The 57,671-nt window shown below is 62.8% G+C and carries 50 protein-coding genes (2 of these 50 cut by a window edge); 20 read left to right on the plus strand and 30 right to left on the minus strand.

What is annotated here, in order from left to right; translation table 11 throughout:
• The 3 genes from ettA to ACB031_RS13955 all read left to right on the plus strand — a co-directional run.
• On the plus strand, positions 1-1,313 hold the 3' portion of the coding sequence (gene ettA, locus ACB031_RS13945) for an energy-dependent translational throttle protein EttA (protein ID WP_010634931.1). It extends 355 nt beyond the left edge of the window; 1,313 of the gene's 1,668 nt are visible here — the last part of the coding sequence; its start codon lies off the left edge, out of view; it ends in the stop codon at positions 1,311-1,313.
• A gap of 96 nt (positions 1,314-1,409) precedes the next feature.
• Positions 1,410-1,745, plus strand: a complete 336-nt coding sequence (locus tag ACB031_RS13950; protein ID WP_371139799.1) for a hypothetical protein — start codon at positions 1,410-1,412, stop codon at positions 1,743-1,745.
• A gap of 260 nt (positions 1,746-2,005) precedes the next feature.
• Positions 2,006-3,349 (plus strand): NCS2 family permease, encoded by a 1,344-nt coding sequence (locus tag ACB031_RS13955; protein WP_139752969.1) that lies wholly within the window; start codon positions 2,006-2,008, stop codon positions 3,347-3,349.
• A gap of 76 nt (positions 3,350-3,425) precedes the next feature.
• Here ACB031_RS13955 and djlA read toward each other — a convergent pair whose 3' ends face one another.
• The 3 genes from djlA to ACB031_RS13970 are packed head-to-tail and all read right to left on the minus strand — an operon-like array spanning position 3,426 to position 5,951.
• Positions 3,426-4,256 (minus strand): co-chaperone DjlA, encoded by an 831-nt coding sequence (djlA, locus tag ACB031_RS13960; RefSeq protein WP_017779140.1) that lies wholly within the window; start codon positions 4,254-4,256, stop codon positions 3,426-3,428.
• 19 nt (positions 4,257-4,275) lie between these two features.
• Entirely contained in the window at positions 4,276-4,944 is a 669-nt protein-coding gene (gene murU, locus ACB031_RS13965) for an N-acetylmuramate alpha-1-phosphate uridylyltransferase MurU (RefSeq protein WP_368204448.1), read from the minus strand.
• Positions 4,941-5,951: an aminoglycoside phosphotransferase family protein gene (locus ACB031_RS13970; protein ID WP_054544198.1), complete on the minus strand. Its 1,011-nt coding sequence runs from the start codon at positions 5,949-5,951 to the stop codon at positions 4,941-4,943. The genes murU and ACB031_RS13970 overlap by 4 nt, the downstream gene beginning before the upstream one ends.
• A 174-nt stretch (positions 5,952-6,125) precedes the next feature.
• Between ACB031_RS13970 and lptD the strand changes: the two genes are divergently transcribed.
• Genes lptD through ACB031_RS14000 form a run of 6 tightly spaced genes read left to right on the plus strand, consistent with a single transcriptional unit; the run spans position 6,126 to position 12,879 of the window.
• Positions 6,126-8,558, plus strand: a complete 2,433-nt coding sequence (lptD, locus tag ACB031_RS13975; protein WP_371139800.1) for an LPS assembly protein LptD — start codon at positions 6,126-6,128, stop codon at positions 8,556-8,558.
• A gap of 30 nt (positions 8,559-8,588) precedes the next feature.
• Positions 8,589-9,887: a peptidylprolyl isomerase SurA gene (surA, locus tag ACB031_RS13980; protein ID WP_005304159.1), complete on the plus strand. Its 1,299-nt coding sequence runs from the start codon at positions 8,589-8,591 to the stop codon at positions 9,885-9,887.
• Entirely contained in the window at positions 9,887-10,882 is a 996-nt protein-coding gene (gene pdxA / locus ACB031_RS13985) for a 4-hydroxythreonine-4-phosphate dehydrogenase PdxA (RefSeq protein ID WP_005304160.1), read from the plus strand. The genes surA and pdxA overlap by 1 nt, the downstream gene beginning before the upstream one ends.
• On the plus strand, positions 10,872-11,684 hold the full coding sequence (gene rsmA / locus ACB031_RS13990) for a 16S rRNA (adenine(1518)-N(6)/adenine(1519)-N(6))-dimethyltransferase RsmA (RefSeq protein WP_005304162.1): 813 nt from the start codon (positions 10,872-10,874) through the stop codon (positions 11,682-11,684). Before pdxA ends, rsmA begins: the two co-directional genes overlap by 11 nt.
• Before the next feature lie 4 nt (positions 11,685-11,688).
• Positions 11,689-12,051, plus strand: a complete 363-nt coding sequence (apaG, locus tag ACB031_RS13995; protein ID WP_005304166.1) for a Co2+/Mg2+ efflux protein ApaG — start codon at positions 11,689-11,691, stop codon at positions 12,049-12,051.
• Between the two features lie 6 nt (positions 12,052-12,057).
• A complete protein-coding gene (locus ACB031_RS14000) occupies positions 12,058-12,879 on the plus strand; it encodes a symmetrical bis(5'-nucleosyl)-tetraphosphatase (RefSeq protein WP_371139801.1) in 822 nt (273 codons plus the stop codon).
• A 249-nt stretch (positions 12,880-13,128) separates the two neighbouring features.
• Here the strand turns inward: ACB031_RS14000 and ACB031_RS14005 are convergent, their stop codons facing one another.
• Together ACB031_RS14005 and ACB031_RS14010 are read right to left on the minus strand one after the other, a co-directional pair.
• Positions 13,129-13,629, minus strand: a complete 501-nt coding sequence (locus ACB031_RS14005) for a 2TM domain-containing protein (protein WP_017763864.1) — start codon at positions 13,627-13,629, stop codon at positions 13,129-13,131.
• Positions 13,630-13,863: 234 nt separating this feature from the next.
• Complete coding sequence (locus tag ACB031_RS14010) at positions 13,864-14,853, minus strand: luciferase-like monooxygenase (protein WP_005304175.1); 990 nt, start codon at positions 14,851-14,853, stop codon at positions 13,864-13,866.
• Between the two features lie 155 nt (positions 14,854-15,008).
• On the opposite strand from ACB031_RS14010, the gene ACB031_RS14015 reads away from it, so the two are divergent.
• The 3 genes from ACB031_RS14015 (at position 15,009) to ACB031_RS14025 (ending at position 18,904) form a co-directional block, all read left to right on the plus strand.
• On the plus strand, positions 15,009-17,981 hold the full coding sequence (locus tag ACB031_RS14015; protein WP_371139802.1) for an HD domain-containing phosphohydrolase: 2,973 nt from the start codon (positions 15,009-15,011) through the stop codon (positions 17,979-17,981).
• 133 nt (positions 17,982-18,114) lie between these two features.
• Positions 18,115-18,465, plus strand: a complete 351-nt coding sequence (locus ACB031_RS14020) for a hypothetical protein (protein WP_005304182.1) — start codon at positions 18,115-18,117, stop codon at positions 18,463-18,465.
• Between the two features lie 85 nt (positions 18,466-18,550).
• On the plus strand, positions 18,551-18,904 hold the full coding sequence (locus ACB031_RS14025) for a hypothetical protein (protein ID WP_124250636.1): 354 nt from the start codon (positions 18,551-18,553) through the stop codon (positions 18,902-18,904).
• A gap of 42 nt (positions 18,905-18,946) precedes the next feature.
• Here ACB031_RS14025 and ACB031_RS14030 read toward each other — a convergent pair whose 3' ends face one another.
• The 5 genes from ACB031_RS14030 to rplU form a co-directional block, all read right to left on the minus strand.
• Complete coding sequence (locus ACB031_RS14030) at positions 18,947-20,641, minus strand: AMP-binding protein (protein WP_242761150.1); 1,695 nt, start codon at positions 20,639-20,641, stop codon at positions 18,947-18,949.
• Positions 20,642-20,809: 168 nt separating this feature from the next.
• Positions 20,810-22,180 carry a YjiH family protein gene (locus ACB031_RS14035; RefSeq protein ID WP_005304191.1) on the minus strand — a complete coding sequence of 457 codons (1,371 nt, stop codon included), beginning with the start codon at positions 22,178-22,180 and terminating at the stop codon, positions 20,810-20,812.
• Between the two features lie 393 nt (positions 22,181-22,573).
• Positions 22,574-23,776: an Obg family GTPase CgtA gene (cgtA, locus tag ACB031_RS14040; protein ID WP_017763857.1), complete on the minus strand. Its 1,203-nt coding sequence runs from the start codon at positions 23,774-23,776 to the stop codon at positions 22,574-22,576.
• A 188-nt stretch (positions 23,777-23,964) separates the two neighbouring features.
• Positions 23,965-24,222: a 50S ribosomal protein L27 gene (gene rpmA, locus ACB031_RS14045; protein WP_005304202.1), complete on the minus strand. Its 258-nt coding sequence runs from the start codon at positions 24,220-24,222 to the stop codon at positions 23,965-23,967.
• A gap of 17 nt (positions 24,223-24,239) precedes the next feature.
• Entirely contained in the window at positions 24,240-24,551 is a 312-nt protein-coding gene (gene rplU, locus ACB031_RS14050) for a 50S ribosomal protein L21 (protein ID WP_005304210.1), read from the minus strand.
• Positions 24,552-24,793: 242 nt separating this feature from the next.
• Between rplU and ispB the strand changes: the two genes are divergently transcribed.
• A complete protein-coding gene (gene ispB / locus ACB031_RS14055) occupies positions 24,794-25,765 on the plus strand; it encodes an octaprenyl diphosphate synthase (protein ID WP_005304213.1) in 972 nt (323 codons plus the stop codon).
• Between the two features lie 73 nt (positions 25,766-25,838).
• Here the strand turns inward: ispB and ACB031_RS14060 are convergent, their stop codons facing one another.
• From ACB031_RS14060 to ACB031_RS14105, 10 genes are all read right to left on the minus strand, one after another.
• The gene (locus ACB031_RS14060) at positions 25,839-26,027 is read right to left on the minus strand and encodes a DUF2065 family protein (RefSeq protein ID WP_005304217.1); all 189 of its coding nucleotides are present in this window, start codon (positions 26,025-26,027) and stop codon (positions 25,839-25,841) included.
• 128 nt (positions 26,028-26,155) lie between these two features.
• A complete protein-coding gene (hflC, locus tag ACB031_RS14065; RefSeq protein ID WP_005304220.1) occupies positions 26,156-27,040 on the minus strand; it encodes a protease modulator HflC in 885 nt (294 codons plus the stop codon).
• A 3-nt stretch (positions 27,041-27,043) separates the two neighbouring features.
• Positions 27,044-28,195: an FtsH protease activity modulator HflK gene (gene hflK, locus ACB031_RS14070; RefSeq protein WP_005304223.1), complete on the minus strand. Its 1,152-nt coding sequence runs from the start codon at positions 28,193-28,195 to the stop codon at positions 27,044-27,046.
• A 91-nt stretch (positions 28,196-28,286) separates the two neighbouring features.
• Positions 28,287-29,573, minus strand: coding sequence for a ribosome rescue GTPase HflX (hflX, locus tag ACB031_RS14075; protein WP_005304225.1), 1,287 nt, complete (start codon positions 29,571-29,573; stop codon positions 28,287-28,289).
• Positions 29,574-29,636: 63 nt separating this feature from the next.
• Positions 29,637-29,900 carry an RNA chaperone Hfq gene (gene hfq, locus ACB031_RS14080; RefSeq protein WP_005304228.1) on the minus strand — a complete coding sequence of 88 codons (264 nt, stop codon included), beginning with the start codon at positions 29,898-29,900 and terminating at the stop codon, positions 29,637-29,639.
• 70 nt (positions 29,901-29,970) lie between these two features.
• Positions 29,971-30,888, minus strand: a complete 918-nt coding sequence (gene miaA / locus ACB031_RS14085; protein WP_017782112.1) for a tRNA (adenosine(37)-N6)-dimethylallyltransferase MiaA — start codon at positions 30,886-30,888, stop codon at positions 29,971-29,973.
• A 94-nt stretch (positions 30,889-30,982) separates the two neighbouring features.
• Positions 30,983-32,854 carry a DNA mismatch repair endonuclease MutL gene (mutL, locus tag ACB031_RS14090; RefSeq protein WP_371139803.1) on the minus strand — a complete coding sequence of 624 codons (1,872 nt, stop codon included), beginning with the start codon at positions 32,852-32,854 and terminating at the stop codon, positions 30,983-30,985.
• 229 nt (positions 32,855-33,083) lie between these two features.
• Positions 33,084-34,640: an N-acetylmuramoyl-L-alanine amidase gene (locus ACB031_RS14095; protein WP_042009096.1), complete on the minus strand. Its 1,557-nt coding sequence runs from the start codon at positions 34,638-34,640 to the stop codon at positions 33,084-33,086.
• Positions 34,631-35,104 (minus strand): tRNA (adenosine(37)-N6)-threonylcarbamoyltransferase complex ATPase subunit type 1 TsaE, encoded by a 474-nt coding sequence (gene tsaE / locus ACB031_RS14100; RefSeq protein ID WP_005304245.1) that lies wholly within the window; start codon positions 35,102-35,104, stop codon positions 34,631-34,633. The genes ACB031_RS14095 and tsaE overlap by 10 nt, the downstream gene beginning before the upstream one ends.
• Before the next feature lie 8 nt (positions 35,105-35,112).
• A complete protein-coding gene (locus ACB031_RS14105; protein ID WP_042009095.1) occupies positions 35,113-36,624 on the minus strand; it encodes a bifunctional ADP-dependent NAD(P)H-hydrate dehydratase/NAD(P)H-hydrate epimerase in 1,512 nt (503 codons plus the stop codon).
• A 186-nt stretch (positions 36,625-36,810) separates the two neighbouring features.
• Here ACB031_RS14105 and queG point away from each other — a divergent pair, with 186 nt between their 5' ends.
• Together queG and ppgK are read left to right on the plus strand one after the other, a co-directional pair.
• Positions 36,811-37,938: a tRNA epoxyqueuosine(34) reductase QueG gene (gene queG / locus ACB031_RS14110; RefSeq protein WP_042009093.1), complete on the plus strand. Its 1,128-nt coding sequence runs from the start codon at positions 36,811-36,813 to the stop codon at positions 37,936-37,938.
• Positions 37,939-38,021: 83 nt separating this feature from the next.
• Positions 38,022-38,777, plus strand: a complete 756-nt coding sequence (gene ppgK / locus ACB031_RS14115; RefSeq protein WP_005304254.1) for a polyphosphate--glucose phosphotransferase — start codon at positions 38,022-38,024, stop codon at positions 38,775-38,777.
• A 109-nt stretch (positions 38,778-38,886) separates the two neighbouring features.
• On the opposite strand, the gene ACB031_RS14120 is transcribed toward ppgK, so the two are convergent.
• Complete coding sequence (locus ACB031_RS14120) at positions 38,887-39,342, minus strand: hypothetical protein (protein WP_017782117.1); 456 nt, start codon at positions 39,340-39,342, stop codon at positions 38,887-38,889.
• A gap of 470 nt (positions 39,343-39,812) precedes the next feature.
• Here ACB031_RS14120 and metN point away from each other — a divergent pair, with 470 nt between their 5' ends.
• The 4 genes from metN (at position 39,813) to rfaH (ending at position 42,913) form a co-directional block, all read left to right on the plus strand.
• Positions 39,813-40,856 (plus strand): methionine ABC transporter ATP-binding protein MetN, encoded by a 1,044-nt coding sequence (gene metN, locus ACB031_RS14125; RefSeq protein WP_371139804.1) that lies wholly within the window; start codon positions 39,813-39,815, stop codon positions 40,854-40,856.
• A complete protein-coding gene (locus tag ACB031_RS14130) occupies positions 40,837-41,490 on the plus strand; it encodes a methionine ABC transporter permease (RefSeq protein ID WP_011704854.1) in 654 nt (217 codons plus the stop codon). Before metN ends, ACB031_RS14130 begins: the two co-directional genes overlap by 20 nt.
• A 25-nt stretch (positions 41,491-41,515) precedes the next feature.
• Positions 41,516-42,316, plus strand: a complete 801-nt coding sequence (gene metQ / locus ACB031_RS14135) for a methionine ABC transporter substrate-binding lipoprotein MetQ (protein ID WP_005304269.1) — start codon at positions 41,516-41,518, stop codon at positions 42,314-42,316.
• A gap of 96 nt (positions 42,317-42,412) precedes the next feature.
• Complete coding sequence (gene rfaH / locus ACB031_RS14140; protein WP_019840631.1) at positions 42,413-42,913, plus strand: transcription/translation regulatory transformer protein RfaH; 501 nt, start codon at positions 42,413-42,415, stop codon at positions 42,911-42,913.
• Positions 42,914-43,008: 95 nt separating this feature from the next.
• Here the strand turns inward: rfaH and ACB031_RS14145 are convergent, their stop codons facing one another.
• The 6 genes from ACB031_RS14145 to arcB form a co-directional block, all read right to left on the minus strand.
• On the minus strand, positions 43,009-44,985 hold the full coding sequence (locus tag ACB031_RS14145) for a methyl-accepting chemotaxis protein (RefSeq protein ID WP_371139805.1): 1,977 nt from the start codon (positions 44,983-44,985) through the stop codon (positions 43,009-43,011).
• 38 nt (positions 44,986-45,023) lie between these two features.
• A complete protein-coding gene (locus ACB031_RS14150; protein ID WP_017763841.1) occupies positions 45,024-46,235 on the minus strand; it encodes an EAL domain-containing protein in 1,212 nt (403 codons plus the stop codon).
• The gene (locus ACB031_RS14155; RefSeq protein WP_371139806.1) at positions 46,216-50,493 is read right to left on the minus strand and encodes a transporter substrate-binding domain-containing protein; all 4,278 of its coding nucleotides are present in this window, start codon (positions 50,491-50,493) and stop codon (positions 46,216-46,218) included. Before ACB031_RS14155 ends, ACB031_RS14150 begins: the two co-directional genes overlap by 20 nt.
• A gap of 148 nt (positions 50,494-50,641) precedes the next feature.
• Complete coding sequence (locus ACB031_RS14160; protein ID WP_005304283.1) at positions 50,642-50,845, minus strand: hypothetical protein; 204 nt, start codon at positions 50,843-50,845, stop codon at positions 50,642-50,644.
• Between the two features lie 321 nt (positions 50,846-51,166).
• Positions 51,167-52,543: a dGTPase gene (gene dgt, locus ACB031_RS14165; protein ID WP_319906729.1), complete on the minus strand. Its 1,377-nt coding sequence runs from the start codon at positions 52,541-52,543 to the stop codon at positions 51,167-51,169.
• A 28-nt stretch (positions 52,544-52,571) separates the two neighbouring features.
• Entirely contained in the window at positions 52,572-54,884 is a 2,313-nt protein-coding gene (gene arcB / locus ACB031_RS14170) for an aerobic respiration two-component sensor histidine kinase ArcB (RefSeq protein WP_005304292.1), read from the minus strand.
• Positions 54,885-55,091: 207 nt separating this feature from the next.
• Here arcB and ACB031_RS14175 point away from each other — a divergent pair, with 207 nt between their 5' ends.
• A complete protein-coding gene (locus tag ACB031_RS14175) occupies positions 55,092-56,090 on the plus strand; it encodes a DUF2860 family protein (protein WP_042005870.1) in 999 nt (332 codons plus the stop codon).
• Positions 56,091-56,157: 67 nt separating this feature from the next.
• Here the strand turns inward: ACB031_RS14175 and ACB031_RS14180 are convergent, their stop codons facing one another.
• The 3 genes from ACB031_RS14180 to ACB031_RS14190 form a co-directional block, all read right to left on the minus strand.
• Positions 56,158-56,856, minus strand: a complete 699-nt coding sequence (locus tag ACB031_RS14180) for a DUF3334 family protein (protein ID WP_005304298.1) — start codon at positions 56,854-56,856, stop codon at positions 56,158-56,160.
• Between the two features lie 98 nt (positions 56,857-56,954).
• On the minus strand, positions 56,955-57,392 hold the full coding sequence (locus ACB031_RS14185) for an HIT domain-containing protein (RefSeq protein WP_017763836.1): 438 nt from the start codon (positions 57,390-57,392) through the stop codon (positions 56,955-56,957).
• A 72-nt stretch (positions 57,393-57,464) separates the two neighbouring features.
• On the minus strand, positions 57,465-57,671 hold the 3' portion of the coding sequence (locus tag ACB031_RS14190) for a DUF2057 domain-containing protein (RefSeq protein ID WP_043171985.1). The gene runs 450 nt beyond the window's last position; the window shows 207 of its 657 coding nt (coding positions 451-657); the start codon falls outside the window, past its right edge — the gene reads right to left on this strand; its stop codon occupies positions 57,465-57,467.

The following is a 57,671-nucleotide window of genomic DNA, read 5'->3' on the forward strand; positions in this document are numbered from 1 at the left end:
ACAAGCTGGCCCGCGAGCAGGGCGAGCTGGAAGCCATCATCCAGGCCCAGGGTGGCCACAACATGGAAAACCAGCTGGAGCGCGCGGCCGACGCCCTGCGCCTGCCGGCCTGGGATGCCAAGATCAAGCACCTCTCCGGTGGTGAGCGCCGCCGTGTGGCCCTGTGCCGCCTGCTGCTGGAAAAGCCGGACATGCTGCTGCTGGACGAACCGACCAACCACCTGGACGCCGAGTCCGTGGCCTGGCTGGAGCGCTTCCTGCACGACTACGAGGGCACCGTCGTGGCCATCACCCACGACCGTTACTTCCTCGACAACGTGGCCGGCTGGATCCTGGAGCTGGACCGCGGCGAGGGTATCCCGTGGGAAGGCAATTACTCCTCCTGGCTGGAGCAAAAAGATGCCCGTCTGGCGCAGGAAGCCAGCACGGAAGCGGCTCGTCGCAAGTCCATCGAGAAAGAGCTGGAGTGGGTTCGCCAGAACCCGAAAGGCCGTCAGGCCAAATCCAAAGCCCGTATGGCCCGCTTCGAAGAGCTCAACACCAACGACTACCAGAAGCGCAACGAGACCAACGAGCTGTTCATTCCGCCCGGACCGCGCCTCGGCGACAAGGTGGTGGAAGTGGCCAACCTGCGCAAATCCTACGGTGACCGGGTGCTGATCGACGATCTGTCGTTCGCCATTCCGAAGGGGGCCATCGTCGGCATCATAGGCCCGAACGGTGCCGGTAAATCGACCCTGTTCCGCATGATGTCGGGTCAGGAGCAGCCGGATTCCGGCGCCATCACCCTGGGTGAGACCGTGGTGCTGGCCTCTGTCGATCAGTTCCGCGACAGCATGGATGACAAGAAGACGGTGTTCGAGGAAGTCGCCGACGGCCAGGACATCCTGCGTATCGGCAACTACGAGTTCCCGAGCCGCGCCTACATCGGCCGCTTCAACTTCAAGGGCGCCGATCAGCAGAAGCGGGTCGGCGAGCTCTCCGGCGGTGAACGCGGCCGTCTGCACCTGGCCAAGCTGCTGCAGACCGGCGGCAACGTGCTGCTGCTGGATGAACCGACCAACGATCTGGACATCGAAACCCTGCGCGCCCTCGAGAATGCCCTGCTGGAGTTCCCGGGTTGCGCCATGGTCATCTCCCACGACCGCTGGTTCCTCGACCGCATCGCCACCCACATCCTGGACTATCAGGACGAGGGCAAGATCGAATTCTTCGAAGGCAACTTCACCGAATACGAAGAGTGGAAGAAGAAGACCTACGGCGCCGAGGCGGTCCAGCCGCACAGAGCCAAGTACAAGCGCATCGCCAAGTAAACCGGCAAATGCGACAAGGGGAGCCCAGGCTCCCCTTTCTTGTGCCCGATGGCTTACAATCCAAGACGGATACCTTTTATGCATGGATGTAGCAAGATGACGACCCAGCCCACCACAGAGAAGAAACTGACCATCCAGATCCGGGTCGAGCCGGGCTGCCTCGGGCCGGACGGCAAGGTGCACATCGAGACCTTCTGTGCCGCCGCCGCCAGGATCTTCGCCGCCGTGGAGCCGGAACTGGTGAACTGGACCCTGCTGCCCCGCTATGACAAGCAATTGCCGGAGCAGGAGTTCTTCATCGACGGCCGCAAGCTGAGCGAGGAGCAGGCCAGCCTCTTCCTGCGCCGCCTGGGGCGGGAACTGGGAGAGGTGCAGGACAAGCTCGACTCCGTGCTGGCCCAGCTGGTGGAGCGTTACTTCAAGACCCTCTGACCCGACCCCTGCCCCTCAAAAGGTTCTCCAGCGAGAACCTTTTTTATTTTCGGCCGGGAAAACGTTTGAATTTTTGCTCTATTCATTGATCCGCCTCGCAGATCCGGGGTTTGTAAACGGCGCCGCCTGTGTAAAAATGTGCGCGCTGTCACGGTATCAGGACGAGTCTGGTTATTTAACCACCAGAAAGCGGGCGTCACTTCCCCATGGAAGATGCCCCTCTCCTGCTGCTTATTTCACGTCACCTATTGGAATCCAACATGAATCAACCACACCAGGCCCCCGCACAGGCCGCCGGGCAAGGATTGCTTGAGCGTCTGTTTGCCCTGAAGGGCCATGGCACCAACGCCCGCACCGAAGTGATCGCCGGCATCACCACCTTCCTGACCATGGTCTACATCGTCTTCGTCAACCCGCAGATCCTCTCTGCGGCGGGCATGGACACCCAGGCCGTGTTCGTCACCACCTGCCTCATCGCCGGCATCGGCAGCATCCTGATGGGCCTGCTCGCCAACCTGCCTATCGCGCTGGCTCCCGCCATGGGTCTCAATGCCTTCTTCGCCTTCGTGGTGGTGGCCGGCATGGGCTACTCCTGGCAAGTGGGCATGGGCACCATCTTCTGGGGCGCCATGGGTCTGCTGATCCTCACCCTGCTGCGGGTGCGCTACTGGCTCATCGCCAACATTCCGCTCACCCTGCGGGTCGGCATCACCGCCGGCATCGGCCTCTTGATCGCCCTGCTCGGCCTGCACAACTCCGGCATAGTGGTGGCCAGCCCCGCGACCATGGTGACAGTGGGCAACCTCACCTCCCTGCCCTGCCTGCTGGGGCTGCTCGGCTTCTTCCTGATCTGCATCTTCTCGGCCCGCGGCGTCCACTCCGCCGTGCTGATCGCCATCGTGGTGACCACCACCCTGGGCTGGCTGTTTGGCGACGTCACCTTCAAGGGCTTCGTCTCCATGCCTCCCAGCATAGAGCCGGTGTTCGGCCAGCTGGATCTGATGGGGTCGCTCGACATCAGCCTGGCCGGGATCATCTTCTCCTTTATGCTGGTCAACCTGTTCGACTCCTCCGGCACCCTGATCGGCGTCACCAACCGCGCCAAGCTGGCCGATGACAAGGGTCACTTCCCGCGCATGAAGCAGGCCCTGCTGGTGGATAGCGCCAGCTCCGTCGGCGGCGCCTTCATGGGCACCTCCTCGGTCACCGCCTTCATCGAGAGCAGCTCAGGCGTCGCCGTCGGCGGCCGTACCGGTCTGACCGCCATCGTGGTCGGCCTGCTGTTCCTGCTGGCGATCTTCTTCTCTCCGGTGGCTGCCATGGTGCCGGCGTATGCGGCGGCGGGGGCTCTCATCTATGTGGGTGTGCTGATGTGCTCCGAGCTGACCCGGGTTAAGTGGGAAGACCTGACCGAAGCGGTACCGGCCTTCATGACCGCCGTCATGATGCCGTTCAGCTTCTCCATCACCGAGGGGATTGCCGTGGGCTTCATCTCCTACTGCGTGATGAAGGCGGGCACCGGCCGCTGGCGCGAGATCAACCCCTGCGTGCTGGTGGTGGCCCTGCTGTTCGTGCTCAAGTTTGTCTGGGTCGACAGCCACTAAGCCGCGACGCACAAATACTGCGCAAACAAAAATGCCCGTCAGCGACGGGCATTTTTTATGGCTGATGAAGGGGTGCTCAGCGAATGCCGCGCGCCTCGCGGATCCACTCCCAGGCCTGCTGGATCTCCTGGGTCTTCTCCTTGGCCATCTCCATCATCTCGGGCGGCAAGCCCTTGGCGGCCAGCTTGTCCGGGTGATGTTTGCTCATCTCCTTGCGGTAGGCGCGCTTGATCTCCTGATCGCTGTCGCTCTCGCTCACCCCCAGCAGCTGATAGGCATCCTTGAGCCTGTCACGGGAGGGGGCCTCCTGCCGATACTGCTGACCACCCTGCCCGCCATTCTGATACTGACCGCCGTGGGCCCGGTTGAAGAAGTTCATCTGCGCCTCGGCCATCGCCAGGATGCGGGCCAGCTCGATACGGCTGAAGCCCAGCTCGTCGGCGATGGTGTGCAGGATGGCACGCTCGCTGGCCTCGACCTTGCCATCGGCGAAGGCGGCCTGCAGCTGTACCTCGAGGAAGAAGCGCAGAATATCGCGCTGGCCCTGACTGGCCTGACGAAACTCGGCCAGGGTCTCCCGCAGCGGGAAGTCCGCCTCCTTGCCCTGGCGGAACGACTCCTGGGCGCGAGCCCGCTGCTCGCCTGCCAGCCGCATCCGGTCCATCAGGTTGGAGGCGACCCGGATCTCCTGCTCGGTCACCTGGCCGCTCGCCTTGGCGATGTGGCCCATGACGGCGAAGGTGGCGTGGAAGAAGACCGCCTGTTGCTGCTGGGTGGGGGCGCGGCGAAAATTCAAGCCCATGCCCCGATCGAAGCGATGGCCGATCCAGAGGCCAAGCAGGGCACCAAAGATGTTGCCGAGCAGAAAACCGAAGAAGGCGCCAAGCACCTTACCCCAAATACGCATGGTTCAAGACCTCGTGAAATTAATGAGTGCGTCCTTGCAACTGATCGTCCAGCTCGTGCAGCCGCTGGGCCGTCCCTATGTCGCGCCACTCGCCGGCCAGCAGGCTGCCGCCCACCCTGCCTTGCGCCATCCACCCCCGCAGCAAGGGCGCCAGCTTGCGTGCCCCCGCCGCCAATCCGGCAAAGGCGGCGGGATGATAGAGCCCGACGCCGCTGAAGGTCAGCGCAGGGGTATCAACCACCTTGCCCGCCTGCAGCGCAAAATCCCCCGCCGGATGCTGCGGCGGGTTGGGCACCAGCCAGAGGTGGGCCAGCTGGTCGCCAAGGGGCTGGCTCACCAAGGTGCGATAGTCCAGGTCGAGCCAGGTATCGCCATTGATCACCAGAAAAGGATCGCTGCCCAGCAGCGGCAGCGCCTGTACGATGCCGCCGGCGGTCTCCAGCGCGCTCTCCTCGGCCGACCAGTGGATGGAGACCCCGAACGCACGGCCATCGCCGAGCGCTTCCACCAGCTTGTGGCCGAGCCAGGCGTGATTGATGACCAGGTCGGTCACGCCGGCCGCCTTGAGTTTTTCGATATGGTGCACGATGAGCGGCTTGCCCCCCACCGCCAGCAGTGGCTTGGGCAGGCTGTCGGTGAGCGGGCGCATCCGCTCGCCGCGTCCGGCGGCCAGGATCATCGCCTTCATGACGCCACTCCGCTGCGGGCCAGCCCGGGCAGCACCACCCGCTCCAGCCACTGGCCGAAGCGGGCCAGCACCGGATAGGCGGCGCCATGGCTGCGGCAGACATCCACCACGTAGCCCAGGGTGCGGGGAATATCCTTGAGGTAGCCGGACTTGCCGTCGCGATGGTAGAGCCGGGTGAAGATGCCCGCCGCCTTGAGGTGGCGCTGCATGCCGGTGAGGTCGGCGGCGCGACGAAACGCGGCGTAATCGAGCCCGCCCAGCAGATTGGCCTGCTGCAAAGTATCGAAGCCGAGTCGCATGCCCTGCTCGATCACCGCGTCCGGCCAGCGCACGTAGCAGTCTTTCAGCAGCGAAACCAGGTCATAGCTGAGCGGGCCGATGACCATGTCCTGAAAGTCGATCACCGCCAGCTCGCTCTCATCCGGCGTCTCGCAGCCGCACACCATCAGGTTGCGGCTGTGAAAATCACGGTGCATCACCCCCTGCGGCTGGGCCAGGTTGTTCTCGGTAAGGCAGGCGAAGGTCTCATCGAGCAACTGCTGCTCTTCATCGCTCAGGGTCAGTTGCAGATGGTGACCCAGCAGCCACTCGGGGAAGATGCTGTTCTCCCGCGCCATAAAGGCGGAATCAAAAGGCTCAAGGTCCAGCTCAACCGCGCCGAGACGGGGCAGCAGCGCGATGGCCTTGCCGTACCAGGCCTGCACATTGTCTGCGTTCAGGCAGCTAATAAGTTGGGTATCCCCCAGATCGGTCACCGCCAGCAGCCCCTGCTCGTAGTCCACCGCCCGCACCTCGGGGGACAGCAGGCCGCCTGCATGCAGGGCCGAGGCATTGCGGACAAACTCATGATTTTTTTCGGTTTTAGGGTTGGCATCCACCCAGATCAGGCCACCGCCACGGTGGTAGCGGCGAAAACTGGCGTCACCGGAAATGAGGGTCAACTGAAGGCTGGCATCACCGGAAATCCGGCGCGCCCAGTGCAGCAAGAGGGAATCGCGATCGTGCATAAGTCGGGGACCAAATTGGAAAGCAGCACTTGGCTGTTAGCCCTGGCCGCAATAATGCTTTATCATTGCCGGCTAACATAAAGCAATGACATGCAATGTCAACTCGATGAATCCTGTCGTAAAATGCATGTCTTGAATCAGCCGTAGCTACCACGGATTGCGCGAGTCTTTCACATGACAAAACGGACACTGGGATACTCCTATCCCATCGCCCTGACCATCAGCCTTGTTCCTGCCCTGACCCCTGCCATCGTGCAGGCAGCGCCGCTGACGCCGCCTCCCGCCACCGGGATCCTGGACGGGCTCTGCTATGACTATGTCCCCAAGATTGAAAAACTGGCGCCCGGCACCGACGCCAATGCCCAGCCCGTGGAGGTGGATGCCGATCGCCTCGAAGCCAAGCAGGGCGGCACCGCCGTCTATCAGGGCGACGTCAAGGTGCGCCAGGGCGTGCGCAAGTTCGATTCCGACTACGCCGAGCTCGATCAGAAGAGCCGGGACGTCATCGCCATCGGCAACATCTATTACAACGACGGCCAGATCACGGTCACCAGCGACAAGACCCTGAAATCCAACCTGGATACCAAGAATTCCGAGCTGGAAGAGGGCAAGTATCAGGTGCATGGCTCGCCGGTGCGCGGCTCTGCCGACCGGGTCACCATGACCAACAACAACCAGAACATCACCCTGGAAGGGGCCCAGTACACCACCTGCCCACCGGGCCAGGAAGTGTGGACCCTGAAGGCGGGCAGCATCGACATCGATCAGACCGAGGTGTTCGGGGAGGCCTGGAACGCCAGCCTCTGGCTCTACGACTATCCGGTGTTCTACTTCCCGTACATCAACTTCCCCATCAAGGATGAGCGCAAGACGGGCCTGCTCTACCCGGGTTACACCCAGAGCTCCAAGAACGGCATGGACATCACCCAGCCGTTCTACTGGAACATAGCCCCCAACTACGATGCCACCATCACCTCCCGCTTCATGGACAGACGGGGCCTGATGGAGCAGGTGCAGTTCCGCTACATGCCGGATCCGGCCCACGTGGGCAGCCTCTATTTCGAGAACCTGGCCAACGACAAGCAGTACGACGAGACCCCGAGCCTCAACCAGGCCATGTCCGACGGTCACCGTTACCTGCTCAACGCAAACCACACCTCGCTGTTTGCCGACAACGCCATGAGAGTGTCGCTCGACTACACCAAGGTGCGGGATCGGGATTACAACTACTTCAACGACTTCTCCCCCAAGGTGGGTACCCAGGTCGACAACCAGTTGCAGCAGTCCCTGATGGCCGGTTACTTCCAGCCCAACTGGAACATCAACACCGAGGTGCGCACCTACCAAATCTTGCTGGCCAGCGCGCAGCAGCCCCACGAGCTGATGCCGCGCATCAACCACAACTACTACCAGCAGGGCAGCTGGTATGATCTGGCCTGGAATACCGAGATCACCAAGTTCGGCTACAACAATGCCCAGGCTATCGAGCAAAACAAAGGTAGCGCCTACACCGGCACCCGGGTCTACACGGCCCCGACCCTGACCATGCCGCTCATTGACGAGGCTGGCTACTACCTCGACAGCCAGTACAAGCTGATGTACACCCGCTACGATCAGGAAGTGCCGGACAACATGAGCCAGACCTTCGTCAACCGCTTCACCCCTGCAGGCGCCAACGGAGTCACCCTGGATGAAGGGATCATCACCCGCACCCTGCCCTCATTCCGCCTCAAGGGCGGCATGACCTTCGAGCGCAACCAGAACTGGTTTGGCGGCGATGCCAACCAGACCCTGGAGCCGGAGTTCCAGTACCTCTATGTGCCCTACAAGGATCAGGACAACATAGGCGTCTATGACTCCACCACCATGCGCCAGGACTACTACAGCCTGTTCAGCGACCGCCGCTACGCCGGCCTGGATCGCATCAGCGACTCCAACAGAGTCTCCATCGGCCTCACCAGCCGGGTATATGATGAGGTCGGCGATGAACGAATTCGGCTGGCCGTTGCCCAAGCTTTCGATTTCGTTGCGCCCAGGGTCAAGCTCTATCCCAGCGAAACCCTGACCACCAACACCCGCTCCCCGCTCTCCTTCGAGGGGGATGCCAAGATCAACGAGCAGTGGTTTGCCCATGCCGGCGCGCAATATGATATGGACCAGAGCCGGCTCAGCTCCGCCAACAGCGCCCTCGAATATCGCCACGAGAAGCTGATCAGCCAGTTGAACCACCGTTTCGTGCGCGACGCCAACTACGATCTCGAAAACCGGGGACAGGTCACCGACCTCAACCAGATCGGCCTGCTGTTGACCACGCCGCTCAACGATCAGTGGCACCTGTACGGGGGTTACTACCAGGAGCTCAACCAGAGCGTGAAGTCTGATCGCAAGGTGGGCCTGAAGTACGACTCCTGCTGCTGGAGCATCAACTTCAACCTGGAGTGGGTCAACACTCCGGACAACGTGACCCTGCGTCCAACCTCGGAGCGCAGCCTGGGCATTCAGTTTGAAATGAAAGGATTGGGTAGCGTGGGTACCGGCACCAAGGGCACCTCCCTTGACACCGAAGCACTGCCTTACATTCGTCCGTTTAACCTGCGAGACCAATAAGCGGTCTGGCAAACGCCTTGAGAGATGGATATGAAGAAGACGTTGATTTCCCTGCTGACTGCAGGCCTGTTCGGAGCCATGAGCCAGGGTGCCTTCGCCGCCCCCGAGCTGATGGACAAGGTGCTTGCCGTGGTCAACAAGGACGTGGTGCTGGCCAGCCAGCAGGAGGCCCTGGTCCAGAAGGTCAAGATCTCCGCCCAGGAAAACGGCCAGTCCCTGCCCGATGACGCCACCTTGCGCAAACAGGCGCTGGACCGACTGATCCAGGAGAGCCTGCAGTTGCAGCTGGCCGAGCGCCAGGGCCTCAAGATCAGCGATACCCAGCTGGAGCAAGCGATCCAGAGCATCGCCGCCGACAACAAGATGACCCTGGATCAGCTGCGTGCCCAGCTGGATCGCGAGGGGCTGACCTATGCCCAGTATCGGGAAGAGGTGCGCCGCGAGATCCTGATGAACGAGGTGCGCCGCAACCAGGTGCGCCGCCGCATCAACATCTCCGAGCAGGAGGTGAAGCAGGTAGTGGATATCCTGGCCAAGCAGGGTCAGCAGCAACAGCAGTACCATGTCGGCCACATCCAGGTTGCCCTGCCGGACAACCCTAGCGCCGAGCAGCTCAACGCCGCCAAGAGCAAGATTGAACGCATCTTGGCCGCCCTCAAGCAGGGCGCCGACTTCCGCAAGATGGCCATTGCCGAGAGCAGCGGACCCAAGGCGCTGGAAGGGGGTGACTGGGGCTGGATGAGCCCGCAAGAGATGCCGACCCTGATGGCCGAGGCCGTGCAAGGTGCCAAGAAGGGCGACATCGTCGGCCCGCTGCGCTCCGGTGCCGGTCTGCACATCATCAAGGTGTTCGACAGCAAGGGCCAGCAGCAGGTGGTGCAGACCGAAGTGCGCGCCCGCCACATCCTGATCAAGCCCTCCATCATCCTGAGCGAAGAGAAAGCCAAGGGGATGCTGGATGGCATCCTGCACGACATCAAGAGCGGCAAGGCGAGCTTCGCCAGCCTGGCGGAGAAGTACTCCGAGGATCCGGGCTCCGCGGTGCAGGGTGGCGAACTGGGCTGGTCTGATCCCAACGTCTACGTGCCCGAGTTCCGCGACATGGTCAACCGCCTGCAACCGGGCCAGATCAGCGAACCCTTCCGCACTACCCACGGCTGGCACATCGTCCAGCTGGAAGAGCGCCGCAGCCAAGATGCCACCACCAAGGCCCAGGAGCAGCGCGCCTATCAGCTGATCTACAACCGCCGCTTCACCGAAGAGTCCCAGGCCTGGCTGGACGAGCTGCGTGACGAGGCCTACATCCAGATCGAAGGCGCCGGCAGCTGATGACCTGTCGTCGCCTCGCCATTACCCCGGGTGAACCGGCCGGGATCGGCCCGGATCTGGTGCTGCAGATAGCCCAGCAGGATTGGCCGCACCAGTTGGTGGTGATCGCCGATCCGGCGCTGCTGCGTGAACGGGCCGCCCTGCTGGGGCTGCCCGTCGAGCTGCTGCCCTATGATGCCGGTCAGCCGGCACAACCGCAGCGGGCGGGCACCCTCACCGTCTGCCCGGTTCCCCTCGGCGCCGCCGTGATACCAGGCAAGCTGGACGAGGGCAATGGCGCCTACGTGCTGGCCACCCTGCAACGCGCCTGCGACGGCAACATGAGCGGCGAATTTGCCGCCGTGGTGACCGGGCCGGTGCACAAGGGGATCATCAACCAGGCTGGCGTCTCGTTCAGCGGTCACACCGAGTTCTTCGCCCAGCAATCCAACACCGCCGACGTGGTGATGCTGCTGGCGACCGAAGGGCTGCGGGTCGCGCTGGCGACCACCCACATTCCGCTGGCCTATGTGGCGATGGCCATCACCGAGGATCGCCTCGGCAAGGTGATCCGCATCCTGGATGCGGATCTCAAAGCCAAGTTTGGCATCGCCAAGCCCCGCATTTACGTCTGCGGCCTCAACCCCCACGCCGGGGAAGGCGGCCACCTCGGCCGTGAAGAGATTGACGTGATCGAACCCGCCCTGGCCGGCCTGCGCCAGGAGGGGATCGATCTGGTCGGCCCGCTGCCGGCCGATACTCTGTTCCAGGAGAAATACCTCAAGGATGCGGATGCGGTACTCGCCATGTACCACGACCAGGGGCTGCCCGTGCTCAAATACAAGGGCTTCGGCAGTTCGGTCAATATCACCCTTGGACTCCCTTTCATCCGCACTTCGGTGGATCACGGCACCGCACTGGACCTGGCAGGCAAGGGCCTGGCCGACTCCGGCAGCCTGATCACCGCGATCAACCACGCCATCAAGATGGTAGAGAAAAAAAGATATGAGCAGTAAGGTGCACATGGGCCACACGGCCCGTAAGCGTTTCGGTCAGAACTTCTTGCACGATCGCTACGTGATCGACCAGATCGTGGCCGCCATCAATCCGCAGCCGGGTCAGAACCTGGTGGAAATCGGCCCGGGTCTGGCCGCGCTGACCGAGCCGGTCGCCGCCCAGATGGACAAGATGACCGTGGTCGAGCTGGACCGGGATCTGGCGGCGCGCCTGCGCGAGCACCCGACCCTGAAGGACAAGCTCACCGTCATCGAAGCCGATGCCATGCGTTTCGACTTCAGCACCCTGATGGGGGAAGGCAAGGGGCCGCTGCGCATCTTCGGCAACCTGCCCTACAACATCTCCACCCCGCTCATCTTCCACCTGTGCGAGTTCGCCGATCGGGTAGAAGACATGCACTTCATGCTGCAAAAGGAAGTGGTGCTGCGTCTGGCCGCCGGCCCGGGCAGCAAGGCCTATGGCCGGCTGAGCGTGATGACCCAGTACTACTGCCAGGTAGTGCCTGTGCTGGAAGTGGGCCCTGGTGCCTTCAAGCCGGCGCCCAAGGTGGATTCTGCCGTGGTCCGACTGATCCCGCACAAGAACCCGACTATCGTCGCGAAAGACATTCGTTGCCTGAACCGGGTCTGCACCGAGGGCTTCGGCCAGCGTCGCAAGACCATTCGCAACAGCTTCTCCAACTTCATCACGGACGCCCAGCTGACCGAACTTGGCATCGATGGCAACCTGCGCCCGGAGAACCTCTCCCTCGAGCAGTTCGTCATGATCGCCAACTGGCTGGCGGATCAGCCAAAGGCCTGATCCCGTGGCAACCCCGCACATCCTGGTCCGCCCATACCCCTCGTATGTGGCGGATAGCAAAGACCCTTACCAGTTCCACTATCTCATCGAGATCGAGAACCTGGGGCCCGGCCCGGCGCAACTGCTGCGCCGGCGCTGGCTCATCACCGATGCCAATGGCAAGATGCTGGAAGTCGAAGGCCCCGGCGTGGTCGGCGAGCAGCCGGTCATCGCCCCCGGCGAGACCTTCCGCTATCAGAGCGGCGTACCGCTGGCCACCCCGCTCGGCGTGATGGAAGGGAGTTATACCCTGCAAGACGAGTCGGGGCAGCAATTCGAGGTGCCCATCGCACCCTTTACGCTGGCCGTCCCCCACATTATCAACTGAGGTTTCATGGCGAACTGTTTTGTTGGCGATATCCAGGGCTGTTACGACGACTTGCGCCGTCTGCTGGATCTGGCCGAGTTCGATCCCGCTAACGACGTACTCTGGCTGTGCGGCGATCTGGTCGCCCGCGGCCCGGACTCCCTCAACACCCTGCGCTTCGTCAAAGGGCTGGGCAACCGTGCCGTCACCGTGCTCGGCAACCACGACCTGCACCTGCTGGCGGTCGCCGATGGGGTCGCCCCGCTCAAGAAGAAAGACAGACTGCAGGAGCTGATGGACGCCCCGGATCGGGACGAGCTGCTGGAGTGGCTGCGCCACCGCCCGCTGCTGGCGGAGCACCCCGACCTGCCCATCATGATGGTGCATGCCGGCATCTCCCCGGCGTGGGACGCCCGCACCGCCCGCAACTGTGCCCGCGAGGTGGAAAGCCTGCTGCGCGGTGATCAGTACCAGTGGCTGCTGCACAACATGTATGGCGATCAGCCCGATGGCTGGCAGGACGATCTGGTCGGGATCGAGCGTTATCGCTACATCATCAACACCTTCACCCGGATGCGCTTCTGCTATTTCGACGGCCGGCTCGACTTCAAATGCAAGAAGGGCCCCACCGAGTCGACCCCGGGCCTGCGCCCCTGGTTCGAGCAGCGCGAACACCATGTGGACGACCCCATTATGGTGTTCGGCCATTGGGCGGCCCTGATGGGCAACACCGGCAAGCAGGACATCAAGGCGCTCGACACCGGCTGTGTCTGGGGCAACAGCCTCACCCTGTGGCGTTATGAAGATGATGCCCTGATCGCGACCCCCTGCCCTACCTACGCCAAGTAATGGTGAGGCGAGCGTCTGGACAATAAGAGCCTCACTCTGTGGCGTTATGAAGATGACGCCCTGATCGACACTCCCTGTCCCACTTACGCCAAGTGACGATAAGCGGCTGAACCTGAGCAACCCTGTGGTGCCATGAAGATGATGCCCTGATCGCCACTCACAGTCCCGCCAACGCCAAGTAGGCTGCAGACAATAAAACAAAACGGGCCCGGTATTGCCGGGCCCGTTTTTTATGGTGCATCGCTCACCCTAGAGCTTGCGCCCCAGTCGTTTCTCGATCTGCTGTCGCTCCCACTCGGGGCCAAACAGCTTGAAGGGCTGGAACAGGTTGATGGCATGGGAGATCAGTCCCAGCCCCCAGCCCAGCGCCGGCCACCAGGCCCAGATATAGCCCGGGTTGCTCAGATAGTTGATGACAAACAGCCCGCATATTACCAGCAGGTAGCTGGCGATGTGGTAATAGAAGCCCTTGAGCCCCTCCACATAACGCATGGCGGCCCGCTCCTCTACCGATACCCGAATCTGATCCCGTTCCATCGTGTCACTCCCTCTCATCTCATGCTCCTGTTGGCTTGTACCGTCAAGTTGCGCCACCTCGAGCTCAAAGACGGCGGCCAGGGCCTTGAGGGATTCCAGTCCGGGCTGCTGACCCTGCTCGATCCGCTGAATGGTGCGAACGCTCAGGCCGGTAAAGGCGGCCAACTGCTCCTGTGACCAGCCCCGCTGCAATCTCAACTTCCTGACGATCATCTCGAACTCCTTGTGGTTGATTGACGGGGCCAGCATAGGGGCCGGAGGGTGGCATGCGACACGACAGCAGCCTGACACCAACCTGACTTTCCTTTTAATTCAGTGTATTAGATAAAATAGAGGGAGCAGAAATCCCATCTTTCCTCCCCACAACGCCCCCCTCTCGATGACCTGACAGCAGGGCGACAGAGGCGCTTCTAGCAAGATAGCGCCCTGCTCTTCGGGGAGTCGAGCTTATAGCGCCTGCATCAGCTCGGCGGCAATTTCAAAGGAGCGCAGCCGCGCCTGATGATCGACGATGGGACCGTTGAACATCAGCTCGTCGGCCCGGGTTTCCGCCAGCAGCGCCTTGAGGCCATGGCGTACCTGATCCGGGTTGCCCACCAGCGAGCGGGCCAGGGTCTGCTCCATCGCCACCAGCTCGCGTTCGGACCACTCCTCGCTCAGTTCGACGACGGGCGCCGGCAACTTGCCCGCGTTACCGCGATGCAGGCGCAGGAACTGCTGCTGCAGGGTAGTGAACTGGAAGCGCGCCTCCCGCTCGCTGTCGGCGGCGATCATGTTGATGCAGACCACCGCATGGGGCTTGGGCCAGCGGGCGGAGGGGCGATACTGGGCGCGGTAAATTTCCAGCGCCTGCAGCAGCATGGCGGGGGCGAAGTGGGAGGCAAAGCCGAACGGCAGCCCCATGGCCGCCGCCAGCTGGGCGCTGTAGAGGCTGGACCCCAGCAGCCAGATGGGCAGATGCAGCCCCTGGCCCGGCACCGCCTGCACCGCCCCCACCTCGTCGCCAAAGTAGTCCATCAGCTCGCGCACATCCGCCGGGAAGTCATCCACCTCGCCGCTGCGCTGGCGTCTGAGCGCCCGCATGGTGCGCTGATCGGTGCCCGGCGCGCGGCCAAGGCCGAGATCGATGCGATCCGGATAGAGTGACGCCAGGGTGCCGAACTGCTCGGCAATGACCAGCGGCGAGTGGTTCGGCAGCATGATGCCGCCCGCGCCGATGCGCAGGGTATTGGTGCCGCCGGCCAGGTGGCCGATCAGCACCGAGGTGGCGGCACTGGCGATGCCCGGCATGTTGTGGTGCTCGGCCAGCCAGTAGCGGTTGTAACCCCAGCGCTCGGCATGACGGGCCAGATCCAGCGAGCGGCGAAACGATTCGGCCGGCTGGGAGCCTTCGGCAACGGGCACCAGATCGAGCACGGAATAGGGGATGGCAGACATGGGTCACTCCATTGATTCACAGACCAGTAACAAGGGGGGCAATGTAGCACGGGATACCTGAATGAATCACCTGATCGGCCGGCAAAATTGACGAGCACGGGTTACGGGAGCACCAGCAGGGGGAGTTTCTCTCTGTCACATCCCGATCTCTCTGAATGGGTTATTGTGTTTATTGTCATCCTGCAGGCACACTGCTGGTTGATCGTCTCTGCAATCGCCCGTGTGACAAGGATGTGTCCATGACAACTGCCAGGCCAGGTCGTAAACCCTTCTATGTGCATATCGCCACCCTCTTCATCCTGCTGTTCACCCTGCTCGGCAGCGCCCTCATCGCCTTGCAGTTCCAGCAAGGGGCCCGCCAGGGGCTGGAGCACGAGCGACAGAACTTTCTGCAGTATCGCCAGCAGCTGGCCCTCGCCCTGCAACTGAACGAGCGGCCGGCCCGCATGTCGCTCAGCCTGCTGCGCAGCGGCCAGCTGGCGGCCATGACAACGTTGACCGACCGTCTGGCCTACCTGCCGCAACTGGCGGAGGTGCTGGCCAACAGCCCCAGCTATGGGGCCGTCTATGCCGGCTACGAGGATGGCGACTTCTTTCTGGTGCGCAAACTGACCGAGCGGGCCAAGACCCAGCTGGGGGGCGTGCCGGCCGCCAGCAGCCTGCTGGTGCAGAGCCTCAGCCAGGGCAAGGGGGAGTTTCTCTATTTTGATCAGCGGCTGAGCCTGCTCGAGCGGCGCCCCATGCCGAACTACCGCTACGATCCCCGCAGCCGCGACTGGTACAAGCAGGCCCGCTGGCGTGCGGGGATCGCCACCACCAACCCCTACCTCTTCTTCACCACCAAGGAGCCTGGCATGACCCTAGCGGTGGAGAGCGACGATAGACGCGCCGTGATCGGGCTAGACACCAGCGTCGAGGGGCTGTCGGCCCTGATCGGCAAGCTGCAGTTGCCTGCCCAGAGCCAGGTGATCCTGTTCGATGAGTACGCCACCCTGCTGGCCGCCGATCCCAGGCATCTGCCCAGCTTCGAGCAGCTGAGCCAGCTGCCCATGCTGGCCAGCCTGCCCCACCCGGCCCTGGCGGACCTGCAACAACGGATCATCAGCCAGCCCACCTTGCTGAGCGAGCCGGCCGAGCTCAACCTGACTGCCGCCGATGGCAGCGACTGGCTGGTCAACCTCTCCCCCCTCGGGAGCGACTCCCCCTTCCATATCGCCCTGCTGGTGTCGGCCGACCTGCTCTATCAGCAGGCCAGAGACGAGGCCCTGGTCAATCTGGGCTGGGCGCTGGCGGGCCTGCTGCTGCTGCTGCCGGTGATCTGGCTGGTCTCGCGGCGTACCGCCACCCCGCTGCTGGCGCTCACCAAGGAGGCGGAGCGGATCCAGCATTTCGATTTTGGCGAGAGTCGGGTCCCCGAGTCTGCCATCCGCGAGATCGACGATCTGGCCCATACCATGTCAGGCATGCGGCTGACCCTCGGCAACTTCATGAACATGGGGCGGGCGCTGGCGGCCGAACACCGTTTCGACTCCCTGCTCAGCCGCATCCTGCACGAAACCATCGCCGCGGTGCAGGCCGAAGGGGGTTGTCTCTACCTGGCTCAGGAGCAGGGGATGGTGGCGGTGCAGGCGCTATGGCGCAAAACGCCGCTGCCGACCGGGCATATCCGCTGGCAACAGGCCCTGTTTGGCGAGCTGGCCCGGGGCGAGCGGCTCAGCCTCGCCATCGACCAGCAGGGCTGGCAGCAGCATCTGGCCGACTGGGGCCCCTTCCCCGGCCCCTGCCAGCTGGTGGCCGAGCCCCTGCGCAACCATCGCCAAGAGCTGATCGGCTGCCTGCTGCTGATCCTGCCTGACTGCTCGGCCCGTGAGCTGGCCTCGCGCATCAGTCTGATCGAGGCGCTGGCGGGCACCTCGGCCTCAGCCATCGAGAATCAGCGCCTGCTGGAGGAGCAGAAACAGCTGCTGGAGTCCTTCATCGAGCTGATGGCCGGCGCGATCGACGCCAAGAGCCCCTACACCGGCGGCCATTGCCAGCGGGTGCCGGAGCTGACCCGGATGCTGACCGAGGCCGCCTGCGCCCAGCAGCAGGGACCGTTCGCCGAGTTCCGGCTCAACGAGGAGGAGTGGGAGGCCATCCATATCGCCAGCTGGCTGCACGACTGCGGCAAGGTGACCACCCCCGAGTTCGTGGTGGACAAGGCCACCAAGCTGGAGACCCTGTACGACCGGATCCACGAGATCCGTACCCGCTTCGAGGTGCTCAAGCGCGACGGCTACATAGAGGCGCTGGCGGCCCGTCTGCCGGCGTCGGAGCGGGCAGCGGCCAGGGCGACGGTGGCGCCGCTCTGGAGCACCCTGGACGAGGAGTTCGCCTTCGTCGCCGAGTGCAACCTGGGCGGAGAATGGATGGCACCGGAGAAGCTGACCAGGCTGGATGCCATCGCCAGCCGCACCTGGCTGCGCACCCTGAACGATCGGCTCGGCATCAGCCGGGAGGAGCTCAAGCTGCGCCAGGGGGAGCCGGCCGCACCGCTGCCCTGCGTCGAGCCCCTGCTGGCGGACAAGGCCGCCCACCTCATCCCCCGCCCCGTCCACGATCAGCTGGACGAGCGCAACCCCTGGGGCTTCAAGGTGCGGGTGCCCACTCACCTCTACAACCGCGGCGAGCGCTACAACCTCGCCATCGGCCGCGGCACCCTCACCGAAGAGGAGCGCTACAAGATCAACGAGCACATCATCCAGACCATTCGCATGCTCGAACGTCTCCCCTTCCCCCGCCATCTGCGCAGCGTGCCAGAGATTGCCGGCGGCCATCACGAGCGGATGGACGGCAAGGGCTACCCGCGCCAGCTGCTGGGCAGCCAGATGAGCATCCCCGCCCGCATCATGGCCATCGCCGACATCTTCGAGGCGCTGACCGCCAGCGATCGCCCCTACAAATCGGGCAAGACGGTCTCCCAGTCGCTGGCCATCATGCAAAGCATGGTGCGCGAGCAGCACATCGATCCCGCCCTGTTTGCCCTGTTTGTCAGCAGCGGCATCTGGCGCGATTACGCCGGGAGATTCCTCGCCCCCGAACAGCTGGATCAGGTGGATGAAAACGCCCTGCTGGCCGGGCTGGCCTAGGGCCGGGTCATATTTTCTTACATTTACGGGCTGGCCTGAACGCCCCCGGCTGGTTATAACGGTGCCCCTATAGCGAAGGGGGAGCAATAGACTCCCCCTCACTCTTTGTCACACCACACTGTTCAGGTTATCTATGTCAAAACATCTCATCATGCTGGGCGCGCTGACGCTCTCCGGCTGCTCCCTGTTGTCTCCCCCCGCCCCCACCGTCACCCCGGTGCACCTGGCAGATGCCAGCCAGCGCGGCTTCTACATCGAGTGCAGCAGCATGACGGCCTGCTTCCAGCAGGCCAACCAGACCTGCCCGCAGGGCTACCAGGAGACGGATCGCCGTCAGCAGACCCTCTACAGCACCCAGTACACGGCAGGCAGCTATGACGACGAGAAGAAGGTCTACAAGGCTGGCAAACCCTATCGCATGGCCAACACGGTGCACTCTCTGACCATCCAGTGTCCGGTCGATATGGGCATCACGCCGCGCTGATCCGCGCTTTGCGGCCGGCACGAGGCAGATGGCCCCGGCCGGCCGCTAGCCACCCTTTTCTTGTTTCATCGAGCACCACTCTCTTATGTCACCCCGAATGTTCCTGCTGGGCAGCCTCTTGCTGTCCGGCTGCGCCCTGCTGCCGGCGCCCGCCACCGTCACCGAACTCGCCTCCACCAATCCCGCACTGCAACGCTTCCAGATCGAGTGTGCCGCACTGGAGGAGTGCCAGCAGCAGGCGACGCTGAGCTGCCCACTCGGCTATCAGGAGACCGATCGCCGCCAGCGCACCTTCACTTCCCATCAGATGAGCATGGGGGCCGCCGATCCGATGACGGGGTTTCGCCCAAGCTTCCCCCAGAGCAGCACCTTCACCACCCATACTCTGCTGGTGCAGTGCCCCCGCAAGCCGGCACAGCCCCACCCGCTGGGACGCTGACAAAAAAGGGCCCGCAGGCCCTTTTTTCCGATGTCGCCACGCTCAGCGCATCGCCTCGGCGTGCTGGCGGGCCAGCTCGTCGCTCATCAGTTCCCGCATCCTGAATTTTTGCAGCTTGCCGGTTACCGTCATGGGGTACTCCTCCACGAAACGGATGTATCTGGGCACCTTGAAGTAGGCGATGCGGGCCGACAGGAACTGCTTCAGCTCCTCCTCGCTGGCCTCCTGGCGGGGCCTGAGCTTGACCCAGGCGCACACCTCCTCGCCATAGCGCTCGCTGTCGACCCCGAACACGGCTGCATCCTGCACCGCCGGATGATCATAGAGCCGCTCCTCGATCTCGCGCGGGTAGATGTTCTCGCCCCCGCGAATGATCAACTCCTTGCTGCGTCCGACGATCCGCACATAGCCCTCTTCATCCATGATGCCGATGTCCCCCGAGTGCAGCCACCCTTCCTCATCTATGGTATCCGCCGTCTTGACCGGATCCTGCCAGTACCCCTGCATCACCCCGTTGCTGCGACAGCAGATCTCGCCCCGCTCGCCGATGGCCACTATCTCTCCGCTGGGGTCGACCAGCTTGATCTCGGTGTGACCGATGGCGCGGCCGACCGTGGTGACCCGCTTGTCCAGCGGCGCATCGATGGCGGTCATGTGATTGATGGGACTGCACTCGGTCTGGCCGTAGGCGATGGTCACCTCGGTCATGTGCATCAGGGTCTGCACCTTGCGCATCAAGGGCTCGGGGCAGATGGCACCGGCCATGATACCGGTGCGCAGAGAGGAGAGATCGAACTGGTCAAACTCCGCCAGCTCCAGCTCGGCGATGAACATGGTCGGCACCCCGTGCAGGGCGGTGCAGCGCTCCTCGCTCACCATCCGCAGGGTGGCCGCCGGATCGAAAGCTTCGGCCGGAAACAGGGCGCAGGCCCCCACGCTGATGCAGACCAGATTGCCGAGCACCATGCCGAAACAGTGGTAGAGCGGCACCGGGATGCAGAGCCGATCCTGCTCGCTGAACGCCATGCCTTGCGCCACCTGGCGGCCGTTGTTGAGGATGTTGCTGTGACTGAGGGTAGCCCCCTTGGGGTTGCCCGTGGTGCCCGAAGTGAACTGGATATTGATGGCGTCATCGGGTTTGAGGGTGGCGGCCACTCGGGCCAGCCAGGCCGGATCTTGCCGGTCGCCCAGTGCCAACACCTCGGGGAAGTTGAGCATGCCGGCGCTTTGCTCCTCCCCGAGCCGGATCACCATCTCCAGGCTTGGCAGCCGGGATGATGTCAGGCGGCCTGGCGGACAGCTCGCCAGCTCGGGAGCCAGCTCGCCCAGCATGGCGAGGTAGTCGCAACCCTTGAACGCGCTGGCGCAGATCAGGGCCCGACAACCCACGTTGTTGATGGCAAAGGCGAGCTCGTAGCTGCGGTAGGCGGGGTTGATGCAGACCATGATGGCCCCGATGCGGGCCGTGGCGAACTGCACCAGGCACCACTCGATGTTGTTGGGCGACCAGATGCCGACCCTATCCCCTGGCCGGATCCCGAGCGCCAGCAGTCCCAGCGCCAGCCGGTCTATCTGGGTCAGGTATTCCCGGTAGTTCCAGCGGATCTGCTGGTGGCGCACCACCACGGCGGGCCGCTCGGGGAAACGTTCCGCCACCTCTTGCAGGTAGGCGCCTATGGTCTGGTGAAGCAGCGGCTGATCGCAAGGACCGGCCCGGTAGCTGAGCAGTGAGGTCATGGGGTGACTCCTGGCCACATAGGTTGGAATTGCCTACTGCTCGGCTGGCGTGTTTTTCAGCTTGTTACATTAATGTAAAGTAAGGCCTCGTAAAAGACTCACTTTGGTCTAATAACGGCCATAAAAAAACGGCCAACCGAAGTTGACCGTTTACAGACGCGGGGCAGATCAGAACAGCAGGTGCGCCACCCCGGCGATGACCGGCAGGGTGATCAGGGTGCGCAGCAGGAAGATCACGAACAGCTCCCACAGCTTGACCGGGATCTTGCTGCCCAGCAGCAGGGCGCCCACTTCCGACATGTAGATGAGCTGGGTGACCGACATGGCGGCGATCACGAAGCGGGTCATCTCGCTCTCGATGGTGGAGGCCAGCACCGCCGGGATGAACATGTCGGCGAAGCCCACCATGATGGTCTTGGAAGCGGCTTCCGCCTCCGGCAGTTGCAGCAGCTCCAGCAAGGGGACGAAGGGGGCCCCCAGCCAGTTGAAGATGGGGGTGTGCTCGGCCAGCATCAGGGCACAGGTACCCACCGCCATCACCACCGGCAACACGCCGAACACCATGTCCAGGGCATTCTTCACCCCTTCCCGCGCCACCGCGCCGAGATCCGTCATGCTGTCGGCCTTGGTCAGGGCCCGCTCATAGCCATAGCTCAGCACGCTGTGCTGATGGGGGATCGCCTCCTGCTTGCGGCACAGGGGGGTACCGTCGCTGTAGACATCCTTTTTCCAGGAGAGCGGCGGCAGGCGTGGCACCACGATGGCGGCCACTACCCCAGCCAGGCAGACGGTCAGGTAGAAGGGCACGAACATGTGCTCCAGCTTCACCTGGGAGATCACCACCAGGCAGAAGGTGATGGAGACGGCAGAGAAGGTGGTGCCGATGACGGCGGCTTCCCGCTGGGTGTAGAACTTGCCTTCGTACTGTTTGCTGGTGAGCAGGATGCCGACGCTGCCATCCCCGAGCCAGGAGGCGAAGCAGTCCACCGCAGAGCGGCCCGGCAGGCGGAACACGGGGCGCATGATGCGGGTCATCATGGTGCCGACAAACTCCAGCAGACCAAAATCGAGCAGCAGCGGCAGCAACAGGCCGGCGAATATGAAGACGGAGAACAGCACCGGCAGCAGATCGTGCAGCACCAGGCCACCGGTCGCACCGGAACGCAGCACCTCGGGACCGGCCTCGAAGAAGGTCAGCAGCACGAAGATGCCGCCAAGCACCCGTACGCAGGCCCAGAAGGGTGAGACGTTGAACAGGCTGTTGAGGAAGGGGCGCTTCACCAGGATCGCCGGCTTGAACAACCAGGCGATCAGGGTCATCAGCATGGTGGTGGTGATGATGGCGCTGACCATGGCCACCAGATAGTCGGCAAACACCCTCTGTACCAGCTTCGCCAGTACGGCTACCGGGATGGTAACGTTGCCGTCATAGAGAACGGGGGTCATGAACAGCAGGATCCCGATGAGTGACGGGACCAGGAACATCAGCACGTTGCGACGGGTATTGAGCGCAGGTGCTTGCAGAGTCTTTTCCAGCATGGTTTACAGCCTTAATGTTACTTTTCCTTAGCCAGGCGAACCTGCATACCCATGCTCTCACCCGACAAAACGGGCGCAAGAATACTCCAAAAAAATGCACAAACAAGCTTTTAATGGATCATTTCAAGCATAAATATTTTCACAGGCAAACCTTCCATAAGAATGTACCCAAACAGATGCGCATATCAATTCATTACAAATGGTTAGCACATTGTTTCGTTAAGGTTACATTCAGGAGCGCAGTATAATCAGTTGCGGTTGGCAGGCAATAAGTGACATGAGAAATATATCTATATGGTGATCCAGTCGATCCCCATAAAAAAACCGGAGCCTGGCAAGGCTCCGGTTTTTCAGCGGCGAGTGGCGGCGCTGCGCGCACCCGCAGAATGGGGGTCAGTCACGCACGTAGATGACTTCCACGCCATCATCGTCTTCGTCGTCCCAGTCATCGTCATCCAGCGACTCGTCAAACGCCTTGGAGGCAGCCAGCGCATCCGCTTCGGCCTTGGCCAGCTGGTTCTTGTGGTAGTCGTCCCACTTGAACTCCACCTTCTCGATGGCTTCCTTGGCATCTTCCGCCAGCTGACGGGGCATGGTATCCAGCAGATCCAGGATGTCGTAACAGACCTTCTTGGTCCCTTCCTTGCTGATGGCGGTGATGGCGTAAACCGGCCCTTCGTGGTTCAGGGCGGCCTTCACGCGCTCCATCACTTCACCTGCCTCTTCTTCCAGGATCAGGTCCATCTTGTTGAACACCAGCCAGCGTGGCTTGCTCGCCAGCTCCGGGCTGTACTTCTCCAGCTCGCGGACGATGGTCACGGCATTCTCGGCCGGATCGGAACCATCCACCGGGCAGATATCCACCAGATGGACCAGCACGCGGCAGCGCTCGAGGTGCTTGAGGAAGCGGATACCGAGGCCGGCGCCTTCGGCAGCACCCTCGATCAGACCCGGAATGTCGGCAATGACGAAGGAGCGGGAGTTCTCGCCACGCACCACGCCCAGGTTCGGCACCAGCGTGGTGAAGGGGTAGTCAGCCACTTTCGGGCGGGCCGCAGAGACGGCACGGATGAAGGTGGACTTGCCGGCGTTGGGCAGGCCCAGCATGCCGACGTCGGCCAGCAGCAGCAGCTCCAGCTTCAGGGTACGTACTTCACCCGGGGTGCCGTTGCTCTTCTGGCGCGGCGCACGGTTGACCGAGCTCTTGAAGCGGGTGTTGCCAAGACCGTGGAAACCACCCTTGGCGACCAGCAGCTTCTGCTCGTGGTGGGTCAGATCCCCCAGCAGTTCGCCGGTATCTTCATCGGTCGCACGGGTACCAACCGGCACGCGCAGGATCTTGTCCTTGCCGCGACGACCGGTACAGTTGGCGCTCTGGCCATTCTCGCCACGCTCGGCGGCATGGAAACGCTCGAAACGGTAGTCGATCAGGGTGTTCAGGTTTTCATCGGCAACCAGATACACGTCGCCACCGTCACCGCCGTCACCGCCGTCCGGGCCGCCGTTCGGAATGTATTTCTCCCGGCGAAAGCTCACACAACCGTTACCACCGTCACCGGCATCGACTCGAATCTGGACTTCATCAACAAACTTCATAGGTAACCGTCACCTTAATTCGAAAAACCGATACGCCATTATAGTGGTACAGACCCCTGCGGGCGATACGCATCTTGCCAGTCGCCCCTTCAGAGCCAGGGTCGGCTGCGTGCCGTTTTTTCGTCAACTACATCAGAAAAACAAAAGCCCCGCCTGTTGGCGGGGCTTCGGATCCTTGCGGTCCGTAATTACTCAGCAACGATGCTTACGTACTTACGGTTCAGCGGACCTTTGACTTCGAACTGCACCTTGCCGTTCGCGGTAGCGAACAGGGTGTGGTCCTTGCCCAGACCAACGTTCTCACCAGCGTGGAACTTGGTGCCGCGCTGACGAACGATGATGCTGCCAGCCAGAACTGTTTCGCCGCCGAAACGCTTCACGCCCAAGCGTTTAGCTTCTGAATCGCGGCCGTTGCGGGATGAACCGCCAGCTTTTTTGTGTGCCATCTATCGTACTCCTCTAATTAAGCGCTGATGCCAGTGATTTTGACTTCAGTGAACCACTGACGGTGGCCCGCTTGCTTACGGTGGTGCTTACGACGACGGAACTTGACGATAGTCACTTTCTCGCCACGGCCGTGAGCCACAACTTCAGCTACAACCTTGCCACCTTCAACGAAAGGAGCACCTACTTTAAAAGTGTCGCCTGCAGCAACCATCAGCACTTCGTTGAAGTCGATGGTAGCGCCAGTCTCAACGTTCAGCTTTTCCAGACGAACGATTTGACCTTCGGCCACACGGTGTTGTTTTCCGCCGCTTTGGAATACCGCGTACATTTGATTAACTCCGTAAAGGCGTGTCTTTTGCTCAAGGCCAGACACGCGCAAAAACCTATAACAATGGGCGGGCATTCTACGCAAATCGATTTGCTCAGGCAAGGCCAATTTAGCAAAAAGTTTATTTTGTGCGCATATCTGCCGCCGTGAATAAACGCTTAACTGTAACCCATTGTGAAATCGTGTAGAATCCCCGCCATTGCTAAAATCGCAGTCATCACTGCCGTCACGTTACGAGACTTATGGACCAACAGACTATCCGTGCGCTCTGTGCCGCCGACATGACGGCGGTCAATGAACTGATCCTGGCGCGACTCCAGTCCGATGTCAGCCTGATCAACCAGCTGGGTTTCTATATTGTCAGTGCAGGCGGGAAACGGATGCGCCCCATGCTGACCGTCATGGCCGCCCGCGCACTGGGATATGAGGGTGAGGATCACCTGAAACTGGCTGCCATCATCGAATTCATTCACACCTCCACCCTGCTGCACGACGACGTGGTCGACGAATCCGACCTTCGCCGCGGCCGGGAGACTGCCAACGCCATGTTTGGCAACGCCGCCAGCGTGCTGGTGGGTGACTACCTCTACAGCCGCTCCTTCCAGATGATGAGCGAGCTCTCCAACCTGCGGGTGATGGAGATCCTCTCCGAGGCCACCAACACCATCGCCGAAGGGGAAGTGCTGCAGCTGATGAACTGCAACGACCCGGATACCACCGAAGAGAGCTACATGACGGTCATCTATTGCAAGACCGCCAAGCTGTTCGAAGCGGCCACTCGTCTCGCCGCCGTGCTGACCCATCAGCCCGCGCCCATCGAACAGGCGATGACCGACTACGGCAAGTATCTGGGCACCGCCTTCCAGATCATCGACGACGTGATGGACTACTGCTCCCAGAGCGACGAGATGGGCAAGAACGTGGGCGACGATCTGGCCGAAGGCAAGCCGACCCTGCCGCTGTTGCGTGCCATGGAAGTGGGTAGCCCGGAAGAGCGCCAGCTGGTGCGCGACGCCATCGAGCACCGCAACGGCATGGAGCACCTCGACCGGATCCTGGCCATCCTCGACCGTACCGGCGCGCTGGAGTACTCCCGCATGCGGGCCCGGGAAGAGGCCGACAAGGCCATCGCGGCCCTCGCCATCCTGCCGGACTCCCAACACAAGCAGGCGCTGGAAACCCTGGCCCACATGGCGGTGCAGCGCAGCGCCTGATGCTCAGCCGGAAATAAAAAAGAGGCCATTGGCCTCTTTTTTATTGTCTGGCAAACACAGCCAGGCTCATCCTTTAACGCGCCAGCGCCCACAAGATAACGGCCCCGGCCACCACCAGACAGCCGCCGATACGGCGCAACTGCTCAGCCGGCTGATCGCTCAGCAGCCGCAACATCTGCTGCCAGGCGCGCGGCATCAAGAGCGGCCCCAGCCCTTCGAACAGTAGCAGCAAGCCCAGCCCCATCAGGATAGATGTCAGCATACAACCTCCTTTCTCGTCTGAATGCGCCCCAACCACAAGCGCCTCACACACAGCCCCCCGCTGCCAGCCGATAGCCGGCAAACAAAAGGGCCTGAATCATCAGGCCCTTGGGTCAAATCACGACGAACTTACTGCTTGCTGCCGTGCGGCGACTTGAGGTAGCGGAAGAACTCGCTGTCCGGCTTGAGGACCATCAGGTCGTTGCCACCGGCGAAGCTCTTGCGATAGGCCTCCATGCTGCGCACGAAGCTGAAAAACTCGGGGTCTTTCTTGTAGCTGTCGGCATAGATCTTGGCGGCCTCGGCATCCCCTTCACCACGCAGCTGACGAGCATTACTCTCTGCATCAGCGATCATGACGGTCACCTTGCGGTCGATGTCGGCACGCAGGATCTCGGCCTGCTCGCGGCCCTGGGAGCGATGCTCACGGGCTACCGCGGTCCGCTCGGCACGCATCCGCTGATAGATGGAGCTGGAGACTTCCACCGGCAGGTTGATCTGCTTGATACGCACATCCACCACCTTGATGCCGAGCTCGGAGGAGCGCGCCATCTTCATCAGGGCATCTTCCATCACGGTACTGCGCTCGCCAGAGACGATGTCCTTGATGGTGCGATTACCAATTTCGGAACGCAGACCGTTGTTGATCTTGCGCTTGAGCAGGTCTTCGGCCTGGATCTTGTTGCCACCGCCGGTCGCCAGGTAGTACTTGGAGAAGTCCTCGATCTTCCACTTCACGTAGGAGTCGATGATGAGGTCCTTCTTCTCGGAGGTGACGAAGCGATCGGCCTGCCCTTCCAGGGTCTGGATGCGGGCATCCATCTTGCGAACCTGGTCGATGAGCGGCACCTTGAAGTGCAGGCCCGGCTCGTACAGACGCGGCTCGCCGGATTCAACCCGCTTCACCTTGCCGAACTGCACCACGATTCCCTTCTGGCCTTCATCGACGATGAAGACCGAAGAGAAGCAGACCATGGCGGCCACAGCGATGACACCAATAGCTAGCTTTTTCATCTATCAGTTTCTCCCTGAGCTGAAACGGTCGCCGCTGCGCAGCGGGGTCGGCGTGGAGTTGGCCCCTTCGTTGGACGGCGGGGTTTGTTCTACCACCGGCGCACCTGCCGGACGAGCCGGTTGCACCGCGTTGGCCTTGCCGGAGAGCTTGTCGAGCGGCAGGTAGATCATGCTGTTGTTGCCAGCCGGCATGTCGACCACCACCTTGTTGGCCTGCTGATAGAGCTCTTCCATGGTTTCCAGGTAGATACGATCACGGGTCAGCTCGGGCGCAGCCTGATACTGGGGCAGCAGCTCGTTGAAGCGAGCGACTTCACCCTTGGCCTTCAGCACGATCTGGGACTTGTAGGCCTCAGCCTCCTGCTCCAGGCGCTTGACCTGGCCGCGGGCCTTCGGCTCCACTTCACGGGCATAGGCTTCGGCTTCACGAATGAAGCGCTGTTCATCTTCCTGAGCGGAGATGGCGTCATCGAACGCATCCTTCACCTCTTCCGGCGGACGCGCTGGCAGGAAGTTGACGTCGACGATCTGCAGACCCATGTGATAGGGCTCGATGATGCTGTCGATCACCTGCCAGGTCTCCTGACGCACCTTCTCACGACCCGTGGTCAGCACGTCGTCCATCCGGGTGTGACCCACCACGTAGCGCAGGGCACTGTCGGTCGCCTGACTCAGGCTCTCGTCGGCGTTGGTGACGCTGAACAGGTACTGCTCGGGATCGACCACACGATACTGCACGTCCATCTCGACCCGCACCACGTTCTCGTCCTGGGTCAGCATGAAGCCGGAAGCCGGCAGGGAGCGGACCGACTCCACGTCCACCGGGATAACCCGGTCGATGAAGGTCGGTTTCCAGCGCAGGCCCGGATCCACGTTGTGGGAGTACTCGCCAAAGCGCAGCACCACGCCACGTTCGGCTTCGCGAATGGTATAGAAGCCGCTGACGACCCACACCACTACCGCCACCACCAGCGCGATGGAGAGGCCGAACTTGCCGACGTCACCACCACCCGATTTGCCGCCACCCAGCAGACCACCAAAACGGCGGCTCACCTTGCGCAGCATCTCGTCCAGATCAGGGGGTCCCTGATTCTTGCCGTTGTTCCCCCAGGGGTCACGGTCTTTGCCGTTATTACCAGGCTCATTCCAAGCCATCAGCGTCTCCATTAATACATGCGGATGGATATCATCTCTATCGGGCCATCAACCGTTGATGAAGCCAGCAAACATTCATCTCATCGACGAATCAATGCCTGATAAAGCGTTGTAAACTCTCACCTTCTTGCTTCACGAGGCGGTTCCAGTCAGCCAGTTGCAGGCGGACCTCCAACACAAAATCCCCCTCCTCGCTGAAACCTTCCTGCTCGATGCCCTTGAGGCGATAGAGCGCACTGCGCAATCTGGCGGCCGAAGGAGGCAACTGCAGGGTGTGGTGCACCATGGAGCCGGCCAGCAGCTCGGTCAGGGCAACAAACAGATCGTCACACCCCTCGCCGGTCTGGGCAGACAACCAGACCCGCACCGGGCGCCCCTCTTCGTCCCGCTCCAGCCCGACCGGGTGTTCACCCAGCTTGTCGATCTTGTTGCAGATCATCAGCTGGGGCCGGTCATCGGCTTCGATCTCGGCCAGCACCTGCTGCACCGATTCGATATTCTCCTGCATCTGCTCGTCGGCACAGTCCACCACGTGCAGCAGCAGATCCGCTTCGCGGGTCTCCTGCAGCGTCGCCTTGAAGGCCGCGACCAGATCATGGGGCAAGTGTCGAATAAATCCAACTGTATCCGCCAGAATCACATCACCCACATCCCGGATCACCAATTTGCGCAGGGTCGGATCCAGGGTTGCGAACAATTGGTCGGCAGCATACACGCTGGCAGCTGTAAGTTGGTTGAACAAAGTGGACTTTCCGGCGTTGGTGTAACCCACCAGAGAAACGGTCGGCACCTCGTTGCGGTTGCGGGCACGACGTCCCTGTTCCCGCTGCTTGGCCACCTTGTCGAGCCGGCGCAAAATCGCCTTGATGCGTTCACGCAACAGGCGGCGGTCGGTTTCCAGCTGGGTTTCACCCGGGCCGCGCAGGCCGATCCCCCCCTTCTGACGTTCAAGGTGGGTCCAGCCTCGCACCAGGCGAGTAGAGAGATGGCGCAACTGGGCCAGTTCGACCTGCAACTTGCCTTCGTGAGTACGGGCACGCTGAGCGAAGATATCGAGGATCAGGCCGGTCCTGTCCACTACCCGGCACTGGAACAGACGCTCCAGGTTACGCTCCTGGGCAGGGGTCAGGGCATGGTTGAAGATGACGACGTCGGCGTCCAGCATCTGGACCTGGGACGCGATCTCTTCAGCCTTGCCGCTGCCGACAAAAAATTTGGCGCTGGGCGCACTGCGGCTGGTGGTGATCACCCCCAGCGCATTGACCCCGGCCGAGCTCACCAGCATCTTGAGCTCTTCCAGATCTTCCCGCTCACCCTCATCACTGAAGTTGACATGTACCAGAACGGCCTGTTCGCCGGCTTCATAACGGTCAAACAAGCGCTTGCTCCTTGACAGGAATCATGATGAATCTGGGTTGACGAGTCGCCTCGTCCCGGGATATCACGCCTCGGCTTCACCCTGCTCTTCGCCAGCCGCGCCCTGGGCGTGCTGGTGATGGTTGACGGCACGGGCCGGCACCACGGTAGAGATGGCGTGCTTGTAGACCATCTGGCTCACGGTGTTCTTCAGCAAAATGACAAACTGGTCAAACGATTCGATCTGACCCTGCAGCTTGATGCCGTTCACCAAATAGATAGAAACAGGAATCCGCTCACGGCGCAGCGCATTCAAAAACGGGTCTTGGAGAGATTGCCCCTTAGCCATCTTCTTTTCCTTATAGTTTGTTGTTTTTAAACACCGGATATCAATATAACAACCTGATTATACAGGAGTGTCAAGCCACTCCGGCACGGGCAACGACCCTTGCCAGATTGCCAGACTCACCAGATTCCAACCAGGTCACATCAGACCAACCGCGCAACCAGGTCATTTGACGCTTGGCCAACTGGCGGGTGGCAACAATTCCGCGATAGCGCATCTCATCATACTCCACTTCCCCCGCCAGGTAGTCCCACATTTGGCGGTATCCCACGCAGCGGATGGAGGGAAGATCCGGGGTGAGATCGCCCCGTTGGTAGAGGCCCCTGACCTCCTGTTCAAAGCCACCCTGCAGCATCTTGTCAAAGCGCAGCTCGATGCGCTGGTGCAGCACGGCGCGATCGCTCGGTGCGATGGCAAACTGCAGCACGCGATAGGGCAACCCCTCCCCCTGCACCTGGGTCAGCTCGGTGAGGGTCTTGCCGCTGATGCGGTAGACCTCGAGCGCCCGGCTGAGCCGTTGCGGGTCATTGGGATGGATGCGGGCCCCGGCCACCGGGTCGATGCGCACCAGCTCATCGTGCAGTGCCTGCCAGCCAAGGCGGGCGGCTTCCTCCTCGATGCCGGCCCGAATGGCGGGGTCGGCGGAGGGCAACGGAGAGAGTCCCTCCAGCAGCGCCTTGAAATAGAGCATGGTGCCGCCCACCAGCAGCGGAATGCGGCCGCGATCGGCGATCTCTTTCATCTCCCGCAGCGCATCGCGGCAAAAATCGGCCGCCGAATAGCTCATGGCGGGATCCAGGATGTCGATCAGCCGGTGCGGCGCCTGCGCCAGTTCGGCCGGCGTAGGCTTGGCGGTGCCGATATCCATGCCGCGATAGATGAGCGCGGAATCCACGCTGATGATGTCGCAGGGCAGTGCCTGGCACAGTTCGATGGCGAGATCCGTCTTGCCGGAGGCTGTCGGCCCCATCAGAAAAATTGCAGTCGGCAAGTCAGCCACGTGAAAAACTCCCCCTGCATAGTCGCCACCCCTTGGCGGCGCACCTGCAAAAAAACTGGTTTATGGATTCAAGAGGGCATTTCCCTCAATGGCCATCGGCGAACTCGGCCAGCACGCTCGCCAGCGACAGCGGGCGCACCATGCGAACGTCTGCCAGTTGGTCACTGAAATCGGCAACAAGTTCCGTCAGCAAGCGGTTGGCCGTGGCAAAATCATATACTTTTTCGCGACTTATCCCCTGCTCCACCAGCCATTGGCATAGTACTTCAGCCTGCTGGCCAGCATCACTGTCAGATCCGCTCTCGATCAGTTGCAGCAATTCGGGTAATAAGCGCACCAGATCGGTCTGGCGCAGCAGCGCCGGCACCCGAGTCAGGATCATGGTGTCGCGCCCACCGCTTTTCAACTCCAGCCCCATCCGTTTGAGCAAACGCTCCTGCGTTTCCACCAGCGCGACCAGGTTTTTCGGCAGCTTGAAGGAGACCGGCAGCAGCAGCGGCTGGGCCGCCAGCCCCTGGCCCCAGGTTTCCAGCAGCCAGTGGCGCAGCAGCAGGCGCTCGGCCCGCACCAGCGACAGCAGGGCCAGCCGGTTGTCCCGCTCCAGCAGCAGATAGGCCTGCTCCACCAGGGTCAAGGCCCGCCACGCCCCCGCCTTGGCCGCCACGGCGGCAGGCGCGGTTTCAGTCTCTGCCAGCGGCGTGTCCTGCACCGTCGGCAGGGTGGTGAGCAGCGCGCCCATGCCGCGCATCGCCTCCCGGCTCGGGGGCTCGGGCGGCTGGTAGTTGCCGGGTCGCCCTGCGCCACTTCCTTCCCGCACTTCCCGGGCCGGGGCACGGTAGTTGTGCTCGGCGCCATACCACTCGGCTCTGGGCGCCTGACCCGGATACTCGATAGGGGCACTGACCGGCAGCTCGACCAGGGTCTCGGCCAGGGGTTGGTCGCTCCCGTCGCTTGCCGCCCCTGGCTGGCGCAGGGCGGTAAAGAGCGCCTGAAAGATGAAGTCGTGAATGAGGCGCGCCTGATGGAAGCGCACCTCGTGCTTGGCCGGATGGACGTTGACGTCCACCTGACGCGGATCCAGCTCGATGTAGAGCACGTAGGCCGCGAAGCGGTCGGCCGGCAGCAGCTCGTCATAGGCCTGGCGGATGGCGTGGTTGATGAGCTTGTCGCGCATCATGCGGCCGTTGACATAGGTGTATTGCAGATCGTTCTGCGGTCTGGCGCCGGCGGGCGTGGCCAGCCAGCCCCACAGCCGCACGTCGCTGTGCTCGCTCTCCACCGCCAGCGCGTGGTGCATGAAGGGAGAGCCGCACACCGCGGCGAGCCGGCGCTCCTGCTCCGCCACCGTGTTGGCGGCCTTGTACTGGCGCACCACCTTGCCGTTGTGGCGCAGGATCAGGGTGACGTCGAAGCGGGAGAGCGCGATGCGGCGCACCAGCTCGTCGATGTGGGCAAACTCGGTCTTTTCGCTGCGCATGAACTTGCGCCGGGCCGGGGTGTTGAAGAAGAGGTCCACCACCTCCACCGTGGTGCCCACCGGGTGGGCCGCCGGCTTGACGGTAACGCTCATCTCGCGCCCTTCGGCCTGGGCCTGCCAGGCTTCGGACTGCTCCGCCGTGCGGGAGGTAAAGGTGAGACGGGAGACAGAACTGATGGAGGCGAGCGCCTCGCCGCGAAACCCCAGGCTGTTGATCCCTTCCAGATCGTCGAGAGTCGCCACCTTGGAGGTGGCGTGGCGCGACAGCGCCAGCACCAGCTCATCCTTGGCGACGCCACCGCCATTGTCGCGAATGCGAATAAGCTTGGCACCGCCCTTGTCGATGTCGATCTCGACCCGGTCGGCGCCGGCATCCAGGCTGTTTTCCACCAGCTCCTTGACCACGGAGGAGGGCCGCTCCACCACCTCACCGGCAGCAATCTGGTTGGCCAGAATCGGCGGCAATATACGGATTGGCATCGCTTACTCCTGCTGGTTGAACGGGATGGCTGTGGCAACCGTCCCGACTGGGCGCCACGCCGCCGCATCACAGCCCGCGCTCGTCTGGCTGGCCAGAACAGGGGACAAAGAACGGATCGGCATCGCTGGCTCCTGATGGTTGAAGGTGCGGGTAATCGGCGGGGGCGATGAGGACTAGCCGGGTCAGCCCTTGCCACAGGCAAGGGCGGGCCCGGCGCCTCATCCAGCGCTACTTTTGCGGGATATAGAGCACCTGCCCTATCTGGATGTCCCGCGACTTGAGCTTGTTGATCTCCACCAGTCGCGCCTGGCTGACCCCGTATTTCTCGGCAAGCCGGGAGAGGCTCTGCCCGCGGGTGACCACATGACGGAGCATGTTGGCCTTGTCATTGCTCTGCACGCTGGTCACCGGGACGCTCGGCTCCTTGGCTGCCACCACGTAGGGCTTGATCACCCCGGCGCCGGACGAGGATCCACCGACGCTGCTGACCGGCGCCCCGCCATCGCTGCTGCGGTTCGGTTCGGTGGCCGGCATCCGGTTGGTCACCACCGGCTGCGCCGCCGGTTTGCTGACGGCGACCGGCTTGCTGGCAGGGGCGGGTCGGCTGACCGCGGCCTGCTTGTTGCTGGCCTGCCCCTTGCCGGTGAGCATGGCGCCCTTGGTCGGGTGAGCCCGGTAGTAGTTGCGGATCCCCTCGAAGATGGCGCGGGCCAGTTGATCCTGATAGCTGGAGGTCGCCAGCAGCTTCTCTTCGGCGTGGTTGGAGATAAAGCCCGTCTCCACCAGCACGGAGGGAATGTCCGGCGCCTTCAACACCGCCAGGCTAGCGTGCTCCGGCGCCTTCTTGTGCAACCGGGCCACCCGGCCCAGCGAGCGCAGGATCTGGCGGCTGACGTCATAGCCTTCGGCTCGCGACTTGTCCATGGAGAGGTCGAGGAAGGTCTGCGCCAGGTAGGGGTTGGGATCGGATTCGGCCAACACCTTGCCAACGCCGCCCAGCAGCTCGCCCTGTTTCTCCTGCTTCTCCAGCCAGCTGCCCATCTCGCGGTTGGCACGGTTGGTCGACAGCACCCAGACGGAGGCGCCGCGCGGGGTCGAGTTGTGGAAGCTGTCGGCATGCACCGACACCAGCAGGTCGGCCTTGGCCTTGCGGGCAATCTCGGAGCGCTTGTTCAGATCGACGAAGTAGTCGCCGCGTCGGGTCAGCACTGCGCGCATGCCGGGTTCGCGGTCGATGAGGGCGGCCAGTTTCTGGGAGACCGCCAGGGTCACCCGCTTCTCGTAGGTGCGACGCGGGCCGATGGAGCCCGGGTCTTCCCCGCCGTGGCCTGGGTCGATGGCGATCACCACTCCCTTGCCCTTGCCGCCCACCGGTGCCGCCTGAGCGGTGGCGGAGGCCTTCTCTTCATAGGGCAGGTCGATCACCAGCCGGTGGCCATAGGGCCCTGCCGGCGCCAATGGAAAGACCACCGGCTTGATGGCTGAACTCAGATCCAGCACCAGCCGCAGCCCGCCTTTTTCCAGCGGCGAGCTCTCGCGGATCTTGCGCACCAGCTCGCTCTTGTTCTCGATGCGGGCCAGGTTGGTGACGTTGCTCGCCCCTTTCAGGTCGATCACCAGCCGGTCCGGACCGGTCAAGGTGAAGTAGTTGTAATTGGGGGCGCTGCTCATGTCGAGCACCACCCGGGTGTTGTCCGGCGATGGCCACACCCGCACGCTCTTGAGCTGATTCGCCCAGGAGGGTAAGGCCAGCAGGGAGAGGGCAATAACAAGGATCAAGCGCACGTAGATGACAACCGTTCCAGAATGGCTTCGCCAATAGCAGTGCGGGCGTCAATCTGCACCTCGCGCTGCTCGTTTGCATAACTCAGGGTGATCTCGAGATCCGGCGCAGGCAGCCAGCCGTCGCCCTTTTCCGGCCACTCCACCAGACAGAGGGTGTTGGCGCCGAAGTAGTCGCGGATCCCCATGAACTCCAGCTCTTCCGGGTCGGCCAGCCGATAGAGATCGAAGTGATAGAGCTGCCAGTCGGCCAGCTCGTAGGGCTCCACCAGGGTGTAGGTCGGGCTCTTGACCTTGCCCTCATGACCCAGCCCCTGCACCCAGCCCCGAGTCAGGGTGGTCTTGCCGGCCCCGAGGGCCCCGTGCAGGAAGACAGTGGTCGCCTGCTGGCAGGCGTGGGCCAGACGGCCACCCAGTGCCACGGTTGCTGCCTCGTCCGGCAGTGTCATCATCAGCTGTTTTGCCATGTTCTTCTTTAACTTGTTATGGTGTCGGGATTAACCAGTCGACGGATAAAGGGCAGCAGGTCTGATGCCAGCATGCCCCGCTCTCCGTCTGCAGCGGCCAGATCGGCCGCTTCCCCGTGGATCACGGCGCCCAGTCGGGCTGCCTCGGCGGCAGACCAGCCCTGGGCCAAAAGGGCGGCGATTATACCAGATAACAGGTCGCCCATGCCGCCACTGGCCATGCCGGGATTGCCCTCGTTGCAGAGCGCCATCCCCTTGCCGTCGTGGATCAGCGTCCCCGCCCCCTTGAGCAGCACCACACCGCCGAAGCGCTGCTGCAGACGCTGCACCGCGGCAAAGCGATCCGCGGCGATCTCGGCAATGGTGCAGCCCAGCAGGCGGGCCGCCTCGCCCGGATGGGGCGTGAGCACCCAATTATCCTGATGACGGGGACATTGCGCCAGCCAATTCAATCCATCGGCATCCAATACCAGTGGCACCCGCTCGTTAACAAATGACTCAAAATGGCGCCGACCCCACTCATCCTGACCCAGACCCGGCCCCACCACCCGCACCGAGGCCCAGCTTTCATCCCCCCCGGCCTGACTGCCCATCAATTCGGCCTGATAGAGGCTGGCGGGCAGGTGATCAGGATGCTGGCACACCCGGACCAGACCGGCACCGGCCCGCAGGCAGGCGCGCGCGGCCAGCACGATGGCCCCCTGCATCCCCGCATTGCCCCCCACCAGCAACACCTTGCCGTGGGAGCCCTTGTGGGACGAGCGCTGGCGCGGCGTCAGCCTGGCGCAAAGAGAAGGATAATCGACACGCTCGGCGGCAGCCTGCCACTTGGGCGGCGCGGTGACGCCGAGGGTGTCGCAGTCGAGTCGACCGACGCAATCCACCCCGTCGGCGGTGAGCATGCCCTGCTTGATGCCGATGAAGGTGAGGGTACGGCTGGCGCGCACCACGGCTCCCATGGCGCAGCCGGTATCGGCATTGAGGCCGGAGGGGAGATCCACCGCCAACACTGGCACCTGCAAGCCATTGATTGTTGCGACGATCCTTGTCATGAGAGGTGACAGCCGGATATGGACACCGGTGCCAAGCAGTGCATCTATCACCAGATCCGGGGCCGGCAGCCGGTCGAGCTCCCGCTCCTCGGGCGACACTACTGTGCCCCCCATCGCCAGCCACTCGTCGGCGGCCCGCCTGGCATCCCCCGTCAGTTCGGCGGGATCCCGCACGGCGATCACCTGAGGCTCAAGACCCAGCTGTCTCGCCAGGCGGGCCAGCACGTAGCCGTCGCCACCGTTGTTGCCGGGGCCGGTAAAGATCCACCAGCACCGGCTGTGCGGCCAGTGGTGGGTGGCGTAGGTACGCAGCGCCGCACCGGCGCGCTCCATCAAGGCATAGAGACTCAGCCCCTCGCGTTCGGCCCACTCCCGCTCCAGGGCACGGATCTGTTCAGTCCGCCACAGTGATTGTGGTAAGCTCTGCCCCTCTTTCCCGCTGATAGCATCCCCGATGACCTGTTCCATGACGGCTCCTGACTCTCATCCATTGATCCGGTCCGGCGGGCACCGGGCTCATGATGCAGTATGACGGCGGCAAACGCCCCCATCGGTTAACCTTGGCAGCAAGCCCCCAGAGATGCGATACAGCATGACAGTACACTCCCATCCCGGTGCACGCTCAGGTCGCCCGCCAGCAGGACCGGCAGCGCCATGACCACGGCCGAACTTCATCAACTGGCCCAAGATATCAAGCTCTGGGCGAGCGAGCTAGGATTCGACCAGGCCGGCATCACAGACACGGATCTCACCCTCGAAGAGCCCAGGCTGCAAGCCTGGCTGGACGCTGGCTATCACGGCAGCATGGACTACATGGCGCGCCACGGCATGATGCGGGCTCGCCCCCACGAGCTGCTGCCGGGCACCTTGCGGGTGTTGTCGGTGCGGATGAACTATCTCCCGTTCGAGGCGGGCTTCGCCGCCACCCTGCGCGACCCCACCCTCGGCTACATCAGCCGCTATGCCCTGGGTCGCGACTACCACAAGCTGCTGCGCAGCCGGCTCAAGCAGCTGGGGGAGCGCATCGAGCGGCGCTGCGAGGCGCTGGGCTGGCGCCCCTTCGTCGACTCGGCCCCCATTCTGGAGCGGCCGCTGGCGGCCAAGGCCGGCCTCGGCTGGGTGGGCAAACACTCGCTGCTGCTCAACGAGTCGGCGGGATCCTTCTTCTTTCTGGGGGAGCTGCTGCTCAGCCTGCCGCTGCCGTTGGACGCCCCGGTGGAGAAAGAGCAGTGCGGCAAGTGCGTGGCCTGCATCAACATCTGCCCCACCGGCGCCATTGTCGCCCCCTACGTGGTGGATGGCCGCCGCTGCATCTCCTATCTCACCATCGAGAACGACGGCCCCATCCCCGCAGAGTTCCGGCCGCTGATGGGCAACCGCATCTATGGCTGTGACGACTGCCAGCTCATCTGCCCCTGGAACCGCTACGCCAACGCCAGCCCAGAGCCCGACTTCAGCCCGCGCCCCAATCTGCACCGCCCACCGCTGTTGACCTTGTGGGGCTGGAGCGAGAGCGAGTTTCTCAAGCACACGGAAGGCAGCCCCATTCGCCGCATCGGCTATCAGCGCTGGCGCCGCAACCTGGCGGTGGCCCTTGGCAACGGTCCGGCCAGTCAGGAGGTAATGGTGGCCCTGCAGCAGGCGCTGACGGAAGCCGAGCCCATGGTGGCCGAACATATCGAGTGGGCGCTGACGACCCTGGCCCGGCGCCAGCAGGATGACAACAAAAAGACCCGCTTGCTGATCCGCTGCATCGAAAAAGGTCTGCCGGATCACGCATAGACGATCTGCCCCTTGCCGGATCCAGGTCATTTTTTCATGCTCTGCCGACGGTCGATGGTCGGCACAACAAAAGGAACAAGCTGATGCAGATGTTGGGAGTGGATATCGGTGGTTCGGGGATCAAGGGATGCCTGGTCGACACCGCAACGGGCGAGCTGATTGGCGAACGCCACCGGCTGGTGACGCCGCAGCCGGCCACCCCGGCCGCCGTGGCGCATACCCTCAAGGCGCTGGTGGAACACTTCGACTGGAAGGGCCCGGTGGGCTGCGGCTTTCCCGCCACCATCCACAACGGCATCGCCAAGAGTGCGGCCAATATCGACAAGAGCTGGATTGAGACCGACGTCGCTCATCTGTTCGGCGACGTGACCGGCCAGCCCTGCCACGTGCTGAACGACGCCGATGCGGCCGGTCTGGCGGAGATGCGCTACGGCAACGGCCGGGATCGCCAGGGGGTGATCATCCTCATCACGGTCGGCACCGGCATCGGCACCGCCGTGTTCGTCAACGGCCAGCTGCTGCCCAACACCGAGCTGGGTCACCTGATGCTGGAAGGGATGGTGGCCGAGCACTACTGCTCGGACGCGGTGCGCAAGCGCGAGGATCTCTCCTGGGGCCGCTGGGGCAAGCGCTTCAACAAGTACCTGGCTCGCCTCGAGTTTCTCTTCTCCCCCGACCTCTTCATCCTGGGCGGCGGCAGCGCCGCCAAGCTCGACAAGTTCATCGACAAGATTGAGACCCGTGCCCCGCTGGTGGCGGCCGCCAACCTCAATCAGGCCGGCATCATAGGCGCCGCCCTGCACGCCGCCGAGCTGACCGCCGCCCGCCAGTCGGCATGAGCCCGTCGTGCACAACAAACAGCAGAGGCCCGGCATTGCCGGGCCTCTGCTGTTTTCCTCACACATTTTTCACTACGCGCCGCACATCTCAGCCGACGGCGGCCATCCCCTAGAGGTCGTCGAGCCGATGGGCGCCGTGCACCAACCGGGTCAGGCGGGTCTGCTCCTGCGTGGCCAGGCCACCGAGCAGCCGCACCGTCTCCTCGGTCGGACACTCCCGGGCCAGATGGCTGAGCTCGCCGATGAGTTTCTCCTCCTGCCGGCACACCAGCTGCACTATGTCCTGGGTCTGGGCCATGGCGGGCAGGCTCAGGCGCCGGATCCCGGGCAGCAGATCCTCGCTGAAGCCCCGCTCCAGCCAGGTCTCCTTCACCCCTTCGCCAAGTTCGCTCAGGTAGTCATCCAGCTGGGTACCAGCCGCCTCCTCCCGCTGCTGCAGATAGGCCAGCAGCAGCCGGCTGCGCTCGCCATCCACCTGAGTCATGAGGCGCCCGTAACAGAGTCCAAGCTGGTGATGCACCTGCTCCAGATAGAGCAGCAAGTCTTTGATTTGTTGAAATCGCATCAGGTTGCCCTCCTGTATGTCGTGCCCATTCAGTATAAAAAACAGGCAATTGCAAGCCAAGCCAAAGCACGGCCCTTGTTGTGCTGCATCAAGAAGCCGGCCAAGAAAGCAGCGATCGATACAAAATGGAATGATTTGTGCCAACCCGGGGGAGTAAAAGGATGAGCAGCTGAATCCGTCTCACGACTAATAAAGGAAGTGATAATGGTGTATTTTCCATCTGATATTCGGCAATCCTACTACACTGCCAAATACAATATTGATGCGAACCGGATCACCGTCGGCCTTAGTCAGCAAGTGACAATCCTTAGCACTTTTTTAGACGTCTAGATGTATAAACGCGCATTGACATGGCCATCCAGACATCTTAGCATCATCCTCCATGATGACAGAGCAACCCAGTGAAACCTCTGCCCAATTCACCCGCCTGTAGCGCCCTGTGCTTTAAGGCTGTTAGCACGGAAGAATCCATGATTAAGTTGATCGGTCTCAACAAAGTCTACGGTAAAGGCAGTGATGCCGTGCACGCCCTGCGTGATGTCAGCCTGCATGTGCCGCAAGGAAAAATTTTCGGGGTGATCGGTGCCTCCGGTGCCGGCAAGAGCACCCTCATCCGCTGCGTCAACCTGCTGGAGCGCCCGACGGATGGCCAGGTCATCGTCGACGGCCAGGATCTGGTCGCCCTGAGCGAGCGGGATCTGACCCAGGCCCGCCGCCAGATCGGGATGATCTTCCAGCACTTCAACCTGCTGGCCTCCCGCACCGTCTCCGCCAACATCGCCTTTCCGCTGGAGCTGGCGGGCTGGAGCAAGGACAAGATCCAGAGCCGGGTCACCGAACTGCTGGTGCTGGTCGGGCTGGAAGCCCGCGCCCACGCCTATCCGTCAGAGCTATCCGGCGGCCAGAAGCAGAGGGTCGCCATCGCCCGGGCGCTGGCCCCGGCCCCCAAGGTGCTGCTGTGCGACGAGGCCACCTCGGCCCTCGACCCGCAGACCACCCGCTCGATCCTGACCCTGCTCAAGGAGATCAACGTCAAGCTGGGTCTCACCATACTGCTCATCACCCACGAGATGGACGTGGTGAAGGGGATCTGCGACGAAGTGGCCATCATCAGTGACGGCCGGCTGATCGAGCAGGGCGAAGTGGCCTGGTTCTTCAGCAATGCCAAGACCCAGCTGGCGCGGGATTTCATCCACTCCACCATCCACCTGGAAGTGCCCCAGGAGTATCAGGATCGGATGAGTAGCAATCGAGTACCCGCCAGCTATCCGCTGGTGAAACTCGGCTTTACCGGCAGCACGGTCGACACGCCGCTCATCTCGGAGGCGAGCCGCCGCTTCAACATCGACATCAGCATTCTGAGCGCCGACATCGAGTACGCCGGCGGCGTCAAGTTCGGCTTCCTGCTGGCGGAACTGTTCGGGGATGAGGCCCAGTGCGAGGCCACCCAGCAGTTCTTCATCGACAACCATATTCAGCTGGAGGTAATGGGTTATGTCCGAAGCAATGATTAATCTGCTGTTCACGGCCCTGGGCGACACCCTCATCATGGTGTTTGCCTCCGCCCTGTTTGGCTGCCTGCTCGGTCTGCCGCTCGGCGTGGCGCTGCACGTGACCAAGGCTGGTCAGATCCTGGCCAACCCGCTGCTCAACCGTACCCTGGGCATGGTGGTCAACGTGGGTCGCTCGGTGCCCTTCATCATCCTGCTGGTCGCCATCATCCCGCTGACCCGGCTGATCGTCGGCACCAGCATCGGCACCATCGCCGCCATCGTGCCGCTGACCGTCGGTTGCATTCCCTTCATCGCCCGCCTGGTGGAAGGGGCCCTGATGGAGGTGCCGGACGGCCTGCTGGAAGCGGCCAAGGCGATGGGCGCCAAGCCATTGCAAATCATCACCAAGGTGCTGCTGCCCGAGGCCCTGCCCGGCATCCTCAACAGCGTCACCATCACCCTCGTCACGCTGGTGAACTACTCCGCCATGGCTGGTGCCATCGGGGGCGGTGGACTGGGCGATGTGGGTATTCGCTACGGCTATCAACGCTTTGACCCAACCGTCATGCTGGTCACCGTCGTGATCCTGGTAGTGCTGGTTCAACTCATCCAGAGCGCGGGTGAGCGCCTGGTCAACAAATGTGATCATCGTTAATCGTCGATTTCTGACAGGAGGTTTTATGAAATTTGGCATCAAATCCGTTGCGGCTGCCCTGCTGGCTACCCTGGTACTGGCCGGTTGCGGTCAAAAGGAAGAGAACAAGACCCTGAAGGTGGGCGCCATCGCCGGCCCCGAGACCGAACTGGTTGAAGTGGCCGCCAAAGTGGCCAAGGAGAAATACGGCCTGACCGTCGAGGTGGTCAACTTCTCCGACTACGTCACCCCGAACGTGGCCCTGAACGATGGCAGCGTTGACGTCAACGCCTTCCAGCACAAACCCTATCTGGATGCCCAGATCCGTGATCGCGGCTTCAAGCTGGTGCCGGTCGGCAACACCTTCGTCTACCCGATCGCCGGTTACTCCAAGAAGATCAAGGCCCTCTCCGAGCTGAAAGATGGCGCCCAGATCGCGGTGCCGAACGATCCGACCAACCTGGGCCGCTCCCTGATCCTGCTGGAGAAGCAGGGTCTGCTGAAGCTCAAAGAGGGTGCCGGTCTGGAAGCGACCGTGCTGGACATCGCCAGCAACCCGCGCAACTTCAAGATCGTCGAGCTGGAAGCTGCCCAGCTGCCGCGCTCGCTGGAAGACGTGGACTTGGCCATCATCAACAACACCTTCGCCGGTCAGATTGGCCTGACCCCGACCGAGAACGGCCTGTTTGTTGAGGACAAGGAGTCCCCTTACGTCAACCTGATCGTCGCCCGCGACAACAACAAGGACGACGAGAAGGTCAAACAGTTCGTACAGGCCTTCCAGACCGACGACGTCTACAAGAAAGGGCTGGAACTGTTCAAAGGCGGCCTGGTGAAAGGTTGGTAATCACTCACTCGGCAAAAAAGGCCACGCAATGCGTGGCCTTTTTTATTGCTGCCGCTATCATATCGGCGAGCACGGCAACACGAACATATTCATCACATGAAAAAATGGTATCTGGCCTACTGCAAGCCAAAAGAAGAGGCCCGCGCCCGCGCCCATCTCGAAGCCCAGGGGATCGAGTCCTACTATCCCATGGTGGAAATTGAAAAACTGCGGCGGGGCAAGCGAGTCCCGGTGCGGGAGCCCATGTTCCCCAACTACCTGTTCATCTACGTGGATCTGGAAGAGGTCACCCCGGTCACCCTGAAGTCCACCCGCGGCATCAGCCGCATCATCCACTTCGGGCGGGAGTGGACCGCCATCAACAGCCAGCTGGTCTATCAGCTGATGAGCCGGGACGACAGCGACGAGGCGCGCGCCAGCTACGCCAACCTGCCGACCCAGGGCGACAAGGTATTGATAGAATCCGGTCCGCTGGCCGGCTTCGAGGCCATCTATCTGGAGCCGGATGGAGACAAACGCGCGATCCTGCTGGTGAGCCTGCTCAATCAGGAGACCAGCAGCAGCTTCGACAACCAGTCCTTCCGTCGGCTGGACTAACCCGCCAGGCCAGAGCAACCATCTCTTGCCAGCAAGGCTGAAAAGAAACGGGGCAGGCCAAGCGGCCTGCCCCGTTTTCATGACCCTTGTCCGCCTCAGGCATCCAGTTCGAAGCGGCTGATCACCGCCGTCAAGCGGCCGGTATCCTGCGCCAGCCTGGCCACTATCTCCTCCCCCTGCTGGCTGCGCTGGCTCGACTGCCGGCTGAGCCCGGCGATCTCCTCCACCGTGCCCGCCACCTCCTGGGCCACCCGCGACTGCTGCTCGGTCGCGGTGGCGATGGCCCCCAGCTGACCCGACAAGTCCTGCACCAACTGCAGCATGGCGTCCAGGGTCGCGGTCACCGAATCGACGGCGCCGCGCCCCTCCTCCACCAGCCTGGTACCGCTGCCGACCGTGTTGACGGTCTGGCGGGTCTGCTGCTGGATGCTGGCGATGGTCTGGCTGATCTCCTCGGTGGACTGGCTGGTGCGGCTCGCCAGCAGCCGCACCTCGTCGGCCACCACCGCAAACCCGCGTCCCTGCTCGCCGGCCCGCGCCGCCTCGATGGCGGCGTTGAGCGCCAGCAGATTGGTCTGCTCGGCGATGGTGGCGATCACCTCGGTGACGCGTCCCACCTGCTCGCTCTGGCTGCTGAGCTGGCCCATCGCCTCGTTCGCCTGGGCAATCATGGCGGCAATCTGCTGCATGGTGGCCGTCATGCGGGCCAGCTCGTGGCCCCCCTGGCGGGTCTGTTGTTCGGCCTGCTGGGCGGCCCGCGCCGCTTCGGCGATATTGCCCGCCACATCCCGGGTGCTAACCGACATCTGCTCGATGGCTGCCGCCACCGTATCGACCCGCTGATTCTGGCTCGCCAGATCGGTGACGATGGCGCGGGTGGTGCTGCTCACCTCACCGCAGGCCCCGTCTACCTGCCCCACCGCCCCCTGGATCTCCCCCACCAGCTGGCGCAGCTGGCCGGACATCTGGTTGATGGAGCCCGTCAGCCCGCCCAGCTCATCCTGGCTCTGCACCGGCAGGGGACGGGCCGGCAACCGACCATTGGCCACCTGATCGGCCCGCAGCACCAGGCTGGCGATGTCCCGGGTCAGGCGCCGGCTGAACAGCAGCGCCACCAGGGTACCCAGCACGATCACGGTCAGGGTGGCCAGCAGCAGGGTGCGATTGATGGCCTGACCGGCGCTGGTCATCTTCTGGCCCATGCTCTGTACCTCGGCACGGGTCTCGGTCACCTGGCCGGCCAGCTGGGTCGCCAGTTGGCCGAGGGCGGGCTCAATCTCGGTCGCCATCAGGTAATTGGCCTGATCCCAGTCCGGGGCCTGACGCTTCTCGATCACCTGGCCCACCAGCTCGGCAAAGGGGGACGACATCTCCTCGAACAGCGACCAGATCCCTTTCTGCGCCTCGGTAAAGTTGGCCTCTTGCTGTTTCAGCTCGGCCACCCGCTGCTGGTGGAACTGGTAATAGTCCTGGTATTTGGTGCGATAGTCCGGATCCCCCGAGATGAGGAAGTCACGCAGGGCGGAGAGGGCATTGGAGAGGCCGTTGTAGGCATCCCCCACCTGCTTGAGCAGCAGGCGGCGATCGCCGGGCAGATGATCCTGCGGGGTGGCTACCTCTTCGTTGGCAAAGGACTGCAGCTGATCGAGGGCCGATTCTGCCAACGGCCCCGCCTCCTGCAACATCAGGGTATGGGCGGGCAGATTCTCGTCGGTCTGGGCTATGTCCCACACCTTCTGCTGGCTGGTCTTGAAGGCCTTGAGCGAGCGAGCAAGCTCGGCGGTGAACTGCTGGTGTTCGATCACCTGCCAGGCCCCCTCCCACTCCTGTTTGAGGCGGTCGGCCTGCGCCGGATCCTTGCCCAAGATGAGATAGGCCCGCAGGGAGGAGATGGTCGCCACCAGCGCCTTCTGGCTGGCCTCATCCCGTTGCAGGGCGGGCAGGGCCTGCTCCATCAGAGCGCTGCCGGCCTGTCCGATGCGGCCGAGCTGGTGGTAGACCAGGCTGGAAGAGAGGATCACCAGCAGATTGATAAAACAAAAGCTAAGCAGCAACTTGCTTGAAATTTTCATGAACGTCCTTGTTTCTTTGCGGGCATCCTGCCCGATATTCACTCCCCGAGCAGCGCCGGTAGCCGTTCACGCCAGGAGTCGTGCCATCCCATCAACTCCTCACGCGGCATGGGCCGGGCAGAGAAGAAGCCCTGGCACACGTCACACCCCAGCCGCGCCAGCAGCCGCCAGGTGAGTTCATCCTCCACCCCTTCGGCGACGGACTTGAGCCCCAGTTTGCGGGCCAGCTCGATGCTTGACTCTATTATGGCCAAGCGAGAGGGGTCCTCAAAGCAGTGATCCACGAAAGAGCGATCCAGCTTGAGTTCGGTGAAGGGCAGCAGGGCCAGCTGCTGCATGGAGGAGTAGCCGGTACCGAAGTCATCGATGGAGAGGCCGAAACCGTGCATGCGCAGGCGCGTCAGCACCTCCAGCGACTTGCCCAGATCCTGCACGAACGCGCTCTCGGTCACCTCCAGGGTGATGAGCTCGGGATTGATGCTCCAGCGCTGGCACTGGTTGATCAGGGTGTTGCACAGATCCCCCTCGATCAGCGAGGTGGTGGAGAGGTTCATCGAGAGGTTGAGGGATAGCCCGGTCTGCTCCCACAGGTGGCCATCCCGCAACGACTTGCTGATGATCACCTCGGTCAGCCGATCGATGAGGCCATTGTGCTCCGCCAGCGGAATGAAGCGAGCCGGCGAGATGAGGCCGTACTCCGGATGTTGCCAGCGGGCCAGCGCCTCCATGCCGACCCACTGGCCGGAGCCGAAACTCACCTTGGGCTGATACCAGGGCAGCAGCTGATCCTGCTCCAACGCCAGGCTCAGCTCATCCAGGGTCAGACGGTGGCCATCTTCCTCCTGGGCTCGCTCCTGCTGCGGGCGCCAGGCCCCGATCAGCTGGCTGATCTGCTGCTGGCTGGAGGGCTTCTCGATGCGCCCCAACACCTGCAAGCCATAGGCGGCGCTCATGCGCAGCACGGCCTCGACCACATCATCCTCCAGCGCGCTGGAGAGAATGATGCCGCCGCGAAAGCCGCCGAGGGAGAGGCGGCGCAACAGCGCCATGCCATCCATGCCCGGCATGCGCAGATCGCAAAACAGGATGTCGACCTGATGACGCTGGCACATGGCCAACGCCTCCACCCCGTCCTGCGCCTCCAGCAGGGAAGCGTAACCGAGCCCGCGGATCTGGTGCATCAACGCCTTGCGCTGGAAGGCGTGATCTTCCACCACCATGATCACCAACTCATGCTGTGTCTTGTTCATCGAGCCATAATCCAATTTCACCTGTAATAGCCTTCATCAGCGCCAGCACCGTCTGGCTCAGTTCGCTGAGCTCGTCCAGCTGCTTGAGGCGGGCCGCCGCTTCGAGCCGGGCCGCCTCCTCCGCCAATGCCTGCTGCCCCACCATGCGGGCAGCCCCCTTGATCCGATGCGCCGTCTCCACCAGGGCATAGGTATCCTGCCTGGCCAGTGCCTGCATCATGTCATCTCCGTCCTGGCGATTGGAATCCAGGTATTCCCGCGCCATGCTGCGCGCCACCGCCTCATCGCCAAACAGCGAGAGCCAGCGCTCCCCCTGCTCGCTGGCAGGGGCAGGGGCCAGGCTGGGTTCCTGCGCCTGGCTGCTCACCGGCAGCCAGCGCATCAGCACCTGCCGCAGCGTATCCAGGGTATAGGGTTTGAACAACATGTCGTTCATGCCCGCCTCCTGCATCTGCAGGCCGGCCTCTTCGGAGGTGTCGGCCGTCACCCCGATGACAGGGGCCGATACCCCCTGCTCCCGCAGCGCCCGGGTCAGGCTGTAACCATCCATCGCCGGCATGTGGCAGTCGGTCAGCAGCAGGGCGAATCCCTGCCCCTGCCAGGTGCGCAAGGCCTTGTCGCCGTCATCCACCACCTCGGCATCCACGCCGAGAATGGCCAGCTGGCGGGCCAGCAGGGCGCGGTTGATGGGGTGATCATCGGCCACCAGCACCCGCCCCTGCAGCTTGGGCGCATTGGCTTCCACCGGGCTGATCGCCGCCTCCCCCAATAACTGATGGCAAGTCTCCAGCAACAGGTCGGGATAGAGCGGCGATTGCCCCAGCCGCCACCAGGCACTCGACCCCATGCGACCGCGCAGGGCCTCCTGCGGGGAGAGCACTATGCCCTTGAGGGTCGATCGCTGCAAATGGCCCAGCCAGTCGCTGCCGAGCGCCTGCTCGAGCCAGCTCTCCTCCGCCAGCAACAGGCCGTTGAGGGGCTGCTGCCACTGCTGTGGATCCAGACGATGCAGCCTGGCCCCCAGCCGCTGCATGGCGCTCTGCAAGGCAACATCTTCGCCAAACAGCCACCACTCCTGGCCGGCCAGCGGCGGGGCATCCCACTGACACTCGCTCAGCGGGAACTCGAAGGTGAGCCGGGTGCCGTGCCCCGGTTTGCTCTCGAGCGTCAGCGTGCCCCCCATCTTCTGGGCCAGCTGGTGGCAGATGGCCAGCCCCAGCCCGGTGCCGCCGAAACGTCGGGTTATGTCGGACTCCACCTGCTCGAACGGGGTGAACAGGCGATCCTGCTTCTCTTCGGCGATACCGATGCCGGTGTCGCTGACCGTGATGGCCAGTCGCTCGGCCTGCAGACCCACCTGGATGCGGATCTCGCCCCGCTCGGTGAACTTGACCGCATTGTTGAGCAGGTTGGAGAGCACCTGACCCACCCGCACCGCATCGATGCGGGCCTGATCCGGCACCTCGGTGCCCCAGTCCAGCGTCACTCTGAGCCCCTTACCATGGGCCAGGGTGGCATGGCCGCGGATCACGTCACAGATGACGGAGGCAAGCCGGCACTCCTGATAATGGAGCTGCAGCTGGCCCGCCTCTATCTTGGAGAAGTCGAGCACATCGTTGACCAGATAGAGCAGGTTGTTGGTGGAGGTCACCACGTTGCGCAGCAGGTAACGCTGATCCTCGTTCAGCTCGCTCATCTGCAGCAGCTCCAGCATGCCATGCATGCCGGAGATGGGGGTTCTGAGCTCGTGGCTCATGGTGGCGAGGAAGCGGCTGCGCACCTGCATCGCCTGCTCGGCATAGGCCCGCGCCTCCCTCAGCTCGTGCTCCTGGCGCTTGAGGGCCGTGATGTCCTGGATCACCCCGTTGAGGATCAGGTGCCCCTCCTCCTGCGGCACGAAACTGCCGCGCACCTGCAGGTAGCGCGCCCCCCCAGGCCGCTCCACCTTTACCTCGAGATCGAGAGGGGCCAAGGTCTGAGCATGGTTGGCCACCTTGCTGACGAAGTCCTGCAGCGCCTCCTCGGTAAAGCCGAACACCTCCCCCCCCGACTCGGCCGACAGCATCTCCTGCCGGCTGGCCCCCAGGATCTCGCTCGCCCCCTGCGAGGCATAGAGGAAGCGTCCCTTGCCGGGTCCGATCCAGAGGTACTGATAGACGATGCCTGGCATGCTGTCGGTGATCTGGGTGAGGCGGGTCTCCGCCTTGCGGGCCCGCGCCTCGGCCTCCTTGATGCGGGTCACGTCGGTCAGCACGGTCAAGACACCGAGCATGTCTCCATCCGGGGAGGTGTAGGGGCGCTTGGTATAGATGACGTGGAACATGGCGCCATCCTGGCGGCGGCTGTTGCCCGCCCCCTCCAGTTGTGCGCCGCTCTGCCACACCTCCTGCTCTTCTTTCAGTACCCGAGCCCGCTCTCTGGCCGGCATGCGGTCCAGATCGTCGCCCCCCTCCTTCATCGGGTCGCCGATGAAGGCATCCCGATAGGCCCGGTTGCACAGGGTGATGCGCTGCTCGCGATCCCGCAGCACCACCATGTTGGGCAGGGAGTTGAGCAGGGTCTGCACAAACGTCAGCTGCTCGTTCAATTTGTGCTCGGCCAGCTGGCGCTGCACTATCTGGCGACGCAGGGTCCGGTTCCAGCCCATGAACAGCAGCACGCAGAGCAGGAAGGCCCCCAGCCCTAAGGCGGACCAGAGCGCCACCGTGGTCGGATTGATGCCGGTCTGGATGGTCAGAGTCAGCCACTTGTGCTCCAGCTTGGTCATCTCTTCCGGCCGGATGGAGAGCAGCACCTTGGTCAGGATCTGCTGCAACATGGGATCCTGTTGATGCACCGCCATGGCGACCGGCACCCTCAGCTCGTTGCCGGAAAACACCACCTGGTAGCGGTTGTTAAACCCTTTCTGCAGTGCCTGCTCCAGGGTGGTCATGCTCATCAGCACATAGTCGACCTGGTGTCCGTCCAGCAGGGGCAGCAGCTTGGTATCGCTGCTCACCGCCACAGGGCTGGCGCCTACCTCCTTGAGCACCAGCTCCTCCACCGAGCCGCCGACGATCCCCACCCGGCGCCCCTTGAGCTCGTTGAGACTGGCCAGCTCTTCACTCCCCTGCCTGGCGGCAATCACCCGGTGGATGAAGGCGTAGTCGGGGGTAAACAGGGCGTACTGGCGCCGCTCGGCAGTCGGGGTGATGGCCGGAATGAAATCCAGCTTGCGCGCCTGCAGCAGGTTCTGGGTTTCGGCCCAGCTGCTGGTGGGTACCAGGCTGAAGTGCAGGCCGGATCGCAGGCTCACCAGCTTGAGCAGGTCGGCGATGAAGCCCTTGAGCTGGCCATTGCCATCGATCTCGCTCACCGCCGGCCAGTCCGGTGCCACCCCGAAACGCAGGGTCGGGTGGCGGGCTAGCCAGTCCAGTTCGCTCTGGTTGAACACTATCTGGCGAGGGCCGTTGGCCAGCTCATAGTCGACGATACCGCCGGTCTCCAGAATGCGGCGGCGCTCATCCAGCGACATATCGTTGAGGGCCAGCTCCAGCAGATCGCGCAGCCCCTGATTGTCCAGCCTCACCGCCATGGCCAGCGAGGTATCCGTCACCCACTCCGGGGTAATCACCCTGAGCCCGGTCTGCGGCTGCAGGCGCTGCAGTCGCATCAGCGAGGGCAGATCGGAGAGATAAGCATCCGCCAGCCCCTTCTTGACCATGAAGACGGCTTCGTCGCTGCTGTCCGCCTCGGTCAGCTGGGTCATCCCGAGCTGGGTCAGCTCCTCGCAGGAACTGAAGCCGTGCTCGCACACCCAGCGCAACTGGCGTGCCGCGGCCAGGGTCGGCTCCCCCTCCTCCCGCGTCAGCAGGACGGCGCGCGGCAGGGTCATCAGGTCCGAGGTAAAGCGCATCTTCTCCTGACGCGACTGACTGGGCGTCACGCCGATCAGCATGTCCACCTCCCCATCGAGCAGCGCCTGCTGGGCATCGGCATAGTAGGGATAGGTCTTGTAGCGCACGGTCAGCCCCAGCCTGCCGGCAATCTGGTTGGCAAAGTCGTCGAGCGGACCGTTGAAGCCGCCCCGGCCATTGGTATAGATGTAGGGGGGCCAGGCCATCGAGGGCATGCCCACTACCAGGTCATTGCGCGAGGCGAGCCACAGCCGTTCCGTCAGTCCCAGCTGATCCTTGTCCAGAGAGGTTTCTGCCGTAGCCACATGGCTCCAGCAAGCAAACCAGCACAACAGAATGGCGCGATAACAGAGGCGCAGCATGGATGACTCCTGAACAGATCGGAGAGCGATCATAGGGATTTTGGCAAAATGTGCGAATAAAAATTCGTAACAGAACTCGTGCGGATACGAAAAATGGCAGGCTAATGCCTGCCATTTTTATGCAAGAAGGGGGCCAGGCCCCATATCATCAGGTTATTCGATTCCCGAGTCGGAAGCCGGTTTGATACTCCTGCTCACGGATGTGGGCGATCTGCACATTTTGCCCTTCCAGACCTATGTCTTTGAGCAGGGCGGGCGACAGGTGCAGATAACGGGTGCGGCGTTCCAGCCGGGTGATCCGTTTCTGGACCAGAGTTTCGACGGTGCGCAGCAGGGTCAGTTCGATAGACATAATATTCTCCAGTTGAACGTGCGGTTCCCCCGGAGAGAAGAGATCACCCTGCGGGACAACCGCGGGTGATGAAAAAGCAGGTGTTACCTGTTTCCTCCACGCGGCAGAAAAAGAGCACGAGTCTTCGCGCTGCTGATGCAGCGGTCGAACGCAACGTTTAGCATTGAATGTTGCATATCCGTCTCCTTACCGTGTGAAAGTTGAACAAGTTGCCACAGTCTAAAAAAAGACCGAATTTTATACAAGAACCTTACCCCCCATATGGGGAGGTGAGCCATCTATCAATACTCATCCGGAACAGAGAGCCTGACGCCATCTCGCTCAGATCCCGGACAGCAGCCGAAACTCCTCCAGCGCATAGGTGTCCGTCATGCCGCTCACGTAGTCGAGCAGCAGCCGCACCCGGTAATACCACTCCTGCTCGGCTTCCTCGCCAAAACGAGGATCCCGGCTGGCCACAGCCAGTCGATAGGCCTTGAGATGGCGGGCCGACAAGCGATGGTAAAGCCGGCGGGCAAAGAACAGCTCGCTGCCCCCCTGCCCCGCCAGCAGGCGCTCAAACTGGCTGGCCGGCAGGGCCAGCAGGCAGGCGTAGGTGGAGAGCACGCCGCGCAGGGCGGCGTAGCCCTCCAGCTCCAGCGCCTCCACCTCGGGACGCATGAACACCAGCTCGCGAGCGACCCGCTTGAGGATGTCGAGCACCCGCGCCGCCGGCGCCTGGCCGTGCAGCAGGGCCTGAGGATAGGCGCCGCTCAGGATCTGGGCGTGCTCGCTCACATAGGTGCTGGCGGCCAGCGCCACCAGATCCCGGGTCAGCTGTTGGCGGAAATGGGGAAAGAAGCCGCGATCCGAGTCGACGGCCGCACTCAGCAACGCCGCCATGTAGTCACCGCCATCCGCCTCCCGCAGCGCCAGCAGCAGCTCGCCGAGGCCGAGGATGCGCCGATCCACCGCATCCTCCAGATCCGCGATGCAGTAGGAGATGTCGTCCGCCGCTTCCATGATGTAGACCAGCGGGTGACGACAGCCGGCGGCCAGCCCCAGGCTCTGGCCGAGGGCGCTGTAGAGGGGTTGTTCGCTGAAGAAGATGCCGCGCTTGCTGCTCCAGCCGTGATGCTGGCCATAGTAGGGGGTTGCCTGCCGGCCCGCTGGCGGTTGCTGCGGATATTTGCACAGTGCCGCCAGTTGCCCCAGGGTCAGATTCAACTCGTGCAGGCTGTGTACCAGCCGCAGGCTCTGGGCATTGCCGTCAAACACCAGCAGATCCTGGCGAAGCTCGGCCCACTGCGGGCTGGGCGCCTTGCCCAGCGCAGCGGCAAACAGGCCGTCCAACTCCTGCGCCAGCCACTGGCTCATCACCTGCTCGCCAAAGTGGCCGAACGGCGGGTTGCCGACGTCGTGCAACAGGCAGGACATCTCCACCAGATTGACGAAGGCCCCCTCGCACACAGCGCCTGCCGGCAGGGCCGCCAGAACGCGGCGGCTGATCTGGCGACCGGTCTCCTGTACTTCCAGCGAGTGGGTCAGTCGGCTGCGCACCGAGGCTTTCACGTCGAGCGGGAAGACCTGGGTCTTCTGTTGCAGCCGGCGCACCGGCGCCGCCTGCACGATACGGGCGCGATCCTGCTCGGTCGCCTCCAGCAATTCTTCGTCACCCCAGGGGTGGATCCGCTCGGGGGTAATCAAACGGCTATACATGTTGCAGCTCCTTGCCAGCGCAGCGCGTTTATGAGAGCAACCAGCGCCGCAGGCGGGCGATATCGCCCGGGTACTCCCGGCGCAGCGTCTCAATCCAGTCTTCCACGTTCTCCCACCAGGCAGGATGATCCGGGCTCTGGATCAGCTGGGCCGTCTGCTGCAGCCGGCGCAGGCCGATGGAGCCCGCCGCCCCCTTGATCTTGTGCGCCTCCTCCACCACGCCGGCCTGATCCCGGGCAATCATGTTGGAGTCGAGCACCGCCATGTAGTCGGGCATCATCTTCTCGAACAGATCGACGCTGGAGAGCAGCACCGGCTTGCCCACGGTATCGGCATAATCGGTGAGGAAGGGCAGGTCCAGCAGCGCATCCTGGCTGACGGTGTCGGCCTGCTCGTCCGCCTCGTCCCCGGCCAGATCGGCAAACAGGTGGCCAATCACCTCCCGCACCGCCTTCGAGCCGAGCGGCTTGTTGATCACATCCTGCATGCCGTGATCCCGGTAGTACTGGCGATCGCCGGTGGCGTTGGCGGTGAGTGCCACCATGGGCGGCAAACTTTCGCCGTAGCGGGCGAGCAGTTGTTCCGCCACATCGAACCCCGTCATGTCCGGCAACTGGATGTCGAGCAGGATCAAGTCAAAATCATCCGGGTTGGCCATGGCCAGCGCCTGGGCGCCATCGCGCGCCACCTTGACCTGATGGCCAAGCTTGCTCAGCAGGGCGCAGGCCACGGTCACGTTGAGCTCGACGTCCTCCACCAGCAGGATGTCGAGGGACGGCATCTCGGGCTCGAGGGCGGCAACCTCTCCTTCGATACACTCCACCTCCAGCTCGGCGGTGAAGCAGGAACCCTCGCCCGGATCGCTGTCCACGTAGAGCTGGCCACCCATCGCCTGCACCAGCTGGCGGGAAACCGCCAGCCCGATGCCAGTGCCGGTGGCGTGCTTCTTGCCCTGTACCTGATAGTACATGGCGAAGATCTTCTCCTGCTGGGCTCGCGGAATGCCGATGCCGGTATCCTCCACCTCGAAGTGCAGCGCCAGCTTGCCCGGCGCGTCGGCGGCATGGGCGAGGCAGCGAACCGTCACCCCGCCTTCGTCGGTGAACTTCACCGCATTGCCCACCAGGTTCCACAGCACCTGGCGCAGCCGGGTGCCGTCCGCCATCACGAACTGCGGCACCTCGCCATCCCGATCGAAGTGCAGATAGAGCCCCTTCTGCTCCGCCTGGATGCGCGACAGCGTCTCCAGCTCGTCGAGGAAGGCGGGCAGATCGATGCGGGTCGGCGCAATCTCCAACCGGCGCCGATCCAGTTTGTCCAGATCGATGATGTCATTGAAGATGTTGCCGAGCGTCACCGCGCTCAGGTGAATGGTCTTGAGCTGCTGATGCCGTTTGGGATCGAGCGGCGTATCCATCAGCATCCGGCTCAGGCCGACGATGCCGTTGAGCGGGGTGCGCAGCTCGTGGCTGATGGTGGAGATGAAGGTGGTCTTGTCGCGGCTCGCCTTCTCCAGCTTGTCCTGGTACTGCTTGCGCTCGGTGATGTCGCGGCCAAAGCCAAGCAGGCCGAGCCGCTTGCCGAAGCGGTCGAAAAAGGGCACCTTGCGCAGCTCGAAGTAGGCCTTGCGGCCATCTGGGTACTCCAGCCACTGCTCATAGGTGAGCGGCTCATTGCTGGCGAAGACCTGCTTGTCGGTCTCCACCACCTTGCTGGCGATGTCGTGCTTGTAGACGTCGAACGGAGTCAGCCCGATGAGTTCGGCCTCCACCTTGCCGGTCAGCTCCTCCATGGCGCGGTTGCAGCCGGAGAACTGCTCGTCTTCGTTGCGGTAGTAGACCAGATCGGGGGAGCAGTCGATGAAGGAGCGCAGCAGGGCGGTGCGCTCACCCAGATGCAGCTGGGCCTTCTCGCGCTGGAACACCTCGTTCTCCAGATCCTCGATGGCCTGCTGACGCAGGGTCTCGGCCCGGTTGGTCTCGGCGATCTGGGCGTTGAGGCGGCTGATGTTCTCCTGCAGCTGGCTGTTGAGCTCGAGATCCCGCTCGCGCATGTCCTGCAGCTTGCGCACCATGCGGGTCAGCCGCTGGCGGGAATCCTCCAGCTGATCCACCACGATGGAGAGAAAATAGACGGCCCAGGGGGTGACCAGCAGGCCGAAGAAGACCGAGCGCACCAGGTCGACGATGTCCACTGTGCCGCGCAGAAACAGGGTGACCCCCATCTGGATGGAGACGGCCAGCACTATGATGCCGGTGGCCAGGAACATGCTGAATCGCACCAGCCCCAGCTTGGTCATCAAGTCGACGTAATATTGCGCCCAGGATTTTATTTGTTTCATCTTATTGTTTTCTCCCCGATATTCGCCGAACAGAATACCAGCACGACGCGCCGAACTCTTCTGCCGTCGCACGATAAATTATCGATTAACCTCCTCCACCCGCTGGGGTAGCATGCCGGAGTCAATTCGGTCAGCCCGGATTAAGCCTGGCTGGCTATAATGCCAGGCCGTTCAATTCAACCAACTGATAATTCAGGAGTCTCATCGATGCGCAATCTCACCCTGCTGAGTCTTGGCCTGCTGGCAGCCAATGCCGCCCACGCCGACCTGGGCGAGATCCCCAAGCAGTCCGGCTGGTCCGGCTTTCTGCTGGGCGGGGTCAACGCCGTCAGCTACCAGTCCAACTTCTACGCGGGCGATGACAACCACAGCCGTATCAATGATCTCGGCTCGCCCGACAGCGAGAGCGGCCTGACGCCGCTGCTCAACGCCGACATCCGCTATACCTTCGCCGATACCCGCACCCAGATCTTCCTCGGCAACCTGATCCAGGATGCGGTGCGTTTCGACTTCACCCAGCAGCTCGGCCTGCGCCAGGAGATGGGCGACAAGGGTATAGTTGCCACCTCGCTGGTGTTCAACGTCATGCCGGTGGAGCTGTGGAGCGATCCCTTCGCCACCGGCGTGGACCGCAGCTCGACCGACCTGAAGTCAAAAGGAGCCCGTTTCGCCTGGGACAAGATCTGGGGCAGCAACTTCTACGGCAACCTGACCACCCGGGAGGTGGACATGGACGAGGAGCGCAGTGGCCAGCAGTATGATCAGAGCCACGGCACCCACTACGCTGGCATGCTGTATCGCAACGGCAAGGTGCACGACATGGAGCTCTCCTACCAGTTCCATTTCAACGGCAACCAGCTGCTGGAGCCGGCCATCCTCTACAAGGAGGCTCGCCTGGACGGCAGCGCCGAGAGCTTCAAGAACACCGGCCTGAAGCTAACCTACGCCAAGCGCGGCCCCCAGTGGTCCTTCGTCAGCAACCTCTACACCGGCAAGCGCAAGTACGACGAGGCGAACCCCATCTTCGGCCAGCATGCCGACGCGGACGAATTTGCCGTCAACGGCACCTTCTTCTGGCACAACCTGTTTGGCGTCAAGGCCCTGGCCGCCACCTTCACCGCAGCCTACTCCAATGCCGACTCGGACATCGACTTCTACGACAGCCAGTCCACCCGTTTCAGCACGGGTCTGCTCTACAACTTCTAGCGGCGAGCAGCACCAACAAACGAGGCCACCCCATGGGTGGCCTCGTGCATTGCGGACGGCGGGAAAATCAGATCCCGAGGGAGTCCAGCAGATCGTCGTGATCGTTGGCCACCGGGACGGCGGCCGGAGCCGGCTGGGCAGCCTCGCGCTTGGTCTGGGCGATCAGGGCATCCGGATCCAGCTCTTCCTGATCCATGCCGTCGTTGTGGATGCGGATGAACTCGGTCTTGTCCATCGCCAGCTCCAGATAGAAGATGTTGTTGCGGGCGGTGAAGAAGGTGACCCGGCGCGACTCCGGGCTGTCGAGGTTGGTATCGACGCTCAGCATCACCTGCTTGTTGAGGGCCAGCATCTTGGGCTGGTTCTGGGTGATGTGGGTCTGCAGATCCCGGCCCACCTTGACGGTGAAGCTGCCGACGATCTGGTTCATCAGCTCGCCCATGACGTTGCTCACCTCGTCCGAGGTGTGGGAGATGGCGAGATCTTCCTTGGAGAGCCCCATGCTGAGCATATAGCTCTCGTACAACTCCATGGCGGCGGAGGCGGAGAAGTTGATCACCACCAGGCCGGAGAAGCCGCCGTCAAACAGCACGAAGCAGCCGATATCCGGCTTGAGGCAGGTCTTGCTGATCCGCTGCACCATGCCGGAGAAACGCACCTGACTCTGGGTTGCCGCACTCAATACATCCGTCACCGAATGGCACAGGCTCAACAGCACGTCCTCTGTGGTCAATACGGTATCATCGTCGGCTCTTGTCACTATCATGGGACCTTCCTGAACATCGAAAATGGGCTTATCTATACCATAACTCTAACAGATAGCGCGGCCCGGGCGTCGAAATAGCGAGCCGCCTCTCACTTGATTCAACTGTCAGTTTCAAGGGGAGTGAATCCGGCCAGATTGGCCAGCTTGCGTCGCCAGCCGGCGGCTTCCCGCTGCAGGGTCGATTCATCATAGGGCAAGGAGGGATGAGCCCCCCAGATGGGACCGGGCCAGGCCTTGTCGGTACTGAAACGGGCCACGTGGTGCAGATGCAGCTGGGGCACCAGGTTGCCGAGCGCCGCCACGTTGATCTTGTCCGGGCGCAGCGCCTGCTCCATCAGGGTCGCCACCGCGCAGGACTCCTGCATCAGCTGCTGTTGCTGGGCCGGCGCCAGGTGGTGGATTTCCCGCAGATTGGCCACTCTCGGCACCAGGATGAGCCAGGGATACTGGCTGTCCTTGGCCAGCAGGACGCGGCAGAGAGGCAGATCGCCGAGCAGGCGGGTATCCGCCTGCAGGCGACTGTGCAATTCAAACATGAAGACCTCGTTGCAATAAGATGGGCGCTAGACACGATGAGAGCCCCCACGTTACTGCAACGGACGGCAAACTTAAAGCCGCGGCACGGCCCAGCTGACAAAGCGCTTGCGAAGGGCCGGATCCGCCTTGAGGAAGAGTTGCTGCAACTGCCCCTCCAGCTCGCTGGCCGCTACCGGCGCAATCTCGCTGGCGACCACGGCCGCAGGAAGTGCAGAAACAGAAGCCGCCGTCAGCGCCGCCTTGCCACCGCGCTGGTTGTATTCGGCCAGCTTGGCGCG

The sequence above is a fragment of the Aeromonas sp. S8(2024) genome, from assembly GCF_041403085.1.
Classification (GTDB): Bacteria; Pseudomonadota; Gammaproteobacteria; order Enterobacterales; family Aeromonadaceae; genus Aeromonas; species Aeromonas dhakensis.

Excerpts from the sequence above, each read along its gene's own strand:
- ACB031_RS13950 (WP_371139799.1), top strand. The coding sequence starts at position 1,410 with ATGACGACCCAGCCCACCACAGAGAAGAAACTGACCATCCAGATCCGG.
- ACB031_RS13955 (WP_139752969.1), top strand. The coding sequence starts at position 2,006 with ATGAATCAACCACACCAGGCCCCCGCACAGGCCGCCGGGCAAGGATTG.
- djlA (WP_017779140.1), bottom strand. The coding sequence starts at position 4,256 with ATGCGTATTTGGGGTAAGGTGCTTGGCGCCTTCTTCGGTTTTCTGCTC.
- murU (WP_368204448.1), bottom strand. The coding sequence starts at position 4,944 with ATGAAGGCGATGATCCTGGCCGCCGGACGCGGCGAGCGGATGCGCCCG.
- ACB031_RS13970 (WP_054544198.1), bottom strand. The coding sequence starts at position 5,951 with ATGCACGATCGCGATTCCCTCTTGCTGCACTGGGCGCGCCGGATTTCC.
- lptD (WP_371139800.1), top strand. The coding sequence starts at position 6,126 with ATGACAAAACGGACACTGGGATACTCCTATCCCATCGCCCTGACCATC.
- surA (WP_005304159.1), top strand. The coding sequence starts at position 8,589 with ATGAAGAAGACGTTGATTTCCCTGCTGACTGCAGGCCTGTTCGGAGCC.
- pdxA (WP_005304160.1), top strand. The coding sequence starts at position 9,887 with ATGACCTGTCGTCGCCTCGCCATTACCCCGGGTGAACCGGCCGGGATC.
- rsmA (WP_005304162.1), top strand. The coding sequence starts at position 10,872 with ATGAGCAGTAAGGTGCACATGGGCCACACGGCCCGTAAGCGTTTCGGT.
- ACB031_RS14000 (WP_371139801.1), top strand. The coding sequence starts at position 12,058 with ATGGCGAACTGTTTTGTTGGCGATATCCAGGGCTGTTACGACGACTTG.
- ACB031_RS14005 (WP_017763864.1), bottom strand. The coding sequence starts at position 13,629 with ATGATCGTCAGGAAGTTGAGATTGCAGCGGGGCTGGTCACAGGAGCAG.
- ACB031_RS14010 (WP_005304175.1), bottom strand. The coding sequence starts at position 14,853 with ATGTCTGCCATCCCCTATTCCGTGCTCGATCTGGTGCCCGTTGCCGAA.
- ACB031_RS14015 (WP_371139802.1), top strand. The coding sequence starts at position 15,009 with ATGGGTTATTGTGTTTATTGTCATCCTGCAGGCACACTGCTGGTTGAT.
- ACB031_RS14020 (WP_005304182.1), top strand. The coding sequence starts at position 18,115 with ATGTCAAAACATCTCATCATGCTGGGCGCGCTGACGCTCTCCGGCTGC.
- ACB031_RS14025 (WP_124250636.1), top strand. The coding sequence starts at position 18,551 with ATGTCACCCCGAATGTTCCTGCTGGGCAGCCTCTTGCTGTCCGGCTGC.
- ACB031_RS14030 (WP_242761150.1), bottom strand. The coding sequence starts at position 20,641 with ATGACCTCACTGCTCAGCTACCGGGCCGGTCCTTGCGATCAGCCGCTG.
- ACB031_RS14035 (WP_005304191.1), bottom strand. The coding sequence starts at position 22,180 with ATGCTGGAAAAGACTCTGCAAGCACCTGCGCTCAATACCCGTCGCAAC.
- cgtA (WP_017763857.1), bottom strand. The coding sequence starts at position 23,776 with ATGAAGTTTGTTGATGAAGTCCAGATTCGAGTCGATGCCGGTGACGGT.
- rpmA (WP_005304202.1), bottom strand. The coding sequence starts at position 24,222 with ATGGCACACAAAAAAGCTGGCGGTTCATCCCGCAACGGCCGCGATTCA.
- rplU (WP_005304210.1), bottom strand. The coding sequence starts at position 24,551 with ATGTACGCGGTATTCCAAAGCGGCGGAAAACAACACCGTGTGGCCGAA.
- ispB (WP_005304213.1), top strand. The coding sequence starts at position 24,794 with ATGGACCAACAGACTATCCGTGCGCTCTGTGCCGCCGACATGACGGCG.
- ACB031_RS14060 (WP_005304217.1), bottom strand. The coding sequence starts at position 26,027 with ATGCTGACATCTATCCTGATGGGGCTGGGCTTGCTGCTACTGTTCGAA.
- hflC (WP_005304220.1), bottom strand. The coding sequence starts at position 27,040 with ATGAAAAAGCTAGCTATTGGTGTCATCGCTGTGGCCGCCATGGTCTGC.
- hflK (WP_005304223.1), bottom strand. The coding sequence starts at position 28,195 with ATGGCTTGGAATGAGCCTGGTAATAACGGCAAAGACCGTGACCCCTGG.
- hfq (WP_005304228.1), bottom strand. The coding sequence starts at position 29,900 with ATGGCTAAGGGGCAATCTCTCCAAGACCCGTTTTTGAATGCGCTGCGC.
- mutL (WP_371139803.1), bottom strand. The coding sequence starts at position 32,854 with ATGCCAATCCGTATATTGCCGCCGATTCTGGCCAACCAGATTGCTGCC.
- tsaE (WP_005304245.1), bottom strand. The coding sequence starts at position 35,104 with ATGGCAAAACAGCTGATGATGACACTGCCGGACGAGGCAGCAACCGTG.
- ACB031_RS14105 (WP_042009095.1), bottom strand. The coding sequence starts at position 36,624 with ATGGAACAGGTCATCGGGGATGCTATCAGCGGGAAAGAGGGGCAGAGC.
- queG (WP_042009093.1), top strand. The coding sequence starts at position 36,811 with ATGACCACGGCCGAACTTCATCAACTGGCCCAAGATATCAAGCTCTGG.
- ppgK (WP_005304254.1), top strand. The coding sequence starts at position 38,022 with ATGCAGATGTTGGGAGTGGATATCGGTGGTTCGGGGATCAAGGGATGC.
- ACB031_RS14120 (WP_017782117.1), bottom strand. The coding sequence starts at position 39,342 with ATGCGATTTCAACAAATCAAAGACTTGCTGCTCTATCTGGAGCAGGTG.
- metN (WP_371139804.1), top strand. The coding sequence starts at position 39,813 with ATGATTAAGTTGATCGGTCTCAACAAAGTCTACGGTAAAGGCAGTGAT.
- ACB031_RS14130 (WP_011704854.1), top strand. The coding sequence starts at position 40,837 with ATGTCCGAAGCAATGATTAATCTGCTGTTCACGGCCCTGGGCGACACC.
- metQ (WP_005304269.1), top strand. The coding sequence starts at position 41,516 with ATGAAATTTGGCATCAAATCCGTTGCGGCTGCCCTGCTGGCTACCCTG.
- rfaH (WP_019840631.1), top strand. The coding sequence starts at position 42,413 with ATGAAAAAATGGTATCTGGCCTACTGCAAGCCAAAAGAAGAGGCCCGC.
- ACB031_RS14145 (WP_371139805.1), bottom strand. The coding sequence starts at position 44,985 with ATGAAAATTTCAAGCAAGTTGCTGCTTAGCTTTTGTTTTATCAATCTG.
- ACB031_RS14150 (WP_017763841.1), bottom strand. The coding sequence starts at position 46,235 with ATGAACAAGACACAGCATGAGTTGGTGATCATGGTGGTGGAAGATCAC.
- ACB031_RS14155 (WP_371139806.1), bottom strand. The coding sequence starts at position 50,493 with ATGCTGCGCCTCTGTTATCGCGCCATTCTGTTGTGCTGGTTTGCTTGC.
- ACB031_RS14160 (WP_005304283.1), bottom strand. The coding sequence starts at position 50,845 with ATGTCTATCGAACTGACCCTGCTGCGCACCGTCGAAACTCTGGTCCAG.
- dgt (WP_319906729.1), bottom strand. The coding sequence starts at position 52,543 with ATGTATAGCCGTTTGATTACCCCCGAGCGGATCCACCCCTGGGGTGAC.
- arcB (WP_005304292.1), bottom strand. The coding sequence starts at position 54,884 with ATGAAACAAATAAAATCCTGGGCGCAATATTACGTCGACTTGATGACC.
- ACB031_RS14175 (WP_042005870.1), top strand. The coding sequence starts at position 55,092 with ATGCGCAATCTCACCCTGCTGAGTCTTGGCCTGCTGGCAGCCAATGCC.
- ACB031_RS14180 (WP_005304298.1), bottom strand. The coding sequence starts at position 56,856 with ATGATAGTGACAAGAGCCGACGATGATACCGTATTGACCACAGAGGAC.
- ACB031_RS14185 (WP_017763836.1), bottom strand. The coding sequence starts at position 57,392 with ATGTTTGAATTGCACAGTCGCCTGCAGGCGGATACCCGCCTGCTCGGC.